39 protein-coding genes (1 of these 39 cut by a window edge) are annotated in these 48,098 nt (G+C 40.9%); 25 read left to right on the forward strand and 14 right to left on the reverse strand.

The annotated features are described in order from the left end of the window. The 6 genes in view from C7Y70_RS18460 to rpoS are tightly spaced (at most 57 nt apart) and all read left to right on the forward strand, a layout consistent with a single transcriptional unit that may run on beyond the window. A protein-coding gene (locus C7Y70_RS18460) for a tRNA pseudouridine(13) synthase TruD (RefSeq protein ID WP_135476404.1) crosses the window boundary here: on the forward strand, positions 1 to 43 show its final stretch. The gene continues 986 nt to the left of window position 1, outside the view; only the last 43 of its 1,029 coding nucleotides appear in the window; the start codon falls outside the window, past its left edge; the stop codon is at positions 41 to 43. After that, positions 44 to 808, forward strand: coding sequence for a 5'/3'-nucleotidase SurE (gene surE, locus C7Y70_RS18465; RefSeq protein ID WP_099294992.1), 765 nt, complete (start codon positions 44 to 46; stop codon positions 806 to 808). Beyond that, entirely contained in the window at positions 798 to 1,436 is a 639-nt protein-coding gene (locus C7Y70_RS18470) for a protein-L-isoaspartate(D-aspartate) O-methyltransferase (protein ID WP_099295074.1), read from the forward strand. The genes surE and C7Y70_RS18470 overlap by 11 nt, the downstream gene beginning before the upstream one ends. Positions 1,437 to 1,445: 9 nt before the next feature. Further along, positions 1,446 to 2,024 carry a YqaA family protein gene (locus C7Y70_RS18475; protein WP_099294991.1) on the forward strand — a complete coding sequence of 193 codons (579 nt, stop codon included), beginning with the start codon at positions 1,446 to 1,448 and terminating at the stop codon, positions 2,022 to 2,024. Positions 2,025 to 2,065: 41 nt separating this feature from the next. After that, the gene (locus C7Y70_RS18480) at positions 2,066 to 2,890 is read left to right on the forward strand and encodes a peptidoglycan DD-metalloendopeptidase family protein (RefSeq protein WP_135476406.1); all 825 of its coding nucleotides are present in this window, start codon (positions 2,066 to 2,068) and stop codon (positions 2,888 to 2,890) included. 57 nt (positions 2,891 to 2,947) lie between these two features. Then, complete coding sequence (rpoS, locus tag C7Y70_RS18485) at positions 2,948 to 3,931, forward strand: RNA polymerase sigma factor RpoS (protein ID WP_099294989.1); 984 nt, start codon at positions 2,948 to 2,950, stop codon at positions 3,929 to 3,931. A 73-nt stretch (positions 3,932 to 4,004) separates the two neighbouring features. Here rpoS and mutS read toward each other — a convergent pair whose 3' ends face one another. Beyond that, on the reverse strand, positions 4,005 to 6,575 hold the full coding sequence (mutS, locus tag C7Y70_RS18490; RefSeq protein ID WP_135476409.1) for a DNA mismatch repair protein MutS: 2,571 nt from the start codon (positions 6,573 to 6,575) through the stop codon (positions 4,005 to 4,007). 21 nt (positions 6,576 to 6,596) lie between these two features. On the opposite strand from mutS, the gene C7Y70_RS18495 reads away from it, so the two are divergent. Then, entirely contained in the window at positions 6,597 to 7,085 is a 489-nt protein-coding gene (locus C7Y70_RS18495; RefSeq protein WP_135476411.1) for a nicotinamide-nucleotide amidohydrolase family protein, read from the forward strand. A 68-nt stretch (positions 7,086 to 7,153) separates the two neighbouring features. Beyond that, complete coding sequence (gene recA / locus C7Y70_RS18500; protein ID WP_099294986.1) at positions 7,154 to 8,200, forward strand: recombinase RecA; 1,047 nt, start codon at positions 7,154 to 7,156, stop codon at positions 8,198 to 8,200. 92 nt (positions 8,201 to 8,292) lie between these two features. Here recA and C7Y70_RS18505 read toward each other — a convergent pair whose 3' ends face one another. Next, complete coding sequence (locus C7Y70_RS18505) at positions 8,293 to 10,422, reverse strand: TonB-dependent siderophore receptor (RefSeq protein WP_135476413.1); 2,130 nt, start codon at positions 10,420 to 10,422, stop codon at positions 8,293 to 8,295. 146 nt (positions 10,423 to 10,568) lie between these two features. Next, positions 10,569 to 11,738, reverse strand: coding sequence for a DcaP family trimeric outer membrane transporter (locus C7Y70_RS18510; RefSeq protein ID WP_099294984.1), 1,170 nt, complete (start codon positions 11,736 to 11,738; stop codon positions 10,569 to 10,571). Between the two features lie 292 nt (positions 11,739 to 12,030). Between C7Y70_RS18510 and acs the strand changes: the two genes are divergently transcribed. Beyond that, on the forward strand, positions 12,031 to 13,971 hold the full coding sequence (gene acs / locus C7Y70_RS18515; protein WP_099294983.1) for an acetate--CoA ligase: 1,941 nt from the start codon (positions 12,031 to 12,033) through the stop codon (positions 13,969 to 13,971). A gap of 93 nt (positions 13,972 to 14,064) precedes the next feature. Continuing rightward, entirely contained in the window at positions 14,065 to 14,718 is a 654-nt protein-coding gene (locus C7Y70_RS18520) for a response regulator transcription factor (protein WP_135476415.1), read from the forward strand. Positions 14,719 to 14,777: 59 nt separating this feature from the next. Here C7Y70_RS18520 and purU read toward each other — a convergent pair whose 3' ends face one another. Next, on the reverse strand, positions 14,778 to 15,608 hold the full coding sequence (gene purU, locus C7Y70_RS18525) for a formyltetrahydrofolate deformylase (protein WP_135476417.1): 831 nt from the start codon (positions 15,606 to 15,608) through the stop codon (positions 14,778 to 14,780). Between the two features lie 372 nt (positions 15,609 to 15,980). Between purU and C7Y70_RS18530 the strand changes: the two genes are divergently transcribed. Then, positions 15,981 to 18,635 carry a DUF2339 domain-containing protein gene (locus C7Y70_RS18530; protein ID WP_135476419.1) on the forward strand — a complete coding sequence of 885 codons (2,655 nt, stop codon included), beginning with the start codon at positions 15,981 to 15,983 and terminating at the stop codon, positions 18,633 to 18,635. A 91-nt stretch (positions 18,636 to 18,726) separates the two neighbouring features. On the opposite strand, the gene C7Y70_RS18535 is transcribed toward C7Y70_RS18530, so the two are convergent. Then, on the reverse strand, positions 18,727 to 22,167 hold the full coding sequence (locus tag C7Y70_RS18535; protein WP_135476420.1) for a PAS-domain containing protein: 3,441 nt from the start codon (positions 22,165 to 22,167) through the stop codon (positions 18,727 to 18,729). Between the two features lie 383 nt (positions 22,168 to 22,550). Between C7Y70_RS18535 and C7Y70_RS18540 the strand changes: the two genes are divergently transcribed. From C7Y70_RS18540 to C7Y70_RS18590, 11 genes are all read left to right on the forward strand, one after another. Beyond that, the gene (locus C7Y70_RS18540) at positions 22,551 to 22,814 is read left to right on the forward strand and encodes a DUF4212 domain-containing protein (protein ID WP_004586074.1); all 264 of its coding nucleotides are present in this window, start codon (positions 22,551 to 22,553) and stop codon (positions 22,812 to 22,814) included. Between the two features lie 11 nt (positions 22,815 to 22,825). Next, positions 22,826 to 24,550: a sodium:solute symporter family protein gene (locus C7Y70_RS18545; RefSeq protein WP_099294978.1), complete on the forward strand. Its 1,725-nt coding sequence runs from the start codon at positions 22,826 to 22,828 to the stop codon at positions 24,548 to 24,550. Between the two features lie 103 nt (positions 24,551 to 24,653). After that, on the forward strand, positions 24,654 to 26,492 hold the full coding sequence (locus C7Y70_RS18550; protein WP_135476422.1) for a DUF294 nucleotidyltransferase-like domain-containing protein: 1,839 nt from the start codon (positions 24,654 to 24,656) through the stop codon (positions 26,490 to 26,492). Positions 26,493 to 26,516: 24 nt separating this feature from the next. Next, complete coding sequence (locus C7Y70_RS18555) at positions 26,517 to 27,152, forward strand: 3'-5' exonuclease (RefSeq protein WP_099294977.1); 636 nt, start codon at positions 26,517 to 26,519, stop codon at positions 27,150 to 27,152. A 64-nt stretch (positions 27,153 to 27,216) separates the two neighbouring features. Beyond that, on the forward strand, positions 27,217 to 27,480 hold the full coding sequence (locus C7Y70_RS18560; protein WP_135476424.1) for a hypothetical protein: 264 nt from the start codon (positions 27,217 to 27,219) through the stop codon (positions 27,478 to 27,480). A gap of 548 nt (positions 27,481 to 28,028) precedes the next feature. Continuing rightward, complete coding sequence (gene epd, locus C7Y70_RS18565) at positions 28,029 to 29,045, forward strand: erythrose-4-phosphate dehydrogenase (protein WP_135476426.1); 1,017 nt, start codon at positions 28,029 to 28,031, stop codon at positions 29,043 to 29,045. Positions 29,046 to 29,099: 54 nt separating this feature from the next. Further along, positions 29,100 to 30,275, forward strand: coding sequence for a phosphoglycerate kinase (locus C7Y70_RS18570; RefSeq protein WP_099294974.1), 1,176 nt, complete (start codon positions 29,100 to 29,102; stop codon positions 30,273 to 30,275). 215 nt (positions 30,276 to 30,490) lie between these two features. Beyond that, positions 30,491 to 31,555, forward strand: coding sequence for a class II fructose-bisphosphate aldolase (fba, locus tag C7Y70_RS18575; RefSeq protein WP_099294973.1), 1,065 nt, complete (start codon positions 30,491 to 30,493; stop codon positions 31,553 to 31,555). Positions 31,556 to 32,147: 592 nt separating this feature from the next. Then, positions 32,148 to 32,837, forward strand: a complete 690-nt coding sequence (phoB, locus tag C7Y70_RS18580; protein WP_099294972.1) for a phosphate regulon transcriptional regulator PhoB — start codon at positions 32,148 to 32,150, stop codon at positions 32,835 to 32,837. A gap of 65 nt (positions 32,838 to 32,902) precedes the next feature. Next, positions 32,903 to 34,249, forward strand: a complete 1,347-nt coding sequence (phoR, locus tag C7Y70_RS18585) for a phosphate regulon sensor histidine kinase PhoR (protein ID WP_135476428.1) — start codon at positions 32,903 to 32,905, stop codon at positions 34,247 to 34,249. A 72-nt stretch (positions 34,250 to 34,321) separates the two neighbouring features. Then, positions 34,322 to 35,290, forward strand: a complete 969-nt coding sequence (locus C7Y70_RS18590) for a phosphate ABC transporter substrate-binding protein (RefSeq protein ID WP_099294970.1) — start codon at positions 34,322 to 34,324, stop codon at positions 35,288 to 35,290. A gap of 267 nt (positions 35,291 to 35,557) precedes the next feature. On the opposite strand, the gene C7Y70_RS18595 is transcribed toward C7Y70_RS18590, so the two are convergent. The 8 genes from C7Y70_RS18595 to C7Y70_RS18630 all read right to left on the reverse strand — a co-directional run bounded on the left by C7Y70_RS18595 (position 35,558) and on the right by C7Y70_RS18630 (position 42,181). Next, a complete protein-coding gene (locus C7Y70_RS18595) occupies positions 35,558 to 35,797 on the reverse strand; it encodes a hypothetical protein (protein ID WP_135476430.1) in 240 nt (79 codons plus the stop codon). An 8-nt stretch (positions 35,798 to 35,805) separates the two neighbouring features. Beyond that, positions 35,806 to 36,660 (reverse strand): pantoate--beta-alanine ligase, encoded by an 855-nt coding sequence (panC, locus tag C7Y70_RS18600; protein ID WP_099294968.1) that lies wholly within the window; start codon positions 36,658 to 36,660, stop codon positions 35,806 to 35,808. Next, the gene (gene panB, locus C7Y70_RS18605) at positions 36,660 to 37,454 is read right to left on the reverse strand and encodes a 3-methyl-2-oxobutanoate hydroxymethyltransferase (RefSeq protein ID WP_099294967.1); all 795 of its coding nucleotides are present in this window, start codon (positions 37,452 to 37,454) and stop codon (positions 36,660 to 36,662) included. Before panB ends, panC begins: the two co-directional genes overlap by 1 nt. 31 nt (positions 37,455 to 37,485) lie before the next feature. Then, positions 37,486 to 37,971, reverse strand: a complete 486-nt coding sequence (gene folK, locus C7Y70_RS18610) for a 2-amino-4-hydroxy-6-hydroxymethyldihydropteridine diphosphokinase (protein WP_135476432.1) — start codon at positions 37,969 to 37,971, stop codon at positions 37,486 to 37,488. A 4-nt stretch (positions 37,972 to 37,975) separates the two neighbouring features. Next, on the reverse strand, positions 37,976 to 39,280 hold the full coding sequence (gene pcnB, locus C7Y70_RS18615; RefSeq protein ID WP_099295072.1) for a polynucleotide adenylyltransferase PcnB: 1,305 nt from the start codon (positions 39,278 to 39,280) through the stop codon (positions 37,976 to 37,978). 284 nt (positions 39,281 to 39,564) lie between these two features. Next, on the reverse strand, positions 39,565 to 40,512 hold the full coding sequence (gene gluQRS / locus C7Y70_RS18620; RefSeq protein WP_135476434.1) for a tRNA glutamyl-Q(34) synthetase GluQRS: 948 nt from the start codon (positions 40,510 to 40,512) through the stop codon (positions 39,565 to 39,567). An 18-nt stretch (positions 40,513 to 40,530) separates the two neighbouring features. Next, positions 40,531 to 40,974 carry an RNA polymerase-binding protein DksA gene (dksA, locus tag C7Y70_RS18625; RefSeq protein ID WP_058560218.1) on the reverse strand — a complete coding sequence of 148 codons (444 nt, stop codon included), beginning with the start codon at positions 40,972 to 40,974 and terminating at the stop codon, positions 40,531 to 40,533. A gap of 217 nt (positions 40,975 to 41,191) precedes the next feature. Further along, a complete protein-coding gene (locus C7Y70_RS18630; RefSeq protein WP_135476436.1) occupies positions 41,192 to 42,181 on the reverse strand; it encodes an AraC family transcriptional regulator in 990 nt (329 codons plus the stop codon). 199 nt (positions 42,182 to 42,380) lie between these two features. On the opposite strand from C7Y70_RS18630, the gene C7Y70_RS18635 reads away from it, so the two are divergent. Then, a complete protein-coding gene (locus C7Y70_RS18635; protein ID WP_135476438.1) occupies positions 42,381 to 44,927 on the forward strand; it encodes a penicillin acylase family protein in 2,547 nt (848 codons plus the stop codon). Here the strand turns inward: C7Y70_RS18635 and sfsA are convergent. Then, positions 44,917 to 45,636, reverse strand: coding sequence for a DNA/RNA nuclease SfsA (gene sfsA, locus C7Y70_RS18640; protein WP_135476440.1), 720 nt, complete (start codon positions 45,634 to 45,636; stop codon positions 44,917 to 44,919). The two genes, C7Y70_RS18635 and sfsA, sit on opposite strands and share 11 nt — an antisense overlap. 80 nt (positions 45,637 to 45,716) lie before the next feature. Between sfsA and pepB the strand changes: the two genes are divergently transcribed. Together pepB and C7Y70_RS18650 are read left to right on the forward strand one after the other, a co-directional pair. Beyond that, positions 45,717 to 47,012, forward strand: coding sequence for an aminopeptidase PepB (gene pepB / locus C7Y70_RS18645; RefSeq protein ID WP_099294961.1), 1,296 nt, complete (start codon positions 45,717 to 45,719; stop codon positions 47,010 to 47,012). A gap of 256 nt (positions 47,013 to 47,268) precedes the next feature. Beyond that, complete coding sequence (locus C7Y70_RS18650) at positions 47,269 to 47,835, forward strand: phosphoribosyltransferase family protein (protein ID WP_099294960.1); 567 nt, start codon at positions 47,269 to 47,271, stop codon at positions 47,833 to 47,835. Positions 47,836 to 48,098 lie beyond the last annotated feature (263 nt).

Below are 48,098 nucleotides of genomic sequence, written 5' to 3' on the forward strand. Positions count from 1 at the left end.
CACTGATGCAAGTCCTCGGGTACATAAAGAAAAGGATGCTTAAATGAAAATATTATTGAGTAATGATGATGGCGTTAACGCCAAAGGGATTGCAGTTCTTTATCAAGCCTTATCACAAATTGCTGAGGTGACCTTAGTAGCACCGGATCGTAATTGCAGTGGGGCAAGTAACTCACTTACTTTAATGAACCCATTACGTGCTACAACGCTTGAAAATGGATTTATTTCAGTCAATGGTACGCCCACTGACTGTGTGCATTTAGGTGTTAATGAACTACTAAGTGAAAAACCAGATCTGGTTGTTGCGGGTATCAACCATGGGGCTAATTTAGGTGATGATACCTTGTACTCTGGTACAGTGGCGGCGGCGACAGAAGGGCGGCATTTAGGGTTGCCTGCGGTAGCTGTATCTTTATGCTCTAAAGAAGGGGGTCATTTTGAAACTGCTGCTGCAGTGGCTGTGGGTATTATTAAAGAGTTGGCTTCTCACCCATTGCCAAAAGATCAAATCATCAATATAAATGTCCCTGATATGCCTTTGAGCGAACTAAAAGGCGTACAAGTGACCCGTTTAGGATCTCGCCATAAAGCAGAAACCATGACGAGACAGCAGGACCCATGGGGACGTGATATTTATTGGTACGGCACGTTGGGTGCTGAAAGTGACGCAGGTTCAGGCACCGATTTTTATGCAATCAATAATGGGTATGCGTCTGTTACTCCTTTGAGTGTTGATATGACAGCGAAAGAAAGCTTACAAGCCGTAGGTGACTGGCTGAAAACGATGGAGATCAATGGTGCTGTCTAACTATTCTCGCAGCGCACAGGCTTTAGCTGATTTACTGGCCCGTGAAGGCGTGGAAGATAAGCAGGTGCTTAATGCAATTGCTACAATACCGCGCCATATGTTTATTGATGACGTGCTTAAACACAAAGCCTATCAAAATACAGCGTTACCGATTGGTCAGGGGCAAACGATTTCACAACCCTACATTGTTGCGCGAATGACGGAGCTACTGCGATTGGCAGGAGTTCGTGATAAAGTACTGGAAATTGGGACGGGGTCAGGCTACCAAACTGCTGTACTAGCTAAAACGTTCACCACAGTGTGTTCTGTTGAACGTATAAAAGCATTACAGTGGCAAGCTAAACGTCGTTTACATAATCTCGATTTATATAACGTTACGATGAAGCATGGTGATGGCTGGCAAGGCTGGCAGTCTCAAGCGCCATTTGAGGGGATTATTGTCACTGCTGCGGCATCTGAGGTTCCTCAAGCATTACTTGACCAACTCGCTGATGGTGGGGTAATGATTGCCCCAATTGGTAATAAAGAACAACAACTTGTTATGGTTGTTAGAAAAGATAACAAATTTACTCAACACGTAATTGCACCAGTTAGATTCGTTCCACTTGTCCCTGGTGATATTGAATAGGAAACCACTTTGAAATTGTTTACTAAGTTATACGATATGGCTTTAGTGTGGGCGAAACACCGTCATGCTGAGCGTTATTTAGCGGGCATGAGCTTTGCTGAGTCTGTTTTTTTCCCAGTTCCACCTGATGTTATGTTAGCGCCTATGGCGCTTGCACAGCCCAGTAAAGCGTGGCGTTTTGCCAGTTTCACTACTATCGCTTCAGTTATTGGTGGCGTGTTAGGTTACTTACTTGGATTTTGGCTATTTGAACCTGTGGTTGAACCCTTTATTGCTCAAATGGGGTGGCAGGATAAGTTTAATGTTGCATTAGAGTGGTTTAAAAATTATGGAGTATGGGTCGTATTTATTGCAGGTTTTTCACCTATACCCTATAAAGTGTTTACTGTAGGGGCAGGACTTTTACACATGGCATTTTTACCATTTTTGCTTGCATCAGCCGTCGGCAGAGGAGCGCGTTTCTTTTTAGTGGCAGCACTGATGAAATGGGGCGGAGTGAAAATGGAACAGAAATTACGTCAATATGTTGAAGCACTTGGCTGGGGATTAGTCGCTTTAGTGGTTGTCGCTTACTTTTTATTGCGTTAACCGTCAAAAGAGACAGTTTGAAGGATTGAGGGCAAAACACTGTGAATAAATACTTTATAGGCTATGTTGTTTTATTTATGAGTGTTTTGCTCAGCGGTTGTTCTTCGCGGCAAGCGCCAGCGCCAGTGAGTAGTTTAGATACGAGCGTTGCGCCTTACACGGGCAGAATTAATATAGTTGGCGATAAATACACAGTAAAAAAAGGAGACACTCTTTATTCTATTGCCTTTAGCGCACAACAGGATTTTCGGACCCTTGCAAAAAACAACGATATTCCAACTCCTTACATTATCCACCCAGGTCAAACAGTAAACCTAAAAAAGGTACAAACTAAAAGTAAAAAGCGTAAAAAATATACGAAACCGAGTAAAAAGTCTACAAAAGAAATACAAAAAAATAACAAAAAATTAAAGAAAGAGCTTGATCAGCCAAAACAACGAGAGTATGTTCAAAAACAAGGTAGTAAAAAAGTTAGCAATTCTAGTAGCTTGAACCCCAAAAAGGTACGCTGGTCTTGGCCTGCAAAAGGCAAAGTAACACAACGTTTTTCTACAAGGGAGAATGGCTATAAAGGACTACAAATAGCTAACAAAAAAGGTACATCTGTTTTCGCTGCAGCACAAGGGACCGTTGTTTATGCAGGAAGTGCACTTCGTGGTTACGGTAGTTTAATCATTTTGAAACATAATGATGATTACCTAAGTGCTTACGCACATAATTCGAAGTTGTTAGTAAAAGAAAAACAGCATGTAAAAGCAGGGCAAAAAATAGCAGAGATTGGCAGCTCTGATTCTGATGTTACGGCATTACGTTTTGAAATCCGTTATAGAGGAAAGGCCGTTAATCCCCAAAAATATTTGCCTTAGCTATCGGGTATAGACATCAGTGATTAAATAATCACTTATTTGCTTGAGGGTACGCTAATGGGTAACACAGCAAACGCAAAAAAAACGAAATCCGCAGTTGACGATAAATTTGATGATGTAACGGTAAAAGAGGCAACAGAATCGTTATTAGAAGAAGTTGATAAAGAAGACGATATATTCGCGAAAGAGGAAGTAACCAAAAACTTAGATGCCACTCAATTATATTTAGGTGAAATTGGTTTTTCTCCCTTGTTGAGTGCTGAAGAAGAAGTGTTTTTTGCCCGCAAAGCGTTAAAAGGCTGTGAAGCTTCTCGCAAACGCATGATTGAAAGTAATCTACGATTAGTCGTAAAAATTGCCCGCCGTTATAATAATCGTGGCCTCGCATTACTTGATTTAATTGAAGAAGGTAATTTAGGTTTAATCCGTGCTGTTGAAAAATTTGATCCTGAGCGTGGCTTTAGATTCTCAACATACGCCACGTGGTGGATACGCCAGACTATTGAACGCGCCATTATGAATCAAACACGCACGATTCGCCTTCCTATCCACGTTGTTAAAGAATTAAATGTATATTTACGCACCGCGCGTGAATTAACTCAAAAGCTTGATCACGAGCCAACCGCAGAAGAAATTGCAGAATGCTTAGATAGACCGGTTGAAGACGTAACTAAAATGCTACGTTTAAATGAAAAGATCACATCGGTTGATACACCTATTGGCGGCGAAAATGATAAAGCACTACTCGATATTATTGCCGATGAGAAAGGTTTTAGCCCAGAAGGTGAAGTTCAGAATAACGACATCAATAAGCATATTGTAGATTGGTTAGGTGAGCTAAACCCTAAACAACGTGAAGTATTAGCACGTCGTTTTGGGTTGTTAGGCTATGAGCCATCAACACTTGAAGATGTTGGCCGTGAAATTGGTTTGACACGTGAGCGTGTAAGACAAATTCAGGTAGAAGCATTACGCCGACTAAAAGATATTTTACAGCATGAAGGCTTAAGTACAGACAGTTTATTTGACCAGTTTTCGTAGCGTTTAAAAAACGATACTCATAGCAAGATTTTATAGCTGAAGAGGTTACTCTTCAGCTTTTTTTGTTTAATTTTTAAAGCAGCGCTTTTAATTTATACAGTAGATCTTGAGCTTGGCGTGGGCTTAAGTTATCTAAATCAACATCAGCTAGTTGCGTTTCAACCTCACTTGGCTCACTTTCAAATAATGATGCTTGCTGCGCACTTAAATCAGCGGTAACAGGTTGATGGTTTTCAAGCATTTTTAGCTTTTGCTTTGCTTGTTTAATAACAGCTTTAGGTACACCGGCCAGCGCTGCTACTTGTAAACCAAAACTTTTGCTTGCAGCTCCATCTAGTACGGTGTGCATAAACGCAATTGTATCATTGTGTTCAATCGCATCTAGGTGAACGTTCACCAGCCCTGCTTGTTGCTCAGCCAGTTCGGTTAATTCAAAGTAATGTGTTGCGAACAATGTTTTAGCTGCAATTTTTGATGCTAGGTGATCAGCTGTTGCGTACGCGAGTGAAAGACCATCGTAAGTACTTGTGCCACGGCCAATTTCATCCATTAATACCAATGATTGTGCGGTTGCATTATTTAAAATGGTTGCCGTTTCGGTCATCTCAACCATAAAGGTTGAGCGGCCTGAGGCCAGATCGTCGCTTGCACCTATACGGGTGAATATACGGTCAATGTTACCAATGTTTGCGCTGTCTGCGGGTACAAAAGAGCCAATGTGAGCCATTAGTACGATTAATGCTGTTTGGCGCATATAGGTTGATTTACCGCCCATATTTGGCCCTGTGATGATCAACATTTTACGTTGGGCATTCAGTTCAACAGGATTAGCAATAAATGGGTCTTTCATCACTTGTTCAACCACCGGGTGACGGCCTTGCTTGATGCTGATATCGTCATTATCACAAAGCTGTGGCTTTGCATAATTAAGCGCAATAGCACGCTCAGCAAGGTTATTGAGTACATCTAAATCTGCCAATGCACCAGCCATCATTTGTAGTTGCTCTATATGTGGAGCAATGAATTCAAACAGTTGCTCGTATAGTTGCTTTTCCAGCGCAAGTGCTTTTGATTGGCTGCCGAGTACTTTGTCTTCATGTTCTTTTAGCTCAGGAATTATATAGCGTTCATTGTTTTTAAGCGTTTGACGACGAATATAATCTGCTGGCACTAAATGCGAGTTAGCTCGGCTTACTTCTATAAAAAAACCATGTACTTTGTTATAGCCAATTTTGAGGGTACTAATACCAGTGCGTTCACGTTCGCGCTGTTCTAATTGCTCAAGTACATCAGTGGCACCTTGGCTCAATGCGCGCCATTCGTCTAGTTCACTGTTGTAGCCTGGGGCAATTACGCCACCATCACGAATAAGCACCGGTGGATTATCAATAACAGCACGCTCTAATAAATCTTGCAGTTCAGGCAAGGCTGGGGAGTCGGCAATAATGCGTGCAATGCGAGGGTCGCTAGCGTCATTTAGCAATTCATGTAATGGGCTTAATGCTTGTAACGCACCGCGCAGGCGAGTTAAATCGCGTGGTCTTGCTGTCCATAATGCTAAACGAGCTATAACACGTTCTATATCGCCTATTTGTTTAAGCGACTCGTGTAATTCACCACATAACTGTGCATCCATAATTGCACTTATTGCGTTGAGGCGCGCATTGAGCTCTGGTTTTGAGCGAACCGGTGTATGAATACGGCGTTTTAATAAACGTGACCCCATCGCTGTTGCCGTTTTATCAAGCACCTGGGCAAGGGTATTCTCATAGCCGCCAGATAAGTTGACTGTCAGCTCTAAGTTTTTACGGGTGGCAGCATCAAGAATAACAGCGTGCTCATTATGCTCAAGGGTGATTGCACGAATATGGGGAAGAGCAATCCGTTGCGTGTCTTTAACGTATTGCATTAAGCAGCCCGCTGCAACGAGTGCTGATTTGGCTTTATCAACCCCAAAACCAACGAGGTCTTTAGTACCAAATTGGTCACACAGTAAATGTTGCGCGGTATCTAAATCGAACTCCCACTCAGGACGACGACGAATACCTTTAATATGTTCTATGAGGTGTAGATTTGCAAAGTCTTCGCTATACAGCAATTCGGCTGGTGCTAAGCGTTGTAATGTAGAGCTAAAAGCTTCATCGGTATTGACCTCGACAATGTTAAAACGACCAGAGTTGATGTCTAAATAAGCGATGCCGTAAACACCTTTCTTATTTTGCCATACACTGGTTAGTAAATTATCTTGGCGTTCTTGTAATAGTGCTTCGTCAGAAATGGTGCCGGGTGTAACAATACGGACCACTTTACGTTCTACAGGGCCTTTACTGGTTGCCGGGTCACCAACTTGCTCACAAATAGCGACCGATTCGCCCATTTGCACCAATCGCGCAAGATAGTTCTCAACAGCATGATAAGGCACACCCGCCATTGGAATTGGGTCGCCCCCAGCTTTTCCGCGGTGTGTTTGTGAAATATCTAATAACTGTGCGGCTCGTTTTGCGTCATCGAAAAACAATTCATAAAAATCACCCATTCGGTAAAACAATAAAATATCACGATGTTCAGATTTTATTTTTAGATACTGCTGCATCATCGGAGTTTGTTGACTTATTGTGTGTGGTGCATAAAGATCAAACGACATGTATTTACCCAAAGGCTGAATATGGAGTTACATCAAGAGATTAAAACACTTGCTGCGCAATTAGGGGTTATTTTAACGGATAAATGCTTATGGATCACTACCGCTGAATCATGCACGGGTGGTGGGGTGAGTTATGCACTGACAGACACCCCTGGTAGCTCTGCCTATCTTGACCGTGCATTTGTCACTTACAGCAATCAAGCTAAGCACGATTTACTGGGCGTAAGTTTGCAGACATTATCTGACTTTGGTGCAGTGAGTGAGCAAGTAGTTTTGGAAATGGCTGAAGGAGCTTGTAGGACAACACATGCTGATATTGCGATCGCTATTTCGGGGGTTGCTGGGCCAGGTGGTGGTAGTGTGGATAAACCAGTTGGTTTAGTTTGGTTTTGTATCAAAACTGCCGATAAACAGTATTCAAGCAAGCAAGTTTTCACTGGGGATAGAGCCAGTGTTAGAGCGCAAGCTATTGTTTATGCATTAAAAAGTGTTATTGATAAGATAAATTAATAAAATTAACTTGATACTGTGATTTCATACAGTATACTTGTCTGCATTAGCCGGATTTGGAGAACGAAATGAACGATAACAAACAAAAAGCGTTAGATGCTGCTTTATCACAAATTGAGCGTCAATTTGGTAAAGGCTCAATTATGAAATTGGGTGATAATAAGGCACTAGACATTGAAGCTGTATCAACAGGTTCACTAGGTATCGATATCGCATTAGGCATAGGTGGTTTACCTATGGGCCGTATTGTTGAAGTGTATGGTCCTGAATCATCAGGTAAAACGACTTTAACGCTACAAGTTATCGCTCAAGCGCAAAAAGAAGGTAAAACGTGTGCATTCGTTGATGCTGAGCATGCACTTGACCCTGTATATGCGCAAAAACTGGGTGTGAACATTGATGACCTTTTAGTATCGCAACCAGATACGGGTGAGCAAGCGCTAGAAATTTGTGACATGTTAGTACGCTCAAGTGCTGTTGATGTTGTGATTGTCGATTCTGTTGCAGCATTAACACCAAAAGCTGAGATTGAAGGCGACATGGGCGACTCGCACATGGGTTTACAAGCACGTTTAATGTCTCAAGCATTACGTAAGTTAACTGGTAACATCAAGCGTTCAAATACACTTTGTATTTTCATTAACCAAATTCGTATGAAAATAGGTGTCATGTTTGGTAACCCAGAAACAACAACAGGTGGTAACGCACTTAAATTCTACGCATCAGTGCGTTTAGATATTCGTCGTATTGGCTCAGTCAAAGAAGGCGATGAAGTTGTTGGTAATGAAACCCGCGTAAAAGTGGTTAAAAATAAGGTAGCACCTCCATTCAAACAAGCTGAATTTATCATCATGTATGGTGAAGGTATTTCTAAGCATGGCGAGCTAATCGATTTGGGTGTTAAACACAAAATTGTTGAAAAAGCTGGTGCATGGTACAGCTACAATGGCAGCAAAGTGGGCCAAGGTAAATCTAACTCAATTAAGTTTTTAAAAGAAAATACTGAAATTGCAGATGAGATTGAAGGTAAACTGCGCGAGCTGTTACTTCTTAAGGCTGAAATTAAACCAGAAGATGGTGAAGATGCAGGCTTAATTGCTGAAGACGAGTTATAAAGAGTAAGCGCGATTTGACCCGCACTTAACAATAAAAAGCCGCTAAACTTAATTGTTTAGCGGCTTTTTGTTTTTTGCTTTAGCAATTTAGCTTATAGCTGCCAATTAACTGAGATTGAGTAGTTGCGTGGTGCACCGTAATAACCCTGTGCCCAATATAGGCTGTGAATGTATTTCTCGTTAGTTACATTATTCAGGTTAAATGAAACACCAACATTATCAGTAATATCATAAGTTGCCATCAGGTTTAATATACCAAATGCATCTTGCTTGGTAACGGGTGTTACTCCAAGCGCAGTTGCTGGTTGAATACGCTTGGTATCATCTTGCCAGCGATAATTAAGACCCGCGGTTAAACCATCAACTTCAGGAACCTTGTAAGCAACAGCAAGTTTATATTGCGTTTCTGGGGTGTAATTTTTAACTAACTCATCACCCTCAATATTAATATTACTAAAGCTGAAGCTAGTACTCAGTGTGTCGCTAACTTTACCGCTTAACTCAACTTCAAAGCCGTCACTATTTATGCCTTCTGTGCCATAATAGCGGGTATCGTCTGGTGCTGAACCTGGGATCGCAACTGCTAGGCCAACTTGCTTCGCGTCAAAATAAGCGAGTGTAACAAACAAATCGTTATCTAAAAGCTGGGCTTTTAAACCAATTTCACGGCTTTCACCTGTGATTGGATCTAAGTAATCGCCACTGGTGTCTCGTTCGGTTTGTGGCACAAACGTTTCTGTATAGCTGGCGTAAGCTGAGAAGTTTTCGTTAATATCATAGACAGTGCCAATATATGGAATGGTTTTGTCGCTGTCTTTGTCTTTAGTTGTACCATATGATTCACCTTCAGACTGCCAGTTCACTTGGCTAACACCTGCTAATAAACTCAATGAATCATTAGCACGAATACGTGTCGATACATAGGCTGAGCGTTGTCTGTTAGTGACATCAGCGCCAGTTAAACCATCCTTTAATGTAGGCACTGGTGCAATACCATCCCAACCACTAAGCTCTGGCATTGCAGGAAAGCCATTACCAGTTGTGTTGTCGTAAAGCGATTTGTCATAGTTATCCATATCTGCTTGGTTTACACCAAACGATAAATCGTGCTCCATGCCAAATAGGTTAAATTTACCAGCGGCGTATAAATCAAAAATATCGTGTTTATCTTTATGATCATACTCACTCGCATAACCTGTTAAGCCAAGGCCTGTTTCGCGATCGGGTGTACCATAAACGTAAAACAATTCAGAGTCCTGCTCATTGACTAAATGCGCATAGCTTGCTTTTAAAAGCCAAGTATTAGTAATGCTTTGCTCAACAGCAACAAACACTTGTTCTGTGGAGTTATTCCAATATGACCAATCTGAAGCCGTGCTTGTTGATGCGTCAAAATTTGTTGCAGACCCATCAGTATAGTAAAGCGGTAAAGCTCCCCAAAGAGGGCTGTCGGCGTCTTTTTGTTGATTTACATAGTTAACGGATAGCACCGTACTAGCAGTTAATTGACCTTCGTAGGCAAAATAATAAATAGTTTTATCTTGCTCGTAACGGTCTAAATATGAATCTGTTTTTTGTTTAGTGAAAGCAACACGTACCGCGTGGTCATCAGTAAGTGCAGTCGATGCATCCAGCTCTACTCGTTTGTTATCCCATGAGCCGTACGATGCAGAGGCACTTACTTTTGTTTGATAAGTTGGCTTTTTTAGTACCATATTTACAGTGGCAGAGGGGTTACCTGCACCTGTCATTAAACCGTTAGCGCCACGAACAACCTCTACGCTTTCAAAAATAGAAGTATCAAGGGTACCTTGAATTGCACCGCTCTCTTGCGGCGTACCCATGCCATTGGTTTGAAAGTTAGTAATTTCAAAACCACGGGCTTTAAAGTAAGTGCGATCTGTTTCTATTTGTTCAACAGTTACACCCGGTGTGGTTTCTAAAACCGCATTAATATCATCAAGTGAAAAATCATCCATCAATGCCCGCGAAATAACAGAAATTGACTGCGGGGTTTCTTTAATTGTTAGGCCCAGCTTGGTAGCAGATTGCGCATCTTCGGTTATGTAGTTTTTATGGTGTTGCCCATAGACAGCTATTTTTTCAAGAGATTTATCTGAATCATCAGTATTATTTTGAGTCGAGGCATGGGCTAACCCACCCAAGGCTACAGAGGTGAAAATAGCGAGTTTCGATAATCGTAAAAATTGCGGGGCAGACATATTACATTCCATAAAGTTCAAATTAATGCGTAATTTAATCTAAATAATAATGGTTTGCAATTGCATTTGTTTGTTTTTGTTTTATTTACCAAAATAAAAGCGACCATAGGTCGCTTTAGGATAGGACTAGGAAAGAATTGGTAAATTTAAAATGCGTACTTAACAGAAAACTGTAAGCGCTTCATATCTCCGTCGCTTCCACTTTCTACTTCACGCTCAGCATGTTTGAATTCAGCCCCGAAGGTAAGTTTTTTAATCGGTGAATAAAGTAAGTTTGCGCTATAACTTTGGCTTGCTTTTGTTGGGTTGCCAGAAACAACTAATAAATCTTTGTTATTATCAGCCGAGAAAAAAGAATATAAGAACGTTGAGCGCCACTGACTGTTCCAGTGTTGTTGGTAAGCAATAAAACCAGAGGTTGAATCAATGGCATCTAAGTCGTTGTTACCATCGAGAACAGCGCCATGTGCTGCGTTTAAGCCAACATAACGGCCTAACCCTTGCCCCTGGGTTAGCATAAATTTAAGGTTGTTTTTACCCATGTTAACCTTACCTGATGCGCTAATACCAAACGAAGTTTCATCAGCATCAATACCATTTTGTTTATAAGTTAATTGGCGAGCAAGGCCTGTTACTACAAATTGGCCCCAATCAGCGTTCATTGTGTAGCGTGCAGTAAAGTCAGGTAGAGAGGCATCATCCGTAGCAACACGTGCGCCGCCCACGTCAGTTATTGTGCTTTCTGGGTTTTCAATTGAGAATGAAAAATTACCTGATGTATACCGCGCTTGAGCTTGGCGCACAAACACTGTGCCTTCAGCTGGGCCTACAAAGTCAAGTGTTTCAGGCAAAGCCCCCACGTTTTGAAAGTTTGACCACGCTTGACCAAACAACCAGCCGTCATAGGTGATAAACGCTTGGCGAATACGAGGTGCATATGAGTTACTGACTCGCTCATTGCCGCCTGGGGCTGAGGCGATAAAGTCGATCTCAATTTTAGTTTTTATTTCTTTGCCGTTATCAAGCTTGGTCCCAGTACCAAAAAAGAAGCGAGATTGACGGGCATGCATATCAAATACAGCATCACTGTCAACACCTGAGCCTACGGGAGTTGTGCCAGGTACATAAAAATCACGACCAATACTTCCACCGGCAGGTACGCCGTCTGAATAATCACTCCACATCGCATCAAGTTTGACATAGCCACCGTAGCTGACATTTGTGTCGCCTAATTTTGCAGCGTGTGCGCCAGTACTAAGCGCACTCAAAACAGCAGCCGCAGTGAGCGATTTAAGTAAAATAGTTTTTGTTGCCATGATTTATTTCCTATTCGGTTTAGTTGTTATACTTTTAAGTCACTTTTGATGATGTACGCTTTTTACTCAATTACCTATTGGTCTATTAGACTAAGGTGGCACGCAGGTAGACTTGATAAAACAGGGGAGTTAACCTTCATTACGGTGAATATCAAAGCCATAGCTGTTATATACCAAGTGTGATGGCTAAATTATAAAAATAGTATTACAACTAAGGTCTAATACTTTCATTGACGCTGCTGGGTAATCCTTGGAGTAGGCCTTTGGCAAGTAATTAAAAATGGAGACGACTATGTCACAAAGTATCTATCCAGTTCCTGCAAATATCAAGAATGCAGCCTTAGTTGATAACGATAAATATAACACACTTTACAAGCAATCTATTGATGATCCTGAAGGTTTTTGGTCAGAACACGGCAAACGACTTGATTGGTCTACTCCTTATACTAAGGTAAAAAATACCTCTTTTGATAAAGGCCACATCAGTATTAAATGGTACGAAGATGGTGAGTTAAATGCTTCATACAACTGTATTGACCGCCACCTTGCGACAAAAGCGGACAAAACTGCATTAATTTGGGAAGGCGACAACCCAGAACATTGCGAGCATATTAGCTATCAGAAACTGCATGATGAAGTGGCAAAGTTTGCTAATGGTCTAAAAAAATTAGGCGTTAAAAAAGGTGATCGGATAGCTATTTATATGCCGATGTCACCGCAAGCCGTTTATGCAATGCAAGCATGTGCTCGATTAGGCGCTATTCACTCAGTTGTGTTTGGTGGTTTTTCACCTTCAGCTATTGCCGACAGAATTAAAGATTCAGGCGCTAAAATAGTGATCACTTCTGATGAAGGTCGTCGTGCTGGAAATACAGTGCCGCTTAAAGCAAATGTAGATGAAGCCGTTGCCCAAGAGTCTGTAACAACCATTGAACATGTTGTTGTACATCAACTAACCGGTGGTGAAGTTGATTGGAATGAGCACGATGTGTGGTGGCATGATTTAGTTGCAGATGTACCTGCTGAATGTGCACCAGAACCAATGAATGCAGAAGACCCGCTATTTATTCTTTATACGTCAGGCTCTACAGGCCAACCTAAAGGTGTAGTACACACCACAGGTGGCTATTTAGTTTATTCGTCAATGACTCATGAATATGTATTTGATCTAAAAGAAGACGATGTATTTTGGTGTAGCGCTGATGTAGGTTGGATCACAGGTCACAGCTACATTGCTTATGGCCCACTCGTTAATGGCTGTACACAAGTTTTATTTGAAGGCGTGCCAACTTATCCAACTGCAGGTCGAATGGGTGAAGTGGTTGACAAGCATAGCGTTACCATTCTTTATACTGCACCTACAGCAATTCGCGCACTGATGGCTAAAGGTGATGAGCCTACATCTACCTCTAAACGCGATAGTCTACGTGTTTTAGGTTCAGTCGGTGAGCCGATAAATCCTGAAGCATGGACATGGTATTACGAGCAAATTGGTAACGAAAAGTGTCCTATAGTGGATACATGGTGGCAAACTGAAACCGGTGGCATTATGATCACGCCTTTACCTGGCGCAACAGACATGAAGCCGGGTTCAGCAACGCGTCCTTTCTTTGGTATTGCTCCGGCATTATTTGATGCAGAAGGAAATACATTAGAAGGCGCAGTTGACGGTAATTTAGTTATCTTGGATAGCTGGCCTTCACAAGCTCGCACAGTTTATGGCGACCATGAACGTTTTGAACAAACTTACTTCTCAGCTTATCCAGGTGTATATTTTACAGGTGATGGCTGTCGCCGCGATGAAGACGGCTATTATTGGATTACGGGTCGTGTAGACGATGTTCTTAATGTATCAGGGCATCGATTAGGTACCGCTGAAATAGAAAGCGCATTGGTTGCTCATGAAGCAGTGGCAGAAGCCGCTGTAGTTGGTTTCCCGCATGACATTAAAGGCCAAGGTATTTATGTTTACATTACACCAAATGAAGGTGTAACTGTAAGTGATGAACTGACTAAAGAAGTACGTAATTGGGTGCGCAAAGAACTTAGCCCAATAGCCTCGCCAGATATGATTCAATGGTCACCGGGTTTACCTAAAACACGTTCAGGAAAGATTATGCGTCGTATTTTACGCAAGATCGCTGCCAATGAGCACCAACAGCTTGGTGATACCTCGACACTTGCTGATCCGAGTGTAGTTGATGAACTTATCGAGAATAGATTAAATCGTTAAATATGCGTTAAAAACTTGATTAGAAGTTGATTCTAAACGTAGTATATCGGCTGTCATCTAATTGATGACAGCCGAATTTATTAGGAGTGAACCATGAGTCAGTTTTTAATAGCGGACGACCACCCGTTATTTCGTGAAGCACTAAAAGGGGCATTAAGTACTAAGTTTGCTGATTTAGAAGTATTTGAATCTGACGACTTTGATACAACATTGCAAGTGCTTAACGAGCAAGAAGATTTAGATATCTTATTACTAGACCTACACATGCCAGGTAATGGCGACTTATACGGCCTAATTCGTATCCGAGAAGATTATCCAAGCTTACCTATCGCTGTGGTGTCGGGGAGCGAAGATATTAATATTGTATCCAAGGTAATGAGCTATGGTGCAATGGGCTTTATACCTAAATCATCGTCGTCAGATGATATTGCTGGCGCAATCAATCAAATTCTTGATGGTGATGTATGGTTACCACTTGACCTCAAGGATAAAGTGGCAACAATCGAAGGTGAAGATAAAGAAATTGCGGCACAAGTAGCATCGCTTACCCCGCAGCAATATAAAGTTTTACAATATCTCCACGAAGGATTACTTAATAAGCAAATTGCTTATGAGTTACATATTTCTGAAGCAACCGTAAAAGCTCACATTACTGCAATTTTTAGAAAGTTAGGCGTTTACAATCGTACTCAAGCTGTACTTATTGCAGCAAAATTACAACTAGAACCTATTGAGTCGGCATCTTAACTTAAATAATAAAGAGGCAAATAGCCTCTTCATTTAGCTTATTAATTTAGCTTATTAATTTAGCTAAACACCACCGTTTTATTACCATTTATAAACAGCTTATGCTCAGACGCTAATTGGAGTGCTTTGCAGAAAACTGTTTTTTCTACATCTTTACCCATTTTCGCCATTATTTCAGCAGTATTTGCATGACTCACATGTGTTACGTCTTGCATAATAATAGGACCTTCATCGAGTTCATTATTAACAAAATGTGCCGTTGCACCAATGATTTTAACACCACGTTCAAATGCTTGATGATACGGTTTTGCACCAATAAAGGCAGGTAAAAATGAGTGATGAATATTAATAATTTTACCGTCAAAACGAGCGACAAACTCAGGGCTCAATATCCGCATGTATTTAGCTAAACCAATAATATCTGGCTGGTAACTAGCAATTAAATCGCCCACTTGTTGATCATGCTCTAAACGGCTTAAACCTTCATGGCTGACAACATGAAACGGCACATTGAAACCTTTTGCCAGCGGTGCTAAATCAGCGTAATTAGCTATTACAGCAAGCACCTCAATATTTAATGCTTGCTCAAATTGCTTGAGTAACACGCCCCCAAGGCAATGTGCCTCTTTGGTGGCAAGTAACACCACTTTTGTTTTTTCATCGTTGTGTAAAGTAACCTTTGCCCCATTAGGTAAAATAGATTCAAGTTGCTCAATAAAGTCTTCGCTAGGCTGTCCGGTCAACTCTGTACGCATAAAAAATCGATTAGCGTCTTTGTCTACAAACTCATTATTGCGGGTAATATTTAAATTATGTTCGTGGCACAGCCCGGTGATTTTAGCTATTAAACCTACATCATCGGCACATTGCGTTGTTAGTATCATGTTCATTAGTCCTCATTCCAATCCCGTGATAATCAGCCCCATTATTTGCCAATTACACGCTAATGCAAGGGCTTTATTGAGTAATTGACGATTACTCATGTGTGTTGTGGAGATGCACAAGCCGATAATGTGTTTTTATATAAAAAATGTCGTTATTCAGCATGTCAGATATTGCATTGAGAGCGGACGCTCGAAAGCATAATACTTATTTAAGTTAATTGCTTATATAAATTAATAAGGAGTACATAATCGCCGGCTTTTAGGGATTTTTTTGCTAGAGTGAAATAACTACTTTAAATCGTTTATTATTTTTATCTGTTTATAATTATTAAAGTTTACGATATAAAGGAAGGCATAGACTTAGTCAGGGATTGAAGAATGGATGGTGTGTTAGTACTAATCGTCTTATTCGCATTAGTGGTAATTGCTGGTGCAATAGCAGGATTAATTGCGTTAACCAAAGTAAGCGCGTTGCAGCATGATGTTGCGTCTCTAAAAAAACAATTAAATGAGATAGTCAAAAAAACCTCAATTCAAGAGTCACAATACGTTGTAAGAGATTTTACTGAACACCAAAAAGATGTCAGTAATAATGAAGAAGGTCACTCAGATTCACCTCGTGTTGAGCAAGCTAACCCTATTAATGTCATTGTCTCAAAGCCTGCTCTTGCAAACCAAACTAGTGCTGCCCACTCACTCGCTAAAAAACGCTCTTCTTCCCGTGTCGATGCTTTTATCAAAAAGTTTAAAGTCGAGTTTCAACAAAACTGGATGACATGGATTGGTGGTATCGCGCTGGCCTTTGGTGGGATATTTTTAGCAAAATATAGCTTAGATGCTGGCTTATTATCTCCTAGCCTCAGGCTTACCCTTGGCGGACTGTTTGGCATTTCGCTGATTACGGTTGCAGAGTATTTACACCGTAAAGGCGTTGTTTTTGAAGGATTCAATAATTATATTCCAGCAGCTTTGGCGGGTGGTGGTTTTATTAGCTGCTTTGCATTGACGTTGCTCGCTTATTCAAGCTACAGCATGTTAAGTCCTACCACTGCCTTTGTGTTGTTGGCGGTTATTGCGCTGACGGCAAGTTCAATGGCACTGCGTTTAGGGCCACTACTCGCTGTATTAGGTATTGTAGGGGCTTACAGCGTGCCTTTGTGGGTTAACACCGGAAGCGGTAATTTAGTCGCACTATTGACCTATATTGGCTTCGTCACTCTTTCAGCTGTGCTGGTAGCGCAAAAAGTAAAACGTAATTGGTTATGGTATTTACTCTGGGCAGGTCATGTTGGCTGGTATTGGGTGGCACTAAGTGTGATTAACGCACATCAATATTGGATTGTCGGTGTTTTTGCACTGTTATCTGTTATAGGTTTAATTGCAATGATGCGTTTAGGTATTACTTTGCGTTTGCTGGAATACCGCTCACATAGTTTAAAACGTTTATTAAAATTACAGCCGGATCACCCATTATTGTTAGCGATTGTGGTGCCGTTATTATTCACAATCGTCATCTCTATGGCGAGTGTACAATGGCAAATTGTGATGGTGTGTTTAATCGTCATGCTGCTATTTTTGGTGCTGCAAAATAGCCGTTGGGATCTATGGCAAGGTTTAGCGTTGCTAATTGCTGTTTTACTGGTTGTAACTCAGCATAATTATACTATTGGTAGTAACGACCATTTATTTATATTTAAAAATATCTATGGGCTTGGTTTATTACTCGGTATAGGTTTTTGTGTGTACGGGCTGTATTTTGGTGCGCGTTATTATAAACGCTTAAGCTTTCACTTAGTGGCTGCCTTTAGTCTGTTTGCATTAATAGCAACACTTTACACTTTAACCTCAGAGCAAGACTTAGCGGTAGCGTATTCATTATGGACAGTATTATTACTGCTTGGCAGTGGCGTTTTGATCAAATGTGCGCACAATGCCCATACCCAATGGCAGCAGTTTAGTTATTGGGTTGGTGCTAATGCTAATGTCACCTTGTGTTTAACCATGTTATTGGCTGATAGTGGCCTCACGCTTGCGTTGGCTATTCAGGTATTGGTGATCAGCTACTTAGTAAAGCGCAAAAACGTCCCTATGCCACATTGGCCTATTAAAGCCTTAGTGGCTGGCGTTTTAGCTCGTTTAACGTTTGCACCCTGGATAGAGAGTTATACAGATTTAACGCTTCTTTCAATGCATTGGAGCATAGTGGTTTACCCCATTGCTGTTGGGTTATTTTGGTTTGCTGCAAAGCTATGGCAAAAAACCGATATGAAAATTTGGCTCGAAGGGGCAGCACTGCATTGTTTGGCTTTATTTATCACCACTGAAACAAGCTATCAATTAGTTGGGCATTATCCACAACTTGGCTCTTTAAGTTTTTATGAGCAAGTATTACTTAGTTGTAATTGGCTAACATTAGGTTGTGTTTATTTATATCGCGGGCAAAGTGCAGGGCAGTTGGGTAAGCTATACACAATAGCAGGTTTAATATTATCGGCTTTAGCTGGACTACTGCTGTTAAACACTACACTTAACGAAAATCCATTACTAACATCCTTGTATGTAGGTGAAACTCCTGTGTTTAACTGGGTAATAGTGATGTGGTTAATTCCAAGTGCTTTAGCGCTGTGGTTGGCTAAATTAGTTAAACCGATTAATGCCCAACTTAGTAAAATAACATTGGCAGTAGCGGGTGTTTTAACTGCAATAGCAATTACCGCACTTATTCGCCAGTATTGGCAAGGTGCCTATATCTACTTAGGTAAAACAACCAGTGATGCTGAATTATATAGTTATTCGATTATTTGGTTAATGCTTGGAGCGCTGGTGGTTATTTCAGGGCATTTAAAGCAACAACTGCTGTTACAAAAAGTTGGGCTAGGTATTCTTGGTGCAGTAATAGTTAAAGTGTTTTTAATTGATATGGCAAGCCTCACGGGTTTACTCAAAGCCATATCATTTATTGGCTTAGGTTTATCGCTGGTGGGCCTGAGCTGGCTTTTTCAAAAGCTTAGGAGTAAAGCGCAAGTTAGCTGATTTTAATAAACAGTACACCTAGCAAAATTGCTAGGTGTACTTATGTTGTTTAGCACGAGTCTGTTTAATTTATTGCCTAGTACCTAGCACATCACGTACTGTGATTAAGCAGTGCTTTTAATTTCCCTGGCTTTATCGGTTTGGATAAGTAATGAATATCAGCGGCTTTAGTCGCTTGCTTTAGTTCATCATCACGCACAGCGGTAATCAAAATAGCGGGTACAGGGCTTTGCCAAATTTCACGCAAGGTTTTAATAAGCGTTATGCCATCACATTCATGGCCAAGTTGATAATCCATTAGAATGACGTCAGGTGCACTGTGGAGCTTAGCGTATTCCATCGCCGTTTCAACATGGTCAAAGAGCTGATAATTTGCTTGCCATTTTTGTAATAAACTCGCCATGGCATTGAGATTCTCAGGGTCATCATCTACAGCAATAACATTCATTGCGGCGCGATTTTCAAACAAGCTGTTAGTCGCCTTTTTTTGCTGTACAAATTGATTGTCGCCATAAGGAACTTCAATACTAAAGCGACTGCCTTTTTTGACCGTTGAGTGCACTTCTAATCGCAAGCTTAGTAAATCTACCATGCGTTTTACAACACCTAAACCGAGTCCTACACCTTTGTTATCGCCGGCTTCAATGCGGTAAAAATCGTTGAAGATTTTTGCTTGTTCACTATCACTAATTCCGGGGCCTGTATCCCAAACCTCAATACGTAGGTGGTGTTTACGTTTACGGCATGCAACGAGTACTTTGCCACTTTCAGTGTATTTAACAGCATTAGATACCAGATTTTGAATTATGCGGCGCAAGTAAGTAATGTCGCTATGAACAATTTGACCCTGCGAGCGAACATGTAATTTAAGGCCTTTTTCACTGGATAAAATAGCGTATTCATTACGCAGCGGCGCTAATATATCGTCAATATTAAAATGGCGTGGTGAAGGTGTCATCGCACCTTGTTCCAGCTTCGCAATTTCAAGAAGGGCTGACATAAGGTGCACGGTTGAATCGAGACTCGCACCCAGCTTTTCAAAGTTATTGATATTATTGTCAGCTAACGATTTTTCATCAATGGCTGCTAAGTATAACCGCGCGGCATTGAGTGGCTGTAAAATGTCATGGCTGGCTAAAGCCAAAAAGCGTGTCTTACTATCGTTTGCTTGTTCTGCCTCTCTCTTGGCTAAAGTGAGTGCTTGCTCTGTTTGAACGCGGCTGTCAATTTGTGCTTCGAGATCTTTATTAATAGTACGTATCTCTTGCGTGCGGGCCTCAATGCGGTTTTCAAGGTCCATATTTACTTCTTCAAGCGCATTTTGAGTGGCAATGTGTGTGGTGATGTCTGAAAAGCTGGTAACAAACCCACCATCTGGCAGTGGGTTGCCTGTCATTTCGTATACTTGGCCATTGCGGCGATGACGGATGAAGTGATGTGAAGTGCCATTTTTTAAATGCTGTACGCGCTTTTCTACTTGTCGATCTATTTCACCTGGGCCACACTCTCCGCGCTCTGCATTGTAACGAATAATGTCTTCAATTGGTTGACCAACCTCTAAAAAGTCGGCTGGGTAATCAAACATTTCAGCGTATCGTTTATTCCACGCAACGAGGTTGAGGTCTTTATCAACCACAGAAATACCATGGCTCAAGTTTTCTAATGAAGTAAATAATAAGTTTTGATTAAACTGCAGTGCTTGTGTGGTTTCATCAAAAAAGTTAACCACTTCTTCAAACGCCATACGTTTACCTGAAGCAACAGTATGAACAAGCGCTTGAGCTGAAGACGCTCCTAACACACCTGTGAGGGCACGTTCACAATATGCAATGAATTCAGGGGAAGGGTGAGCGTTGTTATCGCCAAGTGGATTTGTGAGCGAGAATTGAGCCATCACTTGCTGACTGCGTTGTACACCTAAGAAAGTTTGCAGCAGCACTTTAAAATCATAAACAGTGGCTTGAACGTTTTTATTTAAGCGCCTAGCAAGGACAGCTTGCTCTTTTGGGTTAACAAATGCAGCGGCTTGAATTTTATCAATTAAACGCTCATCCGCACCTAATGAAAAGCTAATGTAACAGCCAATATTTGCAAACAAAGCAATCAGTGTTCCACGCGTGATTAACGTTTGCTGAAGCTCTGTGTCAAGGGTGTTTCCGGCATCTAAAATTGGCAGCATTAAAAATAATACCCAACAACTAAAGCCAGCTAATAATCCGGCGTAAACACCATAAGCATGGCCTTTTCGCCAATATAATCCCCCGACAATCGCAGGCAGCAATTGCGTAACAAGTGAGAAGGCCACTAACCCCATGCTCGCGAGTGCTTTTCCATGGCCAAACCATTGCTGATAAAAATATGACAGAATTAAAATACCAGCAATAGTAAAGCGTCTAACTAGTAAAATCTGCGATTTATAACTGGTGGTGATCAGGTTGCGTTTAAATTTACGACGCAACATTAATGGAAGCACCACATCGTTTGAGATCATCGTGCTGAGGGTCAGAGTTGCTACGACGATCATCGCAGTGGCTGCGGAAATACCACCAATAAACACGAATGTAGTAAGGGGGATATTTTCATGCATTAAAGGCAGCGCGAGTACAAAGCTGTCAGGTGAAAATCCGTTACCAATGTTAGGGTGAATGGCCGCAGTTGCTATCGGTAAAATCATTGCTGCGGTCAGTAGTAAATAAAGCGGGAATGCCCAACGCGCTGTGAATAAGTGCCGTTTATCTTGATTATCGACCACGGTGACATGAAATTGTCTTGGTAAACATATAATGGCTGCCGCAGCCATTAATGATTGACCAATAAAATTAAAGCCAAAAAAATTAAAACTATTCCAATGTGACCAAAGCGATTCACTGATTAATACTTCACGCTCTTGGGGTAAATTCAATAAGGTGTATACCGCCAAACCAGCCACAGCGACTAGTGCGAGTAATTTTATTAACGATTCAAAGGCAACTGCTAGCATAAGGCCTGATCGGTATTCAGTGACATCGACTTTTCGAGTGCCAAAAAATATGGCGAACATGGTCATAACAAGTGTTGCGGACAAAGCGACCATAGAGCCTGATATCTTATTGTCGCTTTGAAGCAGCAAAAAGCTACTACTGAGGGCTTTTAACTGTAATGCGATGTAAGGAATGGTTGCGAGTAAGGCAATTACGGTGACCATGATCGCGGTAGTTTGACGTTTGCCGTAGCGTGCGGAGATAAAATCAGCAATGGTGGTGATGTTTTGTTTTTTACTGACTAGCACCAGCTTTCGTAAAAAACCTTGGCCAAATATAAATAATAATGCGGGCCCCAACAGAATAGGTAAATAACTCCAGCTGCTGGTTGCTGCGGTGCCAACAGAGCCGTAATAGGTCCACGAAGTACAATAAATCCCCAATGAAAACGAGTATACAAACGGGTGGTGGCTAATCCGTTTTGATAGTGGAGTCGTTTTGTCTCCCCAGTTAGCTAACCAAAATAATACGCCTATGTAGGCTAAAGCAACAAATATCAGTGCGGCAGTCATGACTTAATACGATTTTTATTATGTTAGTTCCTACCATACCAGAAGTTGTCGGTCATTTGCGCCGTCAATTTGGAATGGTTATTTAACAATATTTACAAGATGTTGATAATTATCTAGTTATTTTAATTTTGTATTTTATTAGACTAATGTCGAAGATCAGCATAAAAGCGTATTTTTTTTAGTCATTAAGGAGCTGTAAATAATTAAGTTTATGATATTAAAGCTTTTTAACTTAAATTTAACAGATTGGGTTTTACAGTTTACGTAAACGTTAACTTGATGTTACGACTATGGTCTCAAATCAATCTTGTGAAGGCATTGCTAAGTTTATTAACGAAAATAAAAAACACATCACTTTTAACGATGTTGAAGAGGAAATAAAAATGGCTTTTAAAGATGAAGAACAAGCAAAAGCTTACTGGGCGGAAAACATTTCGCTGCTATTTAAATTATTAGCAGTGTGGTTTGTTGTGTCGTTTGGTTTTGGCATTTTACTGGTAGATGTACTTAATGAAGTACGTTTTTTTGGGTTTAAACTCGGCTTCTGGTTCTCCCAGCAAGGCGCTATTTATACCTTTGTGGCTTTGATTTTTGTTTACGTTTTCAAAATGAATACGTTGGATAAAAAATACGGCGTAGACGAATAGGAGCTTAAGTAATGGATGTTCAAACACTCACGTTTTTAATTGTTGGTTTAAGCTTCGCGCTTTATATCGGCATTGCAATTTGGGCCCGAGCTGGCTCAACAAATGAGTTTTATGTCGCTGGTGGTGGTGTACCGCCGCTTGCAAATGGTATGGCAACCGCTGCTGACTGGATGAGTGCGGCGTCATTTATCTCAATGGCCGGTATTATCTCGTTCGCAGGCTATGACGGTGGCGTATACCTAATGGGCTGGACGGGTGGTTATGTACTGCTTGCTATGTGCCTTGCACCTTATCTACGTAAATTTGGTAAATTTACAGTACCTGACTTTATTGGCGACCGTTACTACTCTCGCACAGCGCGTTTGGTGGCAATATTTTGCGCTATTTTCATTTGCTTTACTTATATTGCAGGGCAAATGCGTGGCGTAGGCGTTGTCTTCTCTCGTTTCTTAGAAGTTGAAATTGAAACGGGTGTTTATATTGGTATGGTTATCGTATTTTTCTATGCTGTTTTAGGTGGCATGAAAGGTATTACATACACTCAGGTAGCACAATACTGCGTACTTGTATTCGCTTATTTAGTGCCAGCAATTTTCATCTCAATGATGATGACGGGTCACTTTTTCCCACAAACTGGCTTTGGTGCTACGTTAAGTGATGGCTCTGGTATGTATGTGTTGGATAAATTAGATGGCTTGAGTTCTGAGCTTGGTTTTGCCCAATACACCGAAGGCTCTAAGAGTATGATTGATGTATTTGCAATCACTGGTGCCTTGATGGTGGGTACAGCGGGTTTACCACACGTTATTGTACGTTTCTTCACGGTTCCTCGTGTTAAAGATACACGTATTTCTGCAGCGTGGACATTAGTATTCATTGCGATTGTTTACACCACTGCACCTGCAGTTGCGTCATTTGCTCGCGTAAACATGATTGATACCATTAATGGTAAAGATGGCAGTGGTACCGAGTACGCACAAGCACCTGCTTGGATTAAAAATTGGGAAAGAACAGGGCTTATTACCTTTAATGATAAAAATGGTGATGGCAAAATGTTCTATACCGCAGGTAAAATTGATGATCCAAATAGCGCTAATGAAGTCAAAGTTGACCGCGATATTATGGTGTTGGCAAACCCAGAGATTGCTAACTTACCAGCGTGGGTTATTGCATTAGTTGCAGCGGGTGGTATAGCTGCGGCGCTTTCAACAACCGCGGGTTTATTATTGGTTATCTCGACCTCTGTTTCGCATGATTTACTCAAGCGAACCCTAAAACCGGATATAAGTGATAAACAAGAGTTATTGGCAGCGAGGTTAGCTGCGATGGTAGCGATTGTTATCTCGGCATACTTTGGTATAAACCCGCCCGGCTTTGTGGCGTCGGTGGTGGCATTTGCATTCGGTTTAGCGGCTGCGAGTTTCTTCCCGGCGATCATTATGGGTATTTTCTCAAAATCGATGAATAAAGAGGGAGCAATTGCCGGCATGGTAACAGGTATAACCTTTACTGCTGCTTACATTATCTTCTTTAAATTTGTTAGCCCTGAACTGAATAGCCCAGAGCATTGGTTCTTAGGTATTTCACCTGAAGGTATTGGTTTGATTGGTATGATTGTTAACTTTGGTGTTGCTGCAATTGTAATGAAACTAACCGGTGAAACACCTGTTGAAATCCAAGAAATGGTTGAAGGTATACGTAACCCTAAAGGGTCTAGTGAAGCCCACGCTCACTAAATAATATGTTAGTAATATATTTCAAAGCCCGACTTTTGTCGGGCTTTTTATTTTTAACAGATAGCAGTACAGTATTTATACACTTATTTTTGTGAGTACAGTTATGAATAATGAGCAGCAGGAAGTCGCCCAATTTGTTATAGCCCAAACACCGTTTAGTCAGATTGACAGCAGTGCCACTGATTATTTTGTCGCTCACTTAGATAGTATTTATTTAACCCGTGAAAATCAGACTCAGTGGTTGCAGTCAGCATCACCGAAATTGTTTCTGATTCGCTCAGGTTTATATGATTTAGTGGATGCTAAAGGTGACGTTATCACGCGTTTAGCGCAGGGAGATTATTTTGGATTCCCATCTTTATTAACCGGAGAGGCAATTCAAAATCGTTTAGAAACGCAAAAAGAGGGCATTGTGTATATGCTCAATCAAGATGCCTTTGATTTTTTGCGCCGCGAATATAAACCGTTCGAGCAATACTTTGTGCGGGCACATGCTAATCGATTACTTTCATCACATTATAAAAGTCAGAACGAAAGTTGGTCGGAGCGTAAGATCTCTGAATTAATGTCTCGTAAAGCGGTTACTTTAGCCCCTGATGCCAGTATTCGCCAAACGGCAAAGAAAATGAAAAAATATGGCGTTTCCTCAATCATGATCACTGAGTTTGAGAGGTTAGTGGGGGTGGTAACAGATCGTGATTTACGTAATCGTGTACTTGCAGACGAGGTTGATCCTAAAGAGGCGATCAATTCAATAATGAGTAAAAAACCTAAATACATCTTTGAGAATAATCGGGTTTTTTCAGCGCTGCATTTAATGCTTAAACATAATATTCATCACTTACCGGTACTCGATGAACACCACAAAGCATTGGGTATGATCACCAGTACAGATTTGCTCAGACAACAAAAAAGTGACCCTGTACAATTAATTGGTCGTATTTATAAAGCGCATAGTATTATTGATCTAAAGCGCTATGCTGCTGAAATACCTGAATTATTGCGTGGTTTTTCACACAACATCGATGATATTTCATTGATAGGTAAGCTACTTAGCGGCTTAACTGACGCATTAACATCACGATTAATTCATCTATTTCAAGAAGACAATGGTGCAGCTCCCACTAGTTTTAGTTTTATCTGTTTTGGCTCGCAAGCGCGTGAGGAGCAAACACTGCATTCAGATCAAGACAATGGATTACTATTACCTGATGATTTAAGTGCAGTTCATCAAGATTATTTCCGTCGTATGGGTGAGTTTGTTTGTGAGCAGCTCGTTGAATGCGGTATCCGACGTTGTCCAGGTAATATAATGGCCAGCAGTGAGCTGTGTAGAATGAGTATTTCAGATTGGTGTGAACGTTTTTTTAAGTGGATAAAAAGCCCAACGCCAGAGGCAATGCTTAACTGTAAAATATTTTTTGATTTACGATTTATTGAAGGTTCTAACTCACTTTATACCAGTTTTTGTGAACAGCTTACGCGCATTTCGCGTGACGAGTTATTTTATGCGGCCATGGCCAGCGATATTAAATCGACGCCAGTGCCTATAGGTTTGTTTAATCAGTTTAAGTTAGAAAAAGATGCCAAACAGCATAAGTACATAGATTTAAAAAAACGGGGTGTAGTCATCATCAATGACATTGTGCGTTTGTATGCGCTTAAAGCGGGTGTTCGCCGGGCAAATACACAAGAGCGCCTCGATGCGTTATTGAAGTACCCTCAGCTTAATAATCAAGATGTATATAACTTAAAGGATTGTTGGCGATTTTTAACTCAGTTACGTTTAAGAACACAGATTAACGAAGAGGGTTTACCCAGTAATTGCATAAACCCTGATAAGTTAAATTCACTAGAACGCCATCAACTAAAAGAGGCATTTTATTTAATCAAACAAGCTCAACAAGCCGCCGCCTTTAAATTTGCGCGAGGCAGTTTGTAATGGTTCATAATTTAGGTGCTAAACGTGGTTAAACGGTGGTTAAGTGAATACATATCACGACAAAGGTTGCTCGCTAAAAGTGTGTTCAGTCAGCGTTATCTTGTCATTGACTTAGAGCTAACAGGGCTAGACGCAAAGCAGCATGAAATAGTCTCTGTAGCATGGGTGCTAGTGGATCAGCAGTGTATAAAGTTAAGTAAAGCAGAGCACTACATTAATAAAGAAGTTAAACAACTTGAGCAAAGCCCGATTTTTCATGGAATTGCCCAACAAGAGGTCGCTCAGGGGCAAAGCTTGAGTGACATTTTAAACAAGCTCAGTAGGCACTTTGATGACGCCATTTTAGTGTTTCATAATGCAACTTTAGATTGGAGTTTTTTAAAGTGTGCTTTCAAAGCACATGGTATTAGTGCTAAACCGAAATTAATTGTTGATACCTTCCAAATTGAAAAAAAGCGCCTACTACAACAGGGGCAAGAAATAGCATTAGATGACTTAACGCTTTCAGCATGCAGGGCACGCTATGGGCTACCTTATTACGCTAACCATCACGCATTAACGGATGCGACTGCTACAGCTGAATTGTTATTGGCACAGTGTCATCATATTAGTTGTGCAAATGAACTAAAGCTGGCTGATATAGTAAAAGTTGCACTTTAAAGCAGTTAAATTGAATGTTATTTGCTACCCTAACATACTGAAATTTAGTAATTCAATTGGTTTTATGATGAAAAATACTTTACTGCCTTCATTAGTTGGCGTGTCAGCCAGTTTAGTTGTTGTGTGGTGGCTACACGGATTCTTACTCGCTGACAGTTGTTTAGACAATAGTGGTACGTTTAACTATGAAACTAACTTGTGTACTGGGGAGAATAACCAATTAATCGAGCTTGCGACCTCTTCAACGATGCTTGTTACCTATTGCATTGTGATTATGGTTGTTTCACTACTAACGGCCAGTTTAATTAGAAGAATTTTTAGAATATAGGTACTCCCTAGTTAGCGAAATTAGTTTCGTTAAAAGGAAGGGCTAAACATTTATTTAACTTTGCCTCTTATATTCAATTGCAAGGTCGATTACCAAAATGTGGGCCATCAAGAAGGAGGGCTAAACATTTATTTAACTTTACCTCTTATATTCAACTGCAAGGTCGATTACCAAAATGTGGGCCATCAAGAAGGAGGGCTAAACATTTATTTAACTTTGCTTTTTATATTCAATCTCAAGGTCGATTACCAAAATTTGGGCCATCAAGAAGAAGGGCTAAACATTTATTTAACTTTGCCTCTTATATTCAATCTCAAGGTCGATTACCAAAATTTGGGCCATCAAGAAGGAGGGCTAAACATTTATTTAACTTTGCCTCTTATATTCAATCTCAAGGTCGATTACCAAAATTTGGGCCATCGAAACATGGTTAATTTTAAGTTTCTGCTGTTCAGCTCTTATATTCAATCCCAAGGTCGATTACAATACCGCCATCAAAAAGGCAGATTGCCTTTATCTGCAAGCAACTAGAGTGGATTTTCTTTCGAATGGCAATCAAACTTGCAATTAATGGTTTTGGTCGAATTGGTCGAAATATCGTCCGAGCGCTGTATGAATCAGGGCTAAGCGATGAGATCAAAATTGTTGCTATTAATGAATTAGCGGATCCTAAAGGGATCGCTCACCTCCTTAAATATGATACGTCTCATGGACGTTTCAAATTTCCTGTTACACTCGGTGAAGATTGTATCAATGTTGCCGGCGATTCACTTGCATTATTTTGCGAAGAAAATCCGTGTGAACTTCCTTGGCAGGTACTTGATATCGATGTGGTACTAGAGTGTACAGGGGTGTTTCATTCTCGTGAACATGCACAACTTCACTTAAATGCGGGTGCAAAAAAGGTATTATTTTCTCAACCTGCGGATGCTGATGTAGATGCCACTATCGTTTATGGTATCAATGACGATGAATTAACCGCTGCGCACACAATAGTATCTAACGGCTCATGTACAACAAACTGTATTGTACCAGTCATTAAAGTGCTTGATGATGCATTTGAAATTGAATCGGGTGCAATCACTACTATTCATGCCTCGATGAATGATCAGCAAGTCATTGATGCTTATCATCATGATTTACGCCGTACTCGTGCAGCAAGCCAATCAATTATTCCGGTAGACACAAAGTTAGCACGCGGTATTGAGCGGATATTACCCAAATTTCATGGCCGATTTGAAGCCATCGCTGTGCGAGTGCCTACTATCAATGTTACGGCGATGGATTTGAGCGTCACAGTCAATACAGACGTAGATTTAGTTACAGTAAATAAAGCTTTAAAGGCGGCTGCGAAAGATAGATTAGAAGGTATTTTAAGTTATACAGAGGAGCCATTGGTCTCTGTTGATTTTAACCATGACGCACACTCATGTATTATTGATGGCACGCAGACACGAGTTAGTCATAAACGACTGATAAAGTTATTAGTCTGGTGTGATAATGAATGGGGATTTGCCAACCGCATGATCGACACCGCACGGTGTATGATGGTTGCAGAAAACTAGAAATATAATTAAGAATTTTTATTCAAGTCAGTATCGTTAACTAAGGAGAAGTCCATGTCGGTCATTAATATGGTAGATTTAGATTTAAACGGCAAACGCGTTTTAATTCGTGAAGATTTAAATGTACCAGTCAAAGCAGGTAAAGTGACCTCAGATGCACGTATTCGTGCAGCATTACCAAGTATCAAACTAGCCCTTGAAAAAGGCGCAAAAGTAATGGTGATGTCACATCTTGGCCGTCCTACGGAAGGGGAATACAACGAAGAGTTTTCATTGGCTCCAGTTGTTGATTATTTAAATGAGGCACTAGAACAAACAGTACGCCTTGAAAAAGACTACCTAGATGGTGTTGAAATCGCTGATAATGAAGTGGTTGTGTTTGAAAACGTACGCTTTAATGTTGGCGAAAAGAAAAACGACGAGGCATTGTCTAAAAAGCTTGCTGCACTATGTGATGTGTACGTAATGGACGCTTTTGGTACTGCTCACCGTGCACAAGCTTCAACCCATGGCGTTGGTCTATTTGCCGACGTTGCGTGTGCGGGCCCTTTATTGGCAGCAGAGCTAGAAGCCCTTGGCAAAGCGCTTGATAACCCAGCACGTCCGCTTGTTGCTATTGTTGGTGGTTCTAAAGTATCAACCAAGTTAACAGTACTTGACTCACTTTCAACGATTGTTGATCAGCTAGTAACTGGTGGCGGTATTGCAAATACTTTCATAGCTGCGGCAGGTCACCCTGTAGGTAAATCACTTTATGAAGCTGATTTGATAGATGAAGCAAATAAATTATGCGCAGCAGCTAAAAGTAACAATGGTGAAATACCAGTGCCTACCGACGTTGTTGTGGGTAATGAATTTTCAGAATCAACGGTTGCAACATTAAAAGATGTTAGTGAAGTAACCAGTGATGATATGATTTTTGATATTGGCCCGGATACAGCGAGTAAATTAGCTAAAATTATTGCCAACGCTGGTACTGTTGTTTGGAATGGCCCTGTTGGGGTGTTCGAATTTGATCAGTTTGGTAATGGCACGCGTGCAATTGCACAAGCGATTGCTGATTCAAACGCGTTCTCAATTGCTGGTGGCGGCGATACGCTAGCAGCGATTGATAAATACGGTATTGGCGATAAAGTTTCATACATTTCAACCGGTGGCGGTGCTTTCCTTGAATTTTTAGAAGGGAAAAAATTGCCAGCTGTTGCTATGCTAGAAGAGCGTGCTAAATAAAACGAGCATGCTTGTTGGTGTAAGTAAATTTACTTACACCGGCTAACACCATTAATTAAATACCTCTCACCCTTATTTAATTACTGGTTTGTGTTGGCGGTAGGTTTGGCAAGTGCCAAGACTGTCGTGATGCAGTGAATGCATCGAATTAAACTATTCCGTTCGACTAGGTAGTGTTGCGTTTACGCAGCTATCGATAATTTGGAGAATACCCCATGGCTTTAATCAGTATGCGACAACTTCTTGATCATGCAGCTGAAAATGGTTACGGCGTGCCAGCTTTTAACGTTAATAACCAAGAGCAAATCCGCGCTATTATGATGGCGGCTGATAAAACAAATAGCCCTGTAATTGTGCAAGGTTCAGCCGGTGCTCGTGCCTATGCTGGCGCCCCATTTATTCGTCATATGATTTTAGCTGCCATCGAAGAATGGCCACACATCCCAGTGGTTATGCATCAGGATCACGGTACTTCACCTGGCGTTTGTCAGCGTTCAATCCAGTTAGGTTTTTCATCTGTAATGATGGATGGCTCATTAATGACTGATGGGAAAACACCTTCAAGCTATGAGTATAATGTTGATGTAACACGTAAAACAGTTGAGCTTGCTCATTCATGCGGTGTATCGGTTGAAGGCGAGTTAGGTGTTTTAGGTTCTCTTGAGACTGGCGAAGCTGGTGAGGAAGACGGTGTTGGTGCTGAAGGTAAATTAACTACAGATCAAATGCTAACAGATCCAGAAGAAGCCGCTGACTTTGTTAGCAAAACTCACTGTGATGCACTTGCAATTGCCTGTGGTACTTCTCACGGAGCTTATAAATTTACACGCCCACCAACGGATGACATCTTAGCAATCGATCGTATTAAAGCGATACATGCACGTATTCCTAATACTCACCTAGTAATGCATGGTTCGTCATCTGTACCACAAGAGTGGCTTGAAATTATCAATCAATATGGTGGTGAAATCCCTGAAACGTATGGTGTTCCAGTTGAGCAGATCGTTGAAGGTATTAAATTTGGTGTTCGTAAAGTGAACATTGATACAGATTTACGTTTAGCGTCAACAGGTGCGATTCGTCGTCACTTAGCACTGAACCCATCAAACTTTGATCCACGAAAATACCTTGCTGAAGCAACGAAAGCAATGACTGAGATCTGTGTAGCGCGCTATGAAGCGTTTGGCACTGCGGGTCAAGCAAGTAAGATCAAGCCAATCTCACTTGATGAAATGCATCTTAAATACTTATCTGGTGAGTTAGATCCACAAGTTAAGTAACTTAATAGATTGAAAATAAAGCCAGTATCTGCAAAGAGCTGGCTTTTTTTATGCCCGTACAATTAAGAAAGATCATTCCCTTACTAACTAATAAAGGAAAAGATCGGGTTTTTACCAACGCTTTATTCTTGAGATCAGTCTTTTACTAAGGAACACGATCTAATATGTACTTTTTGTTTGAAAATCCAGCGTAAATTGTATCGTTTGTACAAATGATCAACGCCTTACATTCTTATGTTAGTACAATCATGATCCCAGATCCAAGTTAGTTAGTATAAGCATGATCCGAATTTGTTTACTTGGTATGAATTTGATCCAGAACTTATTTTTACATTGGAGTAGGCTGAGGCTATTTTTAAAACTAAAAAGCTAATAGCTGAAGATTAAATATATTGGTTACTGATCTACTTTATTTGCAGTAAAGTAAGAAAAGGTTGCTTGGACCAAGTCTAATTGATGAGTTTTAATACTTTTTTTGCGTTGTTTGTGTTTTTTTTTCGCTCATTTTAATTTACACGTTACACTTTCATAAAAATGTCATACTTAGTCATAATAATGAAAACAAGTTCGATAACGAAAGAGAAGAATTGGAATGTCACGTAAAGTACTTGTCGTCGATGACGAAGCGCCTATTAGGGAAATGTTAGTTTTTGTATTAGAACAAAATGGATTTCAAGCAATTGAGGCCGAAGATTACGATTCTGCTATTGCAGCCATGGTAGAACCATATCCAGACATGGTTCTACTGGATTGGATGTTACCAGGTGGCAGTGGTATTCAAATTGCTAAAAAGTTTAAACAAAATGAGCATACTCGCAAAATCCCTATCATCATGCTAACAGCCCGTGGCGAAGAGGAAGATAAAGTCCGAGGCTTAGAAGTCGGTGCTGACGATTATGTAACGAAACCATTTTCACCGAAAGAACTGATGGCGCGCATCAAAGCGGTAATCCGTCGGGTTTCACCTACGTCGCTAGAAGAGGCGATTGAGGTACACGGTTTACGCTTAGATCCAATTTCACATCGCGTAACTTCTGATGGCAGCGAGCTGGACATGGGGCCCACAGAGTTTAGATTATTGCACTTCTTTATGACTCACCCTGAGCGCGTATATAGCCGAGAACAATTGCTAGATAACGTGTGGGGGACTAATGTCTATGTTGAAGACAGAACAGTCGACGTGCATATTCGTCGTTTGCGTAAAGCGATAGCTCCGCTGGGGCATGATAGATTGGTTCAGACGGTGAGAGGCGCAGGTTACCGTTTTTCGAGTAAACTATAGTATCTTAAATGTTAAGTTAATGACTTTATTAGCTTAAGTTTATTTTTCTAAGGTAAAGTGAGTTTATGTATCGAGTTGTTAATAAGCAAGCGCTTGCTAAGCGTTTGCTTATCTATTTTTTACCCCTACTACTTATTGGCGTGCTTATTGGTGCGCCATTTTTGCTTTTATTTTTAGGCTCATTTTCATTATTAGTTTGGCATTATCATCAACTTTACCGACTCAGTGATTGGTTACTTAATCAACGCAGTTTTAATCCACCGGAAGGTGAAGGTGCATGGGAACAAGTTTTTGAAGGAATTTATCATCTACAGCATCGCAATCGCAAAAAGAGAAATGAACTTGCAGATCTAATTCGCCGCTTTCGTGATGGTGCTGAAGCTGTCCCTGATGCTGTTGTGGTGTTGCAGCGGGATCTCAGTATTGTTTGGTGTAATCAATTGGCGTTAAAAATACTTGGTTTGCAGTGGCCTGCTGATCATGGACAACGTTTAGATAATCTAATTCGTGATCCAAAATTTGCTAAATATATGCACCAAGAAAAATTTGATGAAGCTCTTGAACTTGAAAACACACACAGTGTTGAGCAAGTACTGGAATACCGTGTCATGCCATACGCAAGCTCACAGCTTATGGTGGTTGTGAGGGATGTTACTCGTTTAAAGCAGCTAGAACAAATGCGCAAAGACTTTGTTGCAAATGTGTCGCATGAGTTACGCACACCTTTGACGGTAGTGACAGGCTATTTAGAAATGTTTGATGGCGATATGATGCCACCGCCTGCTATGTGGAATAAAGCGCAGAATACTATGTTAGAACAGTGTAAGCGTATGGATAGCTTGGTAAATCAATTATTATCATTGTCACGCATCGAAGGCGTAAGACGACAAGATAATGATAAAGCAATCAATGTTCCTCAGTTATTGGCGTATATTCGCACTGAAGCCCAGTCACTTAATCAAGACAAAGGGCATGAGCTCATATTTGAGGTTGATGCAGAGCTTGATATTAAAGGCGCTGAGGATGAACTGCGCAGTGCGTTTTCTAATTTAGTGTTTAATGCTATTCATTACACTAAACCAGGCGGGAAAATAGCCGTTAGTTGGCTACGGGTAGACAATAAAGCCGTTTTTTCTGTCGTTGATAATGGTGATGGTATCGCGCCAGAACATATTAACCGCCTCACTGAGCGATTTTACCGTGTAGATAAAGCCAGAAGTAGAACAACGGGTGGCTCTGGCTTAGGCTTGGCGATAACAAAGCATGTACTTACACGCCATGATAGCCATTTACAAATAAAAAGTAAGCTTGGTGAAGGCTCATGTTTCTCTTTTTCGTTCTCAAAAGAGAAGCTTGTAGAGAGTGGTAATTCAAAAACACTCGAAAGTCATAAAAGTGCAACAATTAAGTAATCTAACTGTCATTTAATGGCTTTAAAGTAGTTAGCAGTTAGGAAATGGGACGAACAAATCGGAGTAACCCCTATGAAATTTAAAAGTTTAGTTGCCGCAATGGGTGTGGCTGTTACAACATTAGTATCTGCACAAGCGCTAGCTTTAGATAAAACGATTCCTGAGTATGAGAAAACAACAGGTATCTCAGGCAACTTTTCATCAGTGGGCTCTGACACTCTTGCCAACATGATGACTTTTTGGGCTGAAGAATATAAGCGCTTCTACCCTAATGTAAATATTCAAATTCAAGCAGCGGGCTCTTCAACAGCGCCACCTGCTTTAACTGAAGGTACTGCAAATTTCGGCCCTATGAGCCGTAAGATGAAGTCAAAAGAAATTGAATCGTTCGAAAAACGTTATGGTTACAAGCCAACAGAAGTGCGTGTTGCAATTGATGCTCTTGCTGTATTTGTTCACAAAGATAACCCAATTGAAGGTCTTCGTATTGATCAGGTTGACGCTATCTTCTCATCAACGCGTAAATGTGGCGCATCAGATGAAGTATCTCGCTGGAGCGATGTAGGCTTAACTGGTGATTGGGCAGCTAAAGATGTTCAGCTTTATGGTCGCAACTCTGTATCAGGGACGTATGGTTACTTTAAGAAAATGGCTTTATGTAAAGGTGATTTCCGTAACAATGTAAATGAACAACCGGGTTCTGCATCAGTTGTACAGTCAATTTCATCTTCTGTAAATGCAATCGGTTACTCAGGTATCGGTTACAAAACATCGGGTGTTCGTACTGTTCCACTGGCTAAAAAAGGAAACAAGTTCGTAGATGCTACCCTGGATAACGTAGCAACAGGTAAATACCCGTTATCTCGTTTCTTGTACGTATATATTAACAAGCACCCTAATAAACCACTTTCTCCAATTGATGCAGAGTTCCTTAAAATGGTACTTTCTCAAAGCGGTCAAAAGATTGTAGAGAAAGACGGTTATGTGCCATTGTCAGGCGCGATGGCAATGAGAGAGCTTAAGAAACTAGGTCTTTTATAATCATATAATTGATAATAATAGAAAACCGCCTTTATAAATAAAGGCGGTTTTTTTATGGCTAGTAACACTAGGGTCTGTTGACCTTTGCAAACTTAACCTTGGAAGTTCAACAGACCCTGAACTTCACACACTCTTTAAAGTTCGTTTTAATGACTTATTAATATTTGATTAGTTATTCAAATTTAGGTTAGTTAGTTGTGGTTAGGGTTTGCTTAAGCAGAGCACAGAAGCTTATCAGAGTAAGGTTGATAAGCTTTAAACTATTATTTATTGCATTTCCCCTAGCTTCTCAGCATTGGCTTTGCATTGATTGAATGTTTCTATGCATTTTGTACTGCATACTTTGTGTACCATGCCTTCCCCTGTGCTTTGTTGCTCACAGTTAAGCTCACATTGGTAGTTTTGTTGTGCACACTGCTGCATTTCTGGATTTTCTATCTGGTTTTGGCAGCCGAATAAAAGTCCAGCAAGTAAAGTGGTGCTGGCTATTTTAAGTAGTGAATTCATTTTTATCCCTAATTTATTATATCAACTTGTAAGTTATCGATTAGCCTCACATTACCTAAATATGCAGCAGCTAAAATGACTAATTGTTCATCTTTTACTGTAGCGCTTTTTAAGGTATCGCGCTGTGCTATCTCAAAATAATCTGCTTTTAATCCTGCATCGCTCAGCGTTTGCTTTGCTTGTTGGCAAAGAGCTGAAAAGTCATTTTGGCCAGCTTTTAACTGCGCTGCAACGTAAGATAATGTTTTAAATAAATTAGCCGCAGTAGCTTTTTGTTGATCAGATAAGTAACCATTACGAGAACTCATCGCAAGTCCTGAGACTTCACGAGTAGTTGCAACGCCGATCACTTCAACAGGGATAGATAAATCGCGCACCATCGTTTTGATAACTTGTAACTGCTGAAAGTCTTTCTCACCGAAACAGGCAAAGTCAGGTTGAACCAAATTAAATAGCTTAGTTACTACGGTTGCAACACCTTTAAAATGACCTGGGCGAGACCCACCACAATAACCCATTGAAATATTAGGTACATCAACATAACTTTGTGCGCCTAAACCGTTTGGATAAATGGTTTCTACAGTGGGAGTAAAAACAATATCGGTGCCCAGCTCAGCTAGCCCTTGTTTATCAGCATTCAACGTACGCGGATAACTATCTAAGTCTTCACTTTCACCAAACTGCATTGGATTAACGAAAATACTAACAACAACTTTATCAGCCATTGTTTTTGCTTTTTCTACCAGTGAGAAATGACCTTGATGCAGATTTCCCATTGTAGGAACCAATGCAACACTAAGGCCGACTTGACGCCAAGCTTTAATTTGACTGCGTAATGATTTTATTTCAGTTATAGACTGCATTATTTAAACTCATGTTCAACGCTTGGGAAGGTGCCACTTTTAACATCATTGCAGTATTTTTTAACGGCATCAGGCATATTACCTGTTTCTAATAAAAAGTTTTTCGAGAATTTAGGGATGTAACCTGCAGAAATTCCCACCAAATCATGCATAACTAAAATTTGACCATCAGTTTGATTTCCTGCGCCAATACCAATTGTCGGAATATCGACCGCATCTGTAATACGTTTTGCAAGCTCAGCAGGTATACATTCAAGCACAATCATTTGTGCGCCTGCTTTTTCAAGCGCTTGTGCATCTGTGATCATCTTTTTAGCTTGCTCTTCGATGCGGCCTTGAATTTTAAAGCCACCAAAAACATGCACAGACTGAGGCGTGAGTCCTAAGTGCCCACATACAGGAATACCTTGTTGTGTTAGGGCCGTAATTGAATCGTACAACCATTCACCCCCTTCTAACTTAACCATGTTAGCCCCTGCACGCATGAGTTGTGCTGCATTTTCGCAGCTTTGCAGTGGGCTTGAATAGGTCATAAACGGCATATCTGCAATGACAAATAAATCACGGCTACCAGCACGCACGCAGCGAGTATGGTAGGCGATATCTGTATTTGTTACTGCAAGGGTATCGTCACCACCTTGTAGTACCATACCAAGTGAATCACCTACTAAAACAACGTCAACACCGTTATCATAAAAGAGCTTAGCAAAGCTGGCATCGTAAGCGGTTAAAGCGGTTATTTTTTGCTGTTCTGCTTTCATTTTATTGAGAGTAGAGACTGTTATTTTAGACATAATATCCTCGTAGGCAACGCCCTGAAATTAATTACAGAGGTAATTGTTGTAATTCGTTTAATGCTAATGTTGCGGTAATATCTGTTAATCTTTTGCCAGTTGGCAATGTAATATCAGGCGCAATTTCAAGTAATGGATAGACAACAAACTCACGCTCAGTCAAACCATAATGGGGAACTGTTAGCCGTTCAGTATTAATTACTTGATTTCCAAATAATAAAATATCGATATCCAGCGTGCGTGGACCCCAACGCTCTTCTTTACGAACACGCCCGTGGTCTAGTTCAATTTTTTGTGTAAAATCAAGAAGCTGCTCGGGGAGTAAAGATGTTTTTATAGCCGCAACGGCATTGACATAATCCGGCTGATCTTGTGGGCCCATCGGTTTACTAGCATAGTGATGAGACACACTAATAAGCTCGCAATGGGGAAGCGTTTGTAAGGCTAAAATAGCGTTGTTTAACTGCTCACGAGGGGCGTTTAAATTAGCCCCTAGACCAAGATATACAGTTGCCATTTTGTTACTCAGTTGCCGGTTTTGGGCTGCTACGACGACGTGATCTGCGTCGGCCTTTAGGTGCACCTTGGCTACCTAATGCTCTAACCATATCTTTCTGGCCATTTACGTCTTTACTTAGGTATTCGCTCCACCAATTTGCAAGTTCTTGGTGTTGATGCTCACCCGCTTGCACGCGTAACAGTAAAAAGTCATAAGCGGCTTTAAAGCGCGGTTGTTGAGTCAACCTAAATGCACGTTGGCCTGAGCGTTTGTCTAAGCGCTGCTGTATGTGCCAAATATCACGGGCACCCAAGGTGAAACGCTTAGGCACGGCAATGTGTTGTGCGTTCTCACTGAGCACTTTATTCATTGCTTGGGTGTACGCATCATACTCTGAAAGTTGTTCACTCAGTTGTAGCTGTTTCGCTATTTTTAATAACGGGAACCATAATAGAGCAGCAAAGATGAAAGCTGGTGTGACTTTTTTATCCGCGTTAATGCGTTCATCTGTATTGCGGAACATCTGCTGAATAAGAGAATGCTCTAATCCCTCAGTATTTTTATCTAAGATTTTATCAAGCGCTGGAAATAATGACTTAAATAAACCATAGCGGCGCAACATAAGAAAGTTCTCTTCGGCTTTGCCGTTTAAGAAAAGCTTTAATGTTTCTTCAAATAACCGCGCTGGAGGAATGTTATCAAGCAGACTTGCTAGCTCTTTAATAGGCTTTTCAGTTGCAGGCGCAATCGTCATATCAAGCTTTGTGGCAAAGCGCACTGCGCGCAACATTCGAACTGGGTCTTCTCTATAGCGAGTTTGTGGGTCGCCAATTAACTCTATTTGCCTTGCATTAATCGCGGCAATACCGTTGGCAAAGTCATGAATTGAGAAGTCATTAATAGAGTAATATAAGGCATTGATTGTAAAATCGCGGCGCTCAGCATCTTCTTCAATGCTGCCAAAAACATTATCTCGCAGCAATTGACCTTGATCGCTAGATTGACTGATTTGATTTTTATCTTCAGCGGCTTCATGGTGTCCGCGCATTGTTGCAACTTCAATAATTTCTCGGCCAAAAACAATATGTGCCAATCTAAATCGGCGACCAATTAAACGACAGTTACGAAATAGCTTTTTTACTTGTTCTGGTGTGGCATTAGTTACAACATCAAAGTCTTTTGGCTGTTGCCCTAGCAAAATATCTCGAACACAACCACCCACAAGGTAGGCGTCAAACCCCCCATCTTTCAGGCGATATAATACCTTAATTGCATTTGGACTAAATTGTTTACGAGAAATACCGTGCTCATTACGTCCAATAACCAAAGGCAAGCTTTGCGCTTGTTCTGGTTGAGATGTTTGAGTGCCATTTGGCCCAATAATTTGCCGACAAAATTGAAAAAGCTTGGAAATAATAATCTGTCTCCTACAGAATTCTGTTAAATGACGGCATATCCATCAAAAATCAAACCAAGTATAGCTGTATTTTGATATTAACTGCACGAGGAATGTGCATACTTGGCGATAAACGTATTGCGTGGCTTATAATATACCAGCGCAGCTTAAAAATTAAGTTGGTGGCTTTAAAATAAACGCTATTTAGGTATTAATTACTTAATTAGTTGCTTAAAAATGGTTGCTTGGTTAGCGTCAGCTTGAGAAATCTGAATTTGTGGTACTTTTGGTACGTGTTGGAGGTCATAGCGATTGATAGCCCATGCCATCATTTTCTCTACACTGAGTGTGGATATTTCTGGTGTAGGTGCTAACCCTAAAAACTCAAATGCGTTGAATAAACTGGGCTTTGGATTTTGTTTACAAATGGCGGGTGCATAATTTTGCTTAGATAATTTAAATCCTGGTTTTGCAACGGCCAAAGGTAAGTGCGCGTAATTAGGAATTGGAGCTTTAAGCTGCTTAAATAAGCTTAACTGCCTTGCAGTTGGTTCTAATAAATCTGCGCCTCGTACTACATCAGTGATCCCTTGCTCAATATCATCAGCAACAACCACAAGTTGATAAGCAAATAATCCATCGCTGCGTTTAATAATATAGTCTTCATGGGCGAGGGCTGAATCTACAACAACATTACCTTGAATCAAGTCAAAATAACGAATTGTGGGGTGGCATTGAGTGAGGCGAAGTGCGTACTTACTTGCATCCACAAAGCGGCTTTTACAGTGACCTTGGTATATTCCGCCAAGCGCTTTTATTTGTTTGCGAGAACAGTCACACGCATAAACCAAGTGCTGCTCTTTTAGCATCGTTACATAGTGGTGATATAATTCATGGCGCTGAGTTTGATAAACAACTTGCTCATCCCAATACAAGCCGTAGGCCTCTAGTGTTTTGAGAATGTCGTCAGCGGCGCCTTTTACAACTCGGGTTGTATCTATATCTTCAATACGAACTAACCAGCTGCCTTGATTATGTTTTGCATCTAGGTAACTGCCCACAGCCGCAACCAAGGAGCCAAAGTGAAGAGGCCCAGAAGGTGACGGCGCAAAGCGTCCGCGATAATTGCGCAGTGGCGCAGTAACGGCTGTGGTTATCGACATGGTTTAACTTAAAAGTTATTAACCGCGTCCAGCTTGTTTTTCTTTGATTTCGGCAAGTGTTTTGCAGTCTACGCATAAATCAGCTGTAGGACGTGCTTCTAAACGACGGATACCAATTTCAATTCCACATGATTCACAAAATCCAAAATCATCTTCTTTGATAAGGATAATTGTTTTTTCAATTTTTTTGATCAGTTTACGCTCACGGTCACGTGTTCTAAGTTCTAAAGAGAACTCTTCTTCTTGTGCAGCGCGGTCAACTGGATCAGGAAAGTTAGCAGCTTCGTCTTGCATGTGCGACTTCGTGCGGTCTACTTCGTTACGTAAATCGTTGCGCCATGCTTCCAAAATAGTTTTAAAATGAGCACGTTGTGCTTCATTCATATACTCTTCGCCCGGTTTTTCTTGGTACGGTTCTAATCCGGCCTGAGCCAATAACCCTAATTTTTTTTGGTCTGGCATAACTTTCTCCTAAATCCTTAATATAATGCCCAGCTTTAGCCGGCGGCTATAAATAACAGAATCCTATGGCCTAGGCAAATTTATTTTTAATTAATTAGCTGTGGTTAATTTGTTTTTACTGCTTTAAAAGGTATCAGGCGATTATTTTGATTGCTTTTTAATCACAGTGTGATTTTTTTACTGGCCTTGTTATATGGGCAAAAATAATTAATACAACTTAATTTTTTATTTGTGTTAAAAACTTTTTTGGTGAGCAACCATACCAACGCTTAAATGCGCGTTGTAATACACTCTGTTCTGAAAACCCTAATCGGTTACTTACTTCCAATACACTTAACTTATTAAGCAACATACGCTTCGCATGGTATTTGCGAAGTTCATCAACCAGCATTGAATAGTTACAGCCTTGTTCAGTTAAATAACGTTGTAAGCTGCGTTTTTTAAAACCAAACTGTGTTGCTGCTTGTTCAACATTAGGTACATTGGGAAAGTGTGCGGTTATGTATGCTTTAAGCTGGTTTATACGGTCATTTTCACTAATAAGCTCAATTGCTTGTGCTGACAATAATTGCTCTAGTTCTTGGTTTGCTGAATTAAGTGGACTACTAAGCATGTTACTTTTAAAGCTAAGCGTATTGGTTGTTGCGTGGAACTCTATAGGACAATTAAATACGGCTTTATATGCGCGCAAACTCTCGGGCTTGGGTTCAGATCTAGTAAGTTGTACCTTTATAAGTGATAAATCTGTGTTTTTGAAACTGCAATATTTTGCGAAAGAGAGCCAACTACTAAATAGCTCATCAACCATATGATGCTGTATTTTAGTACTTGGGTACCAGCTTAAATGACTTGTTTGTTGCTCATGGTGCAGTTGAATAATCCCCACATTCCTTACTAATGTATTAAGTTGTAAAGCGTGTTGCAGCACCTTGCCTAAAGAATCACTCACTAGCGCAATGTGACCCAGTAAACCCCAGCTTTGCGTTTTTAAAGATTGACCGAACTTTAATCCGATATGATCGCAGCAAAGGTGTTGTGCTGCAAATGTCATTAGCTGTTCGTAATCTGAAACTGGATATTTATAGCGGCTATCATCAAGGTGGTTTGCACGATTTAGTAAACGTTTATTTACTGCTTCTGGAGCAAGCCCTTGTGCTATCAAAAAGTGCACTAAGGAGCGAATTATTTGGCTACTAACAAAATACATTTTAGTTACTTTTTAATAAATAGATAACATCAAGCTGCATTAGTTGGCGCGTAAAGTCAATTTTTTGCGTGAGGAGTCAAGATTTAGACAATTTTATAAGGCATGGTATCCATTGGATAAAAACAAAAAGTAATCAGAATTAAGGGTAATAGCTTCAGCTTATTGTCTATGCATTCAGATTAACCAACAAGGAACCACAATGAAACTTCACACACTCTCTATTAGTATTGCTGCAGCCTTATTATTAACCGCATGCGGCTCAGATGATGACAAAAATACTGTTGAGCCGCCACCTATAGTCGTTGAGCCAAACCCAGAACCCGCACCTGTAATTATAGCATTTGATGACGATAATAAGCTCGATGCAAATATTCGCTGGACGACCTTTGGGGTGCCACATATTAAGGCTGATAACTTAGAAAGCTTAGCGTTTGGTAGTGGCTATGCCTATGCCAAAGATCATAGTTGTTTATTACTGGATCAAATTGTAAAAACGCGTGGCGAACGAGCTAAATATTTTGGCCCAGACAAAGTCCCAGGCAGTGGTGATTCAGCGCATTTAATCTCAGACTTTGGTTATAAAGCTTTAGGCATTAACGCCTATGCGAAAGAGCATTATAATGAACTAAATGACGATAGCCGCGCGCATTATGAAGGCTTTGTACAAGGTTTTAATAAATATGTAAGCGATACTGGCACTGATAACTTAGCCCCAGAGTGCGCTTCCCAACCTTGGGTGTTTGAATTAACCCCAGAAGATATGTTGGCATACGCCATGGCAACAGTGCAGCTTGCAAGCTCAGCTAACTTTTTAGATCTTGCATTTTTAGCCAATCCAGGTGACGGCGGTGAATATTTACCGACCCCAAAAGCATCAGAACCTAGTGCAGTTTCAAGTGTTGTTAAAAATATCAATCAACAAGCTACAAGTTTTAAACTAGAGAAAAAGTACGAGCATTTAGGGTCAAATGGCTGGGGTGTGGGTAAAGATAAAATGGCCAATGGCAAAGGGGGCTTATTAGCGAATCCGCACTTTCCTCACGAAGGTAATTTACGGTTTTGGCAGTCACATTTAACCATTCCTGGTGCCATGAATGTGATGGGCGGCAGTTTGCAAGGGATGCCAGGGGTAATCAACATTGGCTTTAATGAACATGTTGCCTGGACGCATACATTTTCAACAGCACGGCATTTTTTAATCTATCAATTAGCACTAAATGAAAATGACCGCATGAGTTATAGCGTTGAAGATGATGAATATGCGATAACCAGCAAAAAAGTCTCGGTTGAAGTCGCGGTCGCACCGGGTATGACAATCGAGCTGGAAAAAGACTTTTATTACAGTCATCACGGCTTGATGATTGAAACACCGGCTGCAAACGGCTTAGGTTGGGATGATAGCCAAGCGTTTACTATTAAAGATGCCAACGAGTTCAACATGGACGTAGTTGCTCAGTGGTCAGCATTAAACCAAGCGCGTAGCTTAGATGATATGAAAGCCTCGTTTGCGCAGTTTGATGGCGTGTCGTTTAACAATACAATGGCAACGGATAAAGACGGTAATGTATTTTTCGTAGATGACAGTACAGTACTTAATGTGGGTGATACCGCTAATATGGCGATTCGTATTCAACCAGAACTCGTTGCGCTGCGCGAATCGACCGGGTTTGATTTAGTACCCGGTAATTTAAAATTGTTTGAAGCTGATGGCAATGTACCTTTTGAAAAAGCGCCGCAGTTAAACCGTACCGACTATGTGCAAAATTCTAACGATAGTTATTGGGTAACCAATCCAGAGCAACCATTACTCGGTTTTGCCGCACAATATGGTGATGTACACAAACCGCTTTCATTACGTACTCGAATGGGCTTACAGCTATTAAAAGATGGCGGTGGCGAAGATGGTTTATTCACCTTGGATGAGCTTGAAACGGCGCTTGTTGGCGATCGCATTTACCTTGGTGAACTGGTGTTTGAACAGCTAGTTGCTCAGTGCCAAGCGCAAGGTGACACACCAGTCATGTTAAGTAATGGTGATAGTATTGATTTAACGCAAGCGTGTAGCGTGTTAGCGCAGTGGAATGGTGCAATGAATCTAGAAACTAAAGGTGCCGCACTTATTCGTGAGTTTGCCCATTTATTTGATGCAGATACGTTGCTTGCAGATAATTTTGATGTTACGAACCCTGCGAACACACCTAATACTTTGCGTATTGACGGCTCTGCCTTGGTTACCTTGGCACATGCTGTGGCTACATTACAAAGTAATGGGACCGCACTTGATGCAACCCTTGCACAAATGCAGTTTGTAGAGAAAACGCTTGCAGGAGGTAATGCCTCGGGGGAAAAACTACCGTGGAGCGGCCCTATGCATGTTGAAGGTGGATTTAATGTGTTTCGATTCGATCGTAGCGGCACAACTCGTTCAACTTTGATCCCTTATATTGATCATCAAGCGTTAAATGATGCTATTACGGGTGAACCACTGCGCTCAAACCTAAGTAGTGCAGGTTATCCGGTGAATTATGGTTCTAGTTGGATGTTTGTAATGAACTTCACCGACGATGGTCCGGTTGCCAAAGGACTACTAACGATGTCGCAAAGCTCAGACTCAACGTCGGATCATTTTGATGATCAATCACGTTTTTACTCTGAAAATGCCACGCTCAGACCATTATTATTTAAAGACGAAGATATAAACCTTAATTTAATCGGTGAAATGGATGTTTCACTAACTAAGGAATAAATGTCACTCTTTCGGCCAAAGTAACTTCTTTGGCCGAAATTTTCGCTTTGTAAGCCAATACCTCAACACCTTTAGCAATCGCCTCTGTTAATAACTGTGCGTACTTTTCATCTATATGTTTTGCTGCACTCACTTGGGTTATGCCCTCATGTAAAACTGCAAACAATAATACTGCACGATGGCCTTGTTCAACCATTTCTATTAATTCGCGAATATGTTTTTGCCCGCGTAATGTTTGCGCATCAGGAAAATAGCCTTGGCCTGTCTCTGGCGCATCTTGGCTTAATAACGTGACTGATTTTACTTCAACATAACAATTTGGGCGATTAGGGTCGCTGAGTAAAAAGTCGATACGGCTGTTTTCTTGGCCATATTTTACTTCGCTTTGTAATTGCTGGTAACCGCTAAGCTCACTAATAAAATTTGCTTGAATAGACTCTTCGACTACTTTATTTGCCATTGCTGTATTAACACATATGAGGTGTTGAAATTGGTTTTGAGTGAGTTCTAAAGAATGTGGGTATTTACGTTTTGCATTATCACTGGTTGAGTAAAATGCGTTGAAATCAGGCTCTGCGCAGCCTGTCATTTTACCGGTGTTAGCGCAATGCGCAGTAAACTCAGTGCCATTCGCTAAGCGTAAGTCGGCTAAAAATCGTTTGTAGCGTTTGATTAATGTGGCTGGTTGTAATGGCTTAGCAAATTTCATTATTTGGTCTCAATCGGTTGGGAAGTTGTGCCAGCTATAGTAGACTCAATGCCACTAATTAGCGCAAAGAGTATTCTAACATGTCTGAAAAATTTGTTGTTCAATTAAGCGAACAAGCGGCTGCATCTCATTGGGGCGAAAACGCCACACTTTCATTTAATGAGCACGGTGCAACAGTTCACCTAGCCGAGCAAGAGACTTTAAAAAACGTGCAAAAAGCGGCGCGTACGATTGCCAATCAAGGTGTTAAAAATGTAGTTTTAGCTGGCGACTGCTGGTGTACTGAAACACAATGGGCGTTTTACCAAGGCTTTGTTTCTCCGAAAACGTTAGCAGGCGTTGAGTTTGCACAAAATGCAAAAACGGACAGCCAAGAGCTAAATTCATTATTACGCTCTGCCACATGGGCGCGTGAAATGATCAACGGCACAGCAGATGATATTTTCCCTGAAAGCCTTGCAGGTAAAGCGGCTGAGTTTATTCAATCACTTGCGCCAGAGCATGTCAGCTACCAGATTATTAAAGGCGATGCGTTACTTGAGCAGCAATGGATTGGTATTCATGCTGTTGGTCGTGGCAGTGAGCGCCCGCCAGTATTACTAGCATTAGATTACAACCCAACTGGGGACGACAATGCACCTGTTGATGCGGCATTAGTGGGGAAGGGGATCACGTTTGACTCAGGTGGTTACTCAATTAAGTCAAGTGAAGGCATGCTGGGCATGAAGTGCGATATGGGCGGTGCAGCCACGGTTACTGCAGGTCTTGCCTTGGCTATTAGCCGCGGTATCAACAAACGTATCAAGTTATTTTTATGCTGCGCAGAGAACATGATTTCGGGCCATGCTTACAAGCTAGGTGACATTTTGACTTATAAAAATGGCACAACAGTTGAAATTGTAAACACCGATGCTGAAGGGCGTTTAGTGCTTGCCGATGGTCTTATGGCTGCAGGTGAAACAGGTGCACCGCTTATTATCAATGCTGCAACTCTAACAGGCGCTGCACTGGTTGCCGTTGGTCAAGAGTACAATGCCTTATTTGGTCTTGATAAAGAGTTTGTACGTGAAGTTGAAGGCTTTGCAGAGCAAGAAATGGAAGCAGGTTGGCCATTACCACTTGAAAAGTGGCACCAACAAAACTGCCCATCGCCTTATGCTGATACCGCAAATAGCCGTGCGCAAAAAGGGGGCGGTTATGGCGGTGCATCAAATGCCGCAGGTTTCTTATCGCGTTTTGTACCAAACGATGGTAAAGGCTGGGTGCACATTGACTTAGCGGCTGCGTTTAATATGGGTAGCACTGGCCAATGGGCTGCTGGCGCAACCACCGTTGGTATGCGTACCGTTGCACGTACATTACTTGAAAAAGCATAATTTAGCCCTATCCAAAGCGGCTAAATAAGCACTCTAGATGAATATAGCACCTTGTGAAAATAAGGTGCTATTTTTATAAAGGGCTCATCGTGCTGTACGTTTAGATTCGTTTTTAGCTGCAAACCATTAAAAATTCCTCGCAAACAAGCTTTTTATCCTAATTTACGCTAAAATCTCGCCCCACAGCTTTTCAGGTGGTTAACTTTGTCTTGCTTAGACTACACTTGATTGAACTACTTACACTGGGGTTTCTATTATGTCTGATAAGACTTACATCACGGCGCAGCAATTGCTTGAAGATTCTTTTCGCGTTGCCGCACAAGTTTACCAAGACGGCTTTCGTCCTGATTTTATTATTGGTATTTGGCGCGGTGGTGCACCAATAGGTATAGCTGTGCAAGAATATTATGACTATAAGGGCATAGAAACTGATCATATCGCAGTACGTACGTCTTCGTATTACGGTATTAATCAGCAATCAAAAGAGATCAAAGTTCACGGTTTACATTACATTATTGAAAACGCCAACGCTGGTGATTCGTTATTAATTGTTGATGATGTTTTTGACTCTGGCCGCAGTATTTTTGCATTAAAAGAAAAACTTTCAGAGTTAATGCGTTTAAATTTACCAAAAGATATTCGGGTAGCATGCCCATACTACAAGCCGAAAAACTCAAAAGTTGATATGAAACCAGATTATTACATTCATGAATCTGAAGAGTGGCTCGTGTTTCCGCATGAACTTTCAGGGTTAACGCCTGATGAGATCATAGAAGGTAAAACTGACCTTGCAAAAATACATGATTTATTGCTAGAAAAGTAAATTAAGCATTAATAAATAATAAAAAAGGCCTTTAACAGGCCTTTTGTATTTAAATAAAACAACGAGCTAATATTAAATCTCTGGATAATAAATCTATCTCCAGCGGCTACTTTCAACGCTAACTGCGTTGAATTTACTTGCAATAGGCTAGCTATTGACGCGTAAATTCGCCTTGTTATCGCTAAAAGTCTCCGGCTGGAGACTAATAAATATATTTGTGATTTAATATCAATACATTAGTACATCTCTTAACCAGAGTTCAG

Source organism: Pseudoalteromonas sp. KS88, from assembly GCF_004766475.1.
Classification (GTDB): domain Bacteria; phylum Pseudomonadota; class Gammaproteobacteria; order Enterobacterales; family Alteromonadaceae; genus Pseudoalteromonas.

Coding starts and splice junctions, on each gene's coding strand:
- surE (WP_099294992.1), top strand. CDS start 44: ATGAAAATATTATTGAGTAATGATGATGGCGTTAACGCCAAAGGGATT.
- rpoS (WP_099294989.1), top strand. CDS start 2,948: ATGGGTAACACAGCAAACGCAAAAAAAACGAAATCCGCAGTTGACGAT.
- mutS (WP_135476409.1), bottom strand. CDS start 6,575: ATGTCGTTTGATCTTTATGCACCACACACAATAAGTCAACAAACTCCG.
- C7Y70_RS18495 (WP_135476411.1), top strand. CDS start 6,597: ATGGAGTTACATCAAGAGATTAAAACACTTGCTGCGCAATTAGGGGTT.
- recA (WP_099294986.1), top strand. CDS start 7,154: ATGAACGATAACAAACAAAAAGCGTTAGATGCTGCTTTATCACAAATT.
- C7Y70_RS18505 (WP_135476413.1), bottom strand. CDS start 10,422: ATGTCTGCCCCGCAATTTTTACGATTATCGAAACTCGCTATTTTCACC.
- C7Y70_RS18510 (WP_099294984.1), bottom strand. CDS start 11,738: ATGGCAACAAAAACTATTTTACTTAAATCGCTCACTGCGGCTGCTGTT.
- acs (WP_099294983.1), top strand. CDS start 12,031: ATGTCACAAAGTATCTATCCAGTTCCTGCAAATATCAAGAATGCAGCC.
- C7Y70_RS18520 (WP_135476415.1), top strand. CDS start 14,065: ATGAGTCAGTTTTTAATAGCGGACGACCACCCGTTATTTCGTGAAGCA.
- purU (WP_135476417.1), bottom strand. CDS start 15,608: ATGAACATGATACTAACAACGCAATGTGCCGATGATGTAGGTTTAATA.
- C7Y70_RS18530 (WP_135476419.1), top strand. CDS start 15,981: ATGGATGGTGTGTTAGTACTAATCGTCTTATTCGCATTAGTGGTAATT.
- C7Y70_RS18535 (WP_135476420.1), bottom strand. CDS start 22,167: ATGACTGCCGCACTGATATTTGTTGCTTTAGCCTACATAGGCGTATTA.
- C7Y70_RS18540 (WP_004586074.1), top strand. CDS start 22,551: ATGGCTTTTAAAGATGAAGAACAAGCAAAAGCTTACTGGGCGGAAAAC.
- C7Y70_RS18545 (WP_099294978.1), top strand. CDS start 22,826: ATGGATGTTCAAACACTCACGTTTTTAATTGTTGGTTTAAGCTTCGCG.
- C7Y70_RS18550 (WP_135476422.1), top strand. CDS start 24,654: ATGAATAATGAGCAGCAGGAAGTCGCCCAATTTGTTATAGCCCAAACA.
- C7Y70_RS18560 (WP_135476424.1), top strand. CDS start 27,217: ATGATGAAAAATACTTTACTGCCTTCATTAGTTGGCGTGTCAGCCAGT.
- epd (WP_135476426.1), top strand. CDS start 28,029: ATGGCAATCAAACTTGCAATTAATGGTTTTGGTCGAATTGGTCGAAAT.
- C7Y70_RS18570 (WP_099294974.1), top strand. CDS start 29,100: ATGTCGGTCATTAATATGGTAGATTTAGATTTAAACGGCAAACGCGTT.
- fba (WP_099294973.1), top strand. CDS start 30,491: ATGGCTTTAATCAGTATGCGACAACTTCTTGATCATGCAGCTGAAAAT.
- phoB (WP_099294972.1), top strand. CDS start 32,148: ATGTCACGTAAAGTACTTGTCGTCGATGACGAAGCGCCTATTAGGGAA.
- phoR (WP_135476428.1), top strand. CDS start 32,903: ATGTATCGAGTTGTTAATAAGCAAGCGCTTGCTAAGCGTTTGCTTATC.
- C7Y70_RS18590 (WP_099294970.1), top strand. CDS start 34,322: ATGAAATTTAAAAGTTTAGTTGCCGCAATGGGTGTGGCTGTTACAACA.
- C7Y70_RS18595 (WP_135476430.1), bottom strand. CDS start 35,797: ATGAATTCACTACTTAAAATAGCCAGCACCACTTTACTTGCTGGACTT.
- panC (WP_099294968.1), bottom strand. CDS start 36,660: ATGCAGTCTATAACTGAAATAAAATCATTACGCAGTCAAATTAAAGCT.
- panB (WP_099294967.1), bottom strand. CDS start 37,454: ATGTCTAAAATAACAGTCTCTACTCTCAATAAAATGAAAGCAGAACAG.
- folK (WP_135476432.1), bottom strand. CDS start 37,971: ATGGCAACTGTATATCTTGGTCTAGGGGCTAATTTAAACGCCCCTCGT.
- gluQRS (WP_135476434.1), bottom strand. CDS start 40,512: ATGTCGATAACCACAGCCGTTACTGCGCCACTGCGCAATTATCGCGGA.
- dksA (WP_058560218.1), bottom strand. CDS start 40,974: ATGCCAGACCAAAAAAAATTAGGGTTATTGGCTCAGGCCGGATTAGAA.
- C7Y70_RS18630 (WP_135476436.1), bottom strand. CDS start 42,181: ATGTATTTTGTTAGTAGCCAAATAATTCGCTCCTTAGTGCACTTTTTG.
- C7Y70_RS18635 (WP_135476438.1), top strand. CDS start 42,381: ATGAAACTTCACACACTCTCTATTAGTATTGCTGCAGCCTTATTATTA.
- sfsA (WP_135476440.1), bottom strand. CDS start 45,636: ATGAAATTTGCTAAGCCATTACAACCAGCCACATTAATCAAACGCTAC.
- pepB (WP_099294961.1), top strand. CDS start 45,717: ATGTCTGAAAAATTTGTTGTTCAATTAAGCGAACAAGCGGCTGCATCT.
- C7Y70_RS18650 (WP_099294960.1), top strand. CDS start 47,269: ATGTCTGATAAGACTTACATCACGGCGCAGCAATTGCTTGAAGATTCT.